Below are 56,203 nucleotides of genomic sequence, written 5' to 3' on the forward strand. Positions count from 1 at the left end.
AATCACAGGTGCACCCAATGAGAACGCCGAAGGTGCTGCGGGTGGCGCGCCCGGCGCAGCTGCCGCGCCCGCCACGGCTGGCGCGGCCGTCGCGCCAGCGGGCGGAGCCCACTCCTTCTGCTCCAGGTTCTTCACGCGCGCCTGCAGGTCCTGGATCGTCTTCATCGCCTGGTCCAGCGTGGCCTTGAGCTCCTCGTTGGACTGCGCATGCGATGCGCCGCACAAGGCCAGCGTGACGGCAGCGGCGAAAGCCTGTCGTTTCATCTTGTCCCCGCTTGCAGGAACTCCATGCATCCGTGTCGAGTCGCTAACAGTCTCAGCGCTCTGCACAATCGGTGCGTTGGGATCCGTTGCAACATCAACTGAAATGGCGTCGTTCGGCATGGCTTACCTCAATGGGTCAATGCATCGTGATGGCAAGAACGATTCAGGGATTTGCCGATCATGCGCTCCAGGCCCTCGGCTCACTACGTAAAAACGGTAAATCGGAAGGGGTAGCCGACGGTCAGCGCAACAGTTGGCTGCTACGCCTTGCGAGCGTCGTGCTCGGATACTCGTCAAAGAGGGCGCGATAGGCGGCTGCCATTCGTCCTCCGTCTTGAAAGCCGTAGCGCGTTGCAACGGCTGAGACGCTGGGTGCTTCGCGATCGGCCGCCAGGAGCGCGGCGCGCACCAGATGCAGTCTGCGAAGTCGCAGAAAACGGGTTGGCGCCATCCCGGTTTCGGTGTGGAACGCGTTTCGCAGGGTGCGCTCGCTGATGCCGAGCTCTGAACAAAGCAATGCCAGGGGCGGCAACTGCCCCGCAAGCTCATCTGAGAGCGCGAGCACGTGGGCGACGACACTCCCCCCCGATGACGGGGGCACTACGTGCGCGTCGCGAGAACGCCTTTTGCGTCGATGGTTCATGCCGTGATCCCCCACAGCAAAAAACACGAGCATGCACCCCTTCGATCGCGTCCACTACGTAAAAGCAGCCATTTCAACTATTGAACGTCGCCGTGCCGGATGGCCGACCGGGGCCATCGCGAGTCGCCGTAGAGGTCCTGAGAAGGTAGCGTTCCGAACTGCATCCGATAAGCGCGCGCAAAGCGGCCATAGTCCCAGATGCCAAAGCGACTGCATAGGCTGGTCACACTGTCGCATGGCTGCGCGCGGCGTATACGCTCACGTATCGCGTGTAGCCGATGCAGCATGACGTAATTGTGAGGCCCGACACCAAAATGCGCCTGGAATGCATTGCGCAACGTCCGCTCGGAGGTGCCGCTGGCGTTGCACAACTGCGCGGTGTCGATGGCATCGCCGACGCTCGCTTCCAACTTTTGCAGGGCGCGATCCACGATCCTTCGACGATTGACAGCTCGATCAGGGCTTGCATCGTGATTTCCTAGCGGCACAAGCGCGCGCATCGTCGCATCGAGTACTGACTGACGCGCGGCCAGGCGAAGAGCGCTCTCGCGCGGATTTGCCGAGGTGCTGGACAAAGAGCCAACAATTCGCTCAAGTTCGGCAGTTGCAGCGCACGCCCGCTTGACAATACTTTGCGTCAACAAAGCCCGAGGGAATTCGTCTTCGTGAATGTTCACCCAGGCTTGCAGAAGGTCGGCACGGATGGACACATTGAGCCAGCGGATGGGGCCTTGACTGAAGGTGTGGAACGCCTGTTGCGGGACGGTCCAGGCCACGTCCGAAGTGCCGAGTGCACGGCCGTCAGTCTTCACGTCGCCCTGACCGTCAAGAACGAAATAAACATGGAAGCAATGATCCTTTCCGACCCCGTTGAAGATGCGCGCGGCGCCTTCCTGTCCTGTCATGATTGAAACGCCATCAAGATCGATGATTTGCAGTTTCCATTCCTGGACCTGCCGCTTCGTAATGAAATACTGCCCCTGAAAGCCTTGCAGGGACTCCGCGAACTGATCGAACTCGGGAAAGCTCAACACCCGCACGTTGGCGCGTGCCGCCATCTCTGAATTTGTGTTCAGCATTACGGCAGGCCTGTGTCAACAAGAAAGACTGCATGCATCAGCGATCGCTTCCAAGTGGTCGGACATTGCGGTTGCGCGCTGCGGTTCTACCGTAGAGTAGAGAGTCTGTCACCTGCGTGCTTGTAGCAATAGGTCACAAGGGACGCGCGGGACTGGCTTCTGCGCCAAGGTCAATACAAGACTGGGTTGACGCCCCGAATCCGAAGCGTTCGCCACGTTGTTCGAGCTTGCCGTTTTTACGTAGCGCTTTTGCTTTCGCAAGAGCATTCTCGCCAAACGCGTCAGGTGGACTGCAACGCCGGCGATGACTGGAGGTTCACATGGGACTCGACATTCGTGGCGGATCTATCTCTCGAACTATCGGCGTCTCGCTTGTCGCGTCAGCAGGGTTGGACGGTCCGCCGGGCCTATTCCTTGAGGAGCGGCGCGGCAGCTCGGAAGTGAGCGCGCGATGGACTGGGCTGCGAGCATGAAACGAATGCGTTGCAGGCATTGCCGGACTCTTGCAAGGATGCGGCACACGGCCCCCTTGGGAAGTGGGCTCGGGCGCTTCACAGTTGCGCTCCTGCTGGTTGGCTCATGCCTGTCGGCCACCGCAGCCGAACGCGACACGAGCTTCCAGGACACGATGGCCGACTGGCTCACCATCTTCGTCCTGTGCTTCGTGCCGATCGTGGGCGTCATTATCTTCTGGCTGGTCCACGTGCTGCCTGAAAAGATCGCGCACCACCGGCACCATCCCCAGCGCGATGCCATCACCACGCTTTGCCTGCTCTCGCTGCTGTTCGGCGGGCTGCTCTGGCCGCTGGCGTGGCTCTGGGCCTTCACCAAGCCCATTGGCTACCGCGCCGCCTACGGCACCGACAAGCACGAGGACTACTACGACGAGATGGCCGAGAAGCATCGCGCCGGTGGCCTTGCGCGCGAAGACCTCGTCCACCTGCGCGAGGACCTCGAGGCGATGGAAGCCAGGGGCGCCTTGCCCCCGCGCCTGAGGGCCCTCAAGGACGAGCTCACGCGCCTGCACTACGAAGAGGCGGCGCGCCTGCGGGCGCAAGCTGCGGCCACCGCGCAGAAAGGCGGCGCGTAATGGAACTGCTGCTGCTTGGCATCTATTCTTTCTTCGTCTGGCTCATCTTCATCAAGCTCAAGTGGCTGCCATGGAACGCCGTGACGCAGATCACGGTAGTGATCATCCCTATCGTGGCGCTGACCGTGCTCATCCTGACGCTCAACGTGATTGCGCCGTCATCGCCCGATGCACGCGTCTACAAGTACACCATCCCGATCGTCTCGCAGGTGCGCGGCCGCGTGATCGAAGTGCCAGTGGAAGAAGGCAACCGCCTGGTGCACAAGGGCGACGTGCTGTTTCGCATCGACCGCACGCCCTACCAGCTCGATGTGAACACCCTCACCGCACAACTGGCCAACGCGCAGGCCGGCCAGCGCGAGGTGGAAGCGTCGCTCAAGGGCACCCAAGGCAAGGTCGCGGAGGCGCGCGGCGCCATGCAGCAGGCCGCCAGCCGATTGCGTGAGGTGACCGCTACGCTCGAACTCGCACGCAAGCGCGCGGCGCAGTACCGCGAACTCGTGCGCACCGGCGCCGGCAGCAAGTTCGACCTCGAAAAGGCCGAGACCGACCTGCGTGCGCAGGAAGGCCAGCTCGACGCCGCCCACAGCCTGCAGGCGCAAGCCCGCGGCGCCGAAGCCCAGGCGTTGGCTGGCGAGCAGCAGGTGGTGCAACGCCTGGGCGCGCAGGTCAACGGCGAGTACGCGCAGGTGGCGCAGATCCGTGCGCAGCTCGACAACGCCAAGTGGCTGCTGGATCAGACCACCACCGTGTCGCCTTGCGAGTGCTACGTCGTCAACCTTCAGTTGCGTGCCGGCGCCTTCGTGGCGGGCTTGCCGGTCAATCCGGTGATGACGCTGGTGGAGGCACAAGGCCAGGTCGTGGCCCTGTTCAACCAGAACCAGCTGCATGCCGTGCGCGACGGCGACGAGGCCGAGATCTCGCTCGACACCTTGCCAGGCACGGTCATCAAGGCCCGCGTCGATTCGATCATCTGGGCGCAAGGCCAGGGCCAACTGCAGGCCGGCGGGCAGGTCCCCATGTCAGGCTATGCGCCGCAGCCGGCGGGCCGCTACGCGGTCAAGTTCGACATTGCCGACAAAGACCGCGACGTGTTTCTGGCGGCCGGCGCTGCGGGCCACGCGGCCATCTACACCCAGCACGGCCACCACATCCAGATCCTTCGAAAGGTGGTCATGCGGGTGGGTTCCTACCTCAACTACCTGATCCTGCAACTGCACTGAGCATGCGCGCACACCGCCCCCTTCTTCCCTTGGCCCTGATCGCGGCCACGGCGGCGATGCTCGCAGGTTGCGCACTCAAGTCGCCGCCCGGTCGCGACGAGCTGGCCGCGACTTCCGCGCCCAATCGCCAGGTGCCGCCCGCATGGGTGGCACCCAGCGAGGCGAGCGGCGAGGTTGCTGACCGGTGGCTCGCTACCTTCCACGACTCGCAACTCGATGCGCTGGCCCAGGAAGCGCTGGCCTACAACTACGACTTGCAGGTCGCCGCATCGCGCGTCGAGCAAGCGGCTGCACTGCAACGCGTCGCGGCCGGCACGCTGTATCCGCAAGTGAGCCTGCTGGGGCGCGGCGGCGGCAAGATGGGCGGCGACGCCACGGGCCTGCAAGGCGTGGGCATCTTCGTCAACTGGGAACTCGACCTGTGGGGCCGTGTGCGTGCGGGGGCCGCCGCGGCCCAGCAGCAGTACGGGTCGGCCGCGCTCGATGCGCAATACGCGCGCCAGTCCATCGCGGCGCAAGTGGCCAAGGGCTGGTTCCTGGCGACCGAGGCGCGCATGCAGAAGCAGCTTGCCGAAGACACGGTTAAGGCCTCGACCCAGCTTGAAAGCCTCACGCTCGAGCGCCTTCGCGTGGGCGTCGGCGACGAGTACGACGTAAGCCAAGCGCAAGCCAGCCTCAACAACCTGCGCGACACGGTACAGAGCCTCGACCAGTCCTATCAGCAGGCTCTGCGCTCGCTGGAGATCCTGGCGGGCCGCTACCCCGGCGCGACGCTTGCCGTGCCCGACAGCTTGGGCGCCACGTCGGCGCCGATTCCGGTCGGCATGCCTTCCAACCTGCTCGAGCGGCGCCCAGACGTAGTGGCAGCCGAGCGGCGGGTGGCGGCCGCGATGTACCGCACCGAACAGGCCAAGGCCGCGCGCCTGCCGACCATTTCGCTCACGGCCACGGTCACCAGCATTACGAGCGAACTCTTCGTGCTCAAGGACCGCGACAACCCGACGTGGAGCAGTGGCGCATCCCTGCTCGCACCCCTCTTCCTCGGCGGACAGTTGCAGGGGCAAGTCGAGCTGCGCACGGCAGAGCAGAGGCAGGCGCTGGCCGAGTACGGCCGCACCGGTGCGCGTGCCTTCAGCGAGGTCGAGAACGCGCTATCGGCCGTCTTCGTGCTGGACAAGCGCGAGGCCATCCTGAACCAGGTGGTGGTCGACAACCAGCGCGGGCTGGACCTCGCGAACACGCGCTTTAGGGTCGGCTCGATCGACCTGCGCACGACACTGCAACAGAACCTGCGGCTGTACGGCGCGCAATCGACGCTGCTGCGCGTGCGAAGCGAACGACTGGTGCAGCGTGTCAACCTCTATCTGGCGCTGGGCGGGAGTTTTGGCGAGCGCTCATCGGACATCCACACGAGTCAATACAAGCAATGACATGAGTCATCACCCGACCCAGCACTTGAAGCTGGCCGCCTGCGATCGCGTGTGTGAATATGCGTTGACCTTGGTGCATTCGACAAGGACTTGTCAAGATCACCTGGGTACACGCCATGCTCGCCGGCACCAGGCGTTCCTGGCGGCCTCAGGCATTGCCGCCGCCGTGATCACCGCCTCGAGCCGGGCGCCCGCAGTCCATGCCCGCCCTCGGGCGGGCATGGACTGCACATCCTCACGCCAGCGCTTCAGCGTCCCCACACCAACGCCCACCTCGCGCGCCACAACCTCCAGCGCGAAACTCTCCGGCGGTAGCAACCTTACTACCGCTCGGGCCTTACTCAGCAGTCAGAAATATAGGCGACAGAAGGCGTTTCGAAGAATGATCGAACAAGCCGGCGGTTCTTCTGCATCTCGCGCAACTGCTGGTCGACGCGAATTTCGAGTTTTTCCCCAGCTCGCAAGGGGTTGCGAGCCACGCCGGTACGCTTGACGTGACTCCACACCAGCTCGTCCGGATTCAGGTCCGGTGCGTAGCCCGGCAGGATGTGCATGCTCCGCTGGCCCTCGGTGGACTCGATGTACTCGCGCACGTTGGCTTTCTTGTGAACTGGCAATCCGTCTACCACCAGGTGCACGGGCTCGCTGCGACCCTTCATCATCATCTTGAGCAATTCGATGAATAGCTCGGCATTCAGCGCGCCTTGGTAGGTCGCGAACCAGAACCCTCCCCTGGCGTTGATAGCCGAGGCCGCCGAGATCGACTGGCGCTGGCCGGGACGCTCAATGACCGGGGTCTTGCCCTTGGGCGCCCAGGTCTTGCCGTGCACGGTGTCAGCCCGAAAACCCGACTCGTCCCAGAAATAGACTTCGCCCCCGCTTTGCCTCGCAGCCGCAGCGATGCCGGGGTAGGTTTCACGCTGCCAGCGCTCGATGGCTTGCGGGTTGCGCTGGTAGGCGCGCTGCAGTGGCTTTTGCGGGGTCAGTCCGAGCTTGGCCAGCAACGCACCGACTGCCGTTACTCCCATCTTCGCGCCGAACTTCTGTTCGATCAGCGTCACGACAATGGCGCGTGTCCACAGCCCGAAGTCCAAGCCGTACTGTCGCGGGTCGCGTCCATTGATCCAACGAAACACTTGGCGCTCCTGCGCGGGACTCAGCGTACGCGGCCGGCCAGTGCCGCGCGTGCTGCGCAACGCCTTGAGGCCATTGCCTCGCCCCGAAGAAGCCCTCAGCCATTTGTAGATCGTGGTGCGACTGAAGCCATAGGCAGCGATCACCGCAGAAGGCTTCTCGCCATCGCGAACTCGCTCGACTGCCATCAGGCGAATCTCTTCAAGCGTTTTGTGATCCAGCGTGCGGCCATCTCGCTTCATGCGCTATTGGATCATCAATTCGATTGCCGCGGCGAGTTTTGTAGCCTAAATTATCGACTGCTGAGTAAGTGATTTTTCGTATCGAGCCACTCTCGTCCTTCATCGCCAAACGACCGTGCGTTGCAAACCCCAGAAGGTAGAGGTAAAAAGGAGGCAGGATGCTGGCTGAGTTATTTCAAAGTTGCCGTATTGAAACTGTCAACGGCCAATAGAGATTGCTCGTTGTCGGCGTACCTCTGTATTGATAAAGAGGTTCTTTACACCAACTTCCGAAGGACATTTTTCATGAGCAAGTTTCTCGCCGTCATGATCGCCGGCCTTTTCGCAGCAGGTGCGTATGCCCAGAACCCTTCCGGCACCTCGGATGAGCAAGGCAACGCCACCAACAGCAAGTCGCAGCAACGCGCTGAGGCCAAGAAAAATTCGAAGGCCCAAGGTCAGGTGAAGGCTCCGGCCGGGGACATTGCCAAAACCCCTGAAGGCGGCGCAATCGGCACAGATAAGGCCGCAACCAGCGGCGAAGCGCGTGCCGAAACCCGGGACACGCGCCGCACCAACAAGGATGGCACCAAGAAGCGCCGTTCAACTCAGGGCGGCACGCCGAAGTAACGTCATTTCGCAGGCAGCCCCAAAACTGCCTTCGGCCGAAGCCAACGAGCGCACATGGCAGGCTTTCACGGCACCTCTATTCCTCAGAGCCCGGCTTTTAATCTTGCGCTGGACTCTTTTACCCGCTTCGGCGGGTATTTTTTGGTATGGCCCGCCCGGCGGCGGTGATTGGCCCGCGTCGGGCGATTCGCTTAGCGGACCGTCAGGCGCGCGCCGCTGCAATCAGTTGACGGAGGTTCGACGCGCCTGATCAACGTGTGCGTTCTCTGCGCCGGACCATCAGCGCCACCGGCCGCCAGCCTAGTGCCGCCAGTTGCTGGAACGAGGTCTTGACGCCTAGCCCTGCAATCGCGGCGACAAGGCACCAGCGTGAGACCTGGTTCAATGCGCCGCCCAGATCGTGCGAGATGAGCCCCGCGCTGTTCACGCCCACCAGACCATGAACGCGACAAGGAAGCCCGGCAGCAGTGCTGGCCGCACGGTGGTGGCCTGCGCCGTCTTGTCGCCGCGATACATCAGCGAGAAGACGAGCACCGCAGGCACGAGCAAGGCCACGCGCAGGAGCTTCACGACCGTGGCCGTGTCCGCGGCTTCGGGCGAGATCATCGTGCCCGCGCCGACCACTTGCGCGACGTCGTGGATGGTGCCGCTGAAGAAGACGCCTGCCGCCGTCGGATCCAGGTGCAGGAGCCGGGCGATGGCGGGATAGAGAATCATCGCGAGCGTGGAGAGCGACGTGACGCCGACCACGGTCAGCAGGGTGAAGCGCTGGTTCTCCGCGTTCTTCGGCAGCACTGCCGAGAGCGCCAGTGCCGCAGACGCGCCACAGATGCCCACTGCGCCGCCTGTCAGCAGACCCTCGGTCGTCGAGCGCTCCAGGCGCTTGCCGAGGAAGGCACCGAAGGCGATCGTCGCCACCGTCCCGACCACGACCAGCACGACGGGGCCCATGCCAAGCGCCGTCACCTGCCCCATCGTGATGCGCGCACCGAGCAGCGCCGCGCCGAAGCGCAACAAGCGGCGCGCGACGAACTCGATCCCGGACTGGATGCGCGGATCGTCGGCCAGGAAGTTGAACGCCATGCCGAAGAACAGCGCATAGAGCAGCTGCGGGCCGCCGTAGTGCTCCGAGATGAATGTCGCTGCGAGGGCGATGGTGATCGCGGTGAGCGCGCCGGGCAGGATGACCTGCTATCTGGAAGGTCGCAGTTGGGTCAGTGTCAGCATGTCAGGTTCGATTCGGTGGTGGCGCCTGATGCATGGAGGCCTGCGCAGATGCGCGCCGCAGGGCCCCAGCGATTGGCGTAGGACTGGATGGCCAAGCCGTCTTCGAAGGCCTTCTCCAGCAGGAAGAGCCCGGGCGCGGGGCACACGGCGCCGAGATGGACGAGCACCGGCTTGAGCAGGCACTCCGCCGCCATGCCGTGCATGGCCGTGGCGCCGAGCATCAGCGGAATGGCGACTACGCCCTGCAAGCCAGTGCCGCCGGCGAACTGGTCAAGGAACAGCTTGAGCAAGCCGCTGTAGCTTGCCTTGAAGGTGGGACTCGCCACGATCACGAGGCGCGAGGCGGCTACGGTGCTTACGGCGGCTTCGACGGCCGGATCATTCCAGCCGAGCAGCGCCGGCCCCAGTTCGGCCAGTTCGATGGTCGTGCCAGGTGGGGCGCCAGTCAGTGCGGTGGCGAGCATGGTCGCGGCCTGCGCGGTGCGCGAATGCAATCTGGGATTGCCGATGACGATGGCGGTCTTCATGAAAGCACGCGTCTTTCAGCGAGGCCCGTGGCCCTGCGAGGTGCCGAGGGTGGCATCCGGATTTCCGAGGAAGAACTTCAGCGCCATGCGCTGGACGAAGGTGCCGTACGGCGGATAGAACATGTCAGTCGGGAAGAAGCGATGGCGCTTGAACACCGTCTTGGCATGCGACAGCTCGCGAAAGCCCTCTTCCCCGTGGTAGTTGCCCATGCCCGAGTTGCCGATGCCCCCGAAGGGCGCATCGTGGTTCACCACATGCCAGCCCCAGTCGTTGATCGCAACGCCGCCCGAGTGGGTGCGGCGCAGCAGGTTGTCGCGCTCGGCGCTGTCGTGGCTGAAGCAATAGAGCGCCAGCGGACGCTCGCGTTCGTTGATGAAGGCGATGGCCTCTTCCATCGTGTCGTACGGAACGACCGGCAACAGCGGGCCGAAGAGTTCCTCCTTCATCACGAGCATGTCGGGCGTGACGTTGGTGATGATCTGCAGCGGCAGCGCGCGGCTGTTGCCCACGGGGGCAGGACCACAGGACGCGATGTGCGCGCCCTTGGCCTGCGCGTCCTCCAGGATGCGCCGGATGCGCCGGAACTGGCGCTCGTCGACGATGCCGGTGAAGTCGGGGTTGCCGGCCGTCCTGCCCTTGAAGAAGCCCTTGTAGGTGCGGCTCACACTCTCGACGAATTCATCAACGCGTTCGCGCGGCACCAGCGCGTAGTCCGGGGCGACGCAGATCTGGCCGGCGTTGGTCGCCTTGCCGTGCGTGATGCGCCTGGCCGCATCGGCCACGGGATAGTTGCGCGTGACCAGGGCCGGCGACTTGCCGCCGAGTTCGAGCGTCACCGGCGTCAGGTTGGCAGCCGCCGTGCGCATCACGATCTTGCCGACGGCTGGCGAGCCCGTGAACACGATGTGGTTGAACGGCTGCGAGGTGAAGACGTTGGGGTCGATCAATTCTTCCCCCACCACCGCCACCAGGTCTTCCGCGAAGACCTCGCCCAGCATCGCCTTGAAGACCGCGTTGGTCGCCGGCGTGGCCTCGGGCATCTTGATCATCACGCGGTTGCCGGCGGCAAGCGCGGCGATGGCCGGGCCCAGTGCCAGGTAGATCGGGAAGTTCCACGGCGTGATGACGCCGACGACTCCCTTGGGCTGGTACATCACCTTGACGCTGTTGCTCAGGAACAGCAGCTCGGTCGCGCGGCGGCTCGGCTTCATCCAGCGCTTGACATGCGAGATCGCGTGGTTGAGTTCCATCATTGAACCCAGCACGTCCAGCATCTTCGATTCTGCGTGCGCGCGGTGGCCGAAGTCGCGGCTCATGGCGTCGGCCAGAACGTCCTGGTAGCGCGATAACTGACGCTTCAGCGCCCTGAGCCGGCTCAGGCGCTCAGGCGCGCTCGCGCTGGGTGCTGCGGCGAAGGCGGCCTGCTGCGCGGCGAAGATGCGCGCGACGCGTTCATTGGCGGCCAGGCTGCCGGCCGATTGGAATGGTGCGTTGTTCATGATGTGTCCTTGTCTGCGTGTTGTTGGGATCGCGTCTCTCAGGCCTCTATTGCACCGCGGGCAGTCTCATAAGTAAAATGAAAGTTTCCGATGTGCTGAATGCACAAACTGAATGCTTAGAACTTACGCTCCGCTGCGCCAAGACCGCGGGAACCTGCGTCGGGGGCCAGACCCAGCACCGCTGATGGCCGCCGCGCGCCGGCGACCGCGGCTCAGTGCTCCGATGGCTTGGCTTTGGCAGTCAACCCCCCGAACAGCAGCCCCACCACGGCCAGTTGACTGGCGAAGTAACCGCTGTGCTTGGGTAAGTCGTCATGTATGTCGCTCACCCGGCGGTGATAGAACATGTGCAGCGACGCAGGCGGCAGCGTCGAGGTGTCCGCGTAGTTGCCGGTGGGCAAGAACGCCAGCTTGGCGGGGCCGGCCAGGCCGAACTCGATGACCGGTTTGCCGCAGACATGACAACTGCCTCGCTCGATGTTCGGCGGCAAGCGGTACTTCCTGTAGACAACCGAGCGCGCAGCGGACATGTCGACATCGCGGGCGCGCAGCACCGTGACATCCGAGAACGGCTTGCCGGTGTAGGCTTGGCAGATCTCGCAATGGCAGATGAAACGCGCGACGGGCGCGGCGGTCACTACCATGCGATTGCTGCCGCAATCGCATGAAGCTGCCAACGGTCGATAGGTTGTGGTCATGGACTCGTGCTCACATTCGAGGTCACCGCATCGCCGCAAAGGATGTCGGCGTACTTCTGGCGCAGGTCCATCTTCTGGATCTTGCCGGTGGCACCCATCGGTAGGCTGTCGACGAAGATCACTTGGTCAGGCAGCCACCACTTGGCAACCTTGCCGCCGAGGAACTCGAGCAGCGCGGCCTCGTCGATCTCGTGGCCCGGCTTCTTCACCGCGCACAGCACCGGGCGTTCGTCCCACTTCGGATGCTTGACCCCGATGACCGCGGCCATCGCGAGCGCGGGATGGGCGATGGCTGCGTTCTCCAGGTCGATCGAACTGATCCATTCGCCGCCGGACTTGATCACGTCCTTGACGCGGTCGGTGATCTGCATGGTGCCGTCGGCGTCGATGGTGGCGATGTCCCCGGTCGGGAACCAGCCGTCGCGCAGCGCGGGCTTCTCTCCCTTGAAATACTCGGAGACGATCCAGGGCCCGCGCACCATCAACTCTCCCGCGGACTTGCCATCGCGCGGCAGTGCATTGCCATCGATGTCCACCACCTTGAGCTGCACGCCGAAGACGGCGCGGCCCTGTTTGCTGCGCAGCGCATATTGCTGCTCGGCATCGAGCGCGGCGTGCTTGGCAAGCGGCACGCCCTGCGTGCCCAGCGGACTGGTCTCGGTCATGCCCCAGCAGTGGCGCACTTCGACGTCGAACTTCTCCGCGAAGTCGCGGATTAGTGATTGCGGCATCGCCGAGCCGCCCACCACGGAGCGGCGCATGGTCGAGGGCTTGAGGCCCTGGCTTTCCATGAACTGCGCCAGTCCGAGCCAGATCGTCGGCACGCCTGCGCTGCAAGTCACGCCTTCGGCTTCCATCAGTTCGAACAGGCTAGCGCCGTCGAGGCGCGGGCCGGGCAGCACCAGCTTGCAGCCGTTCATCGGCGCCGCGTACGGGATGCCCCAGGCGTTCACATGGAACATGGGCACGACGGGCAGTACGCAATCGCGCACCGACAGCGACAGCGTGTCGGGCATGGTCAGCGCGAAGCTGTGCAGCATCGTCGAGCGGTGCGAATACAGCACCCCCTTGGGGTTGCCGGTGGTGCCGGAGGTGAAGCACAGCGAGCTCGCGGTGCGCTCGTCGAACTCGGGCCAGGTGAAGGCGTCGCCCTGCGTGGCGAGCAGGGTCTCATAGCACAGCAGACCCTGAAGCTTCGACTGCGCGGGCATGTGCGCTTCGTCGGTCATCAGCACAAAGGCGCGGATGCCCGGGCACATCGGCGCCACGGCCTCGACCAGCGGCAGGAAAGTGCTGTCGAACAGCACGATGTCGTCTTCGGCGTGGTTCAGGATGTAGGCAAGCTGCTCGGCATGCAGGCGCGGGTTGCAGGTGTGCAGCACGGCACCGCTGCCCGAGACCGCAAAGTAGGCCTCCAGGTGGCGGTGGTTGTTCCATGCCAGCGTGGCCACACGCGATCCGCTGGCCATGCCGAGGGCGGCGAGCGCGTTGGCGAGTTGGCGTGCGCGCCGCGCGAGATCGCGATAGGTGTAGCGGAAAAGGTCGCCGTGCGTTTCGCGCGAAACGATTTCGACATCCGAATACTGCTGCTCGGCATGCTCGAGCAGGCTCGACAGCAGCAGCGGGCGATCCATCATCAAACCAAACATGATTTATTCCTTTATTTGCGTGCGATGTTCCTGCGGCATGGGTTTGCTGCGAGGAACGTTCATTGGGGATGTGACCGGAGCGAATGCACCGCCCCGGCGTTGGTCAGCGGGGCTTCAGCCCGGCGACACCGGTCGCAGGCGCTGACGTGAAGCCCTGCGCCGCTTCCGGCTTGAGTTGCCACTCGGCAGCGCGCTTGAGCGTCTCGGCGTAGGACTTCAGGCCACTGCGGAAGAGCAGCGTTGCCAGGGCACCAGCCACCAGGAACACGATGAGCATCGAGGTACTGATCGCCTTCGGATCACGCAACACGTAGTCCGTCAGCAAGCCGATCGCGACCGGACCCATGCCTGCGCCCAGGAGGTTCAAGCCACCAGTGTAGAGCGCCGCAAGCTGGCCACGCATCGGGGCCGGAGAAATCTGCGCAATGACCGCAGGCCCTACGCCAAACAGGAAGAACGAGAAGAACGCCGACAGGCCGAGGCAGACCGCCGCCATGTTCGCGGTGGGCACCAGCACCATGGCGCTGGTCGAGGCCGTGAGGCCTGCGACCGCCACCAGCGCGATGCGCATATAGGCGTTGACGATGCCGCGCTTGCGCCAGTGGTCACCGAGCCAGGATGCGAAAAGAGTGCCGAGCGGTCCCGCGATGGCAAGCAGCAAACCGAACACCTTGCCGATCTCCTGGTACTTCCAGCCGAAGTGACGCACGAAATACGTCGGAGCCCAGCCTGCGTAGCCATACACGCACATGTAGAAGAAGCCCGCGCCCACCAGGAACGAAGTGATCGTCTTGCCGTTCTGCACGATATAGTCCTTGACCTGAACAATCGGCACACTGACCGCTTCCTCTGCCACGCTCGAAGCGCCTGAAATGCCCTTCCTCGCGATGCGAGGCTCGGGTACGAGCAGCATGAAGAACGCGATGACGACACCCGGAAGTCCGACGGCGATGAAAGTCGCCTGCCACGGCTCGATCTCGCCGAGGAAGGGCAGGACGGGGCGCGACGCGGTGTAGGCGCCGAGGATCAATCCGCCCGCGATCAGGCCCACCCCGGAACCAACAGCCCCTGCCGCGCCGAATACGCCCATCGCGCGACCGCGACGCTCCGGCGCAAACAGGTCGGCCAACAACGAGACGGTACCTGGTACCAGTACCGCCTCGCCAACCGCCACGGCAACGCGCGCGGCCAGCAAGTGCCAGTACTCCGTGGCAAGTCCACCCGCCGCAGTGGCCAAGCTCCATACGGCGATGCCAACAGCAATGATTACGCGGCGGTTGCCACGGTCAATGAGCCGCGCGATCGGCAGGCCCATCACGCCGTAGAACGCCGCGAAAGTGAAGCCGTGCAGCAAGCCGATCAGCGTGTCGTTCACGTGAAGCGACTTCTGGATGGGTCCGACCAGCAAGGTCAGAATCTGGCGATCCATGATCGAGAAGATGTAGGCGGCCAGGAGCACGCCGACGGCATACCACGCTCGGCCCGGGCTGACTGCCGGGCGGCCTTCGCCTTGCTCTGTTGATGTTGCTATGTCCATGCTTGTCTCTCTCGTTGTTGTATGCATTGCGTTGCAGAACTCAGGCTTGATTGGCCGCGACTTCATCACGCCACAGGTTGTTCTCGCGCCAGAAGTGCTCCTTGCGCCAATGGCTGGGCAGGCCACTCGAGGTGGATTGAATGACACGCTTGAGCAACAACTTGAGTACCTGCGCCTCGCGGTAGTCGAGCTCGCGCTCCGCATTGGCCTCAGCCGACTTGCCCGCGGCGAGCAGTTCGATGGCGTAGGCGCGGCCTTCGCCGGTGAAGCGGACCAGGCCGCTCGGCCCCTCGCCCTCGACCTTGATCAATCCTTGTTCGACCAGCGCCTGGATGTCCGAGGCTTTGACTTCGTAACCCGAGATCGCGACAAGCTGGGAGAGTTCGTCGAACGTGCGGCTGTCGCCCATGCTCAGCACGGACAGAACGTTGTAGTCGACGTCGCGCAGACCCTTGTCCTTCAGGTCGGCCTTGATCGGCATCAGGAGCTGGTAGTACGCGCGTCCCAGCAGGTTTCCGAGCCAGTCGCCGCCGAAGGTGGCGCTGACGTCTGCTTCATCGGCTTTTTTGAGTAGCAAACCGTAGTTCCCTCCATGGAAAATCAGGGGTGGTCGGGCGAAGTGGTCGAAGTTGAGCACCTCGCCCACGAAGATGATGTGATCGCCGCCGTCGTACTGGTAGGCGACGCGGCACTCGAAGCGCGCCGAGCAGCCGTCGAGCAACGGCACCTCGCCGTGCCCGCGCGCCACTTGCGCGCCGGCGAACTTGTCGGTGCCGCTCTTGGCAAAGCGGTTGGACACGACCTCCTGGTCGGCCGCGAGGATGTGCACCGCAAAGTAGTCCGTGTCCTTGAACGCCGCGATGCTCGAGGAGTTCTTTCCGAGGCTCCACAGCACCATTGGCGGGTCCATGGACACCGAGTTGAAGCTGTTGGCGGTCAGCCCGTAGTCCTTGCCGTCCGCACCGCGCGTGGTCACGATGGTGACGCCGGTGGTGAATGAGCCGAGCGCCTTGCGGAACTGGCCCTTGTCGATCGTTGCAGTCATGTTTTGTCTCCGTTGTGGGGGGGCGGGTCGGTCGCGTTAGTTCATGAGCAGGGGCATGACCAGGCGGCCGAAGCGCTCGGCCTCTTCGTGGTGCGGATAGCCCGACAGGCAGAAGCCCGAGCAGCCGGCGTCCACGAATTCCTGCAGTTGCGCGGCCACCTGCTGCGGGTTGCCGACCACGGCCACCCCGGCGCCGGGACGCACTTCGGTGATGCCGGTCCAGAGGTGCGGCGTCATCTTGCGGCCGACCGTCTTCGACAGTTCCTTCTGGCGTGCATTGGCCGCGGAAGAAGTGGAGCCTTCGAGTGCTTTCACCATGGCCTTGGCGCTGGCGGTTTCGTTGGCGCCTTCGATCAGGCGGTCCGCGGCTTCCCATGCCTCGGCCTCGGTCTCACGGCAGATGATCTGCAGGCGCATCGCGAACTTGATTTCGCTCTCGCGTCCGTACTTGGTCGCGCGCTGACGCATCCGATTGATTTCCTCGCGGATCTTCTCCGGGTAGTCGCCCCAGAAGAGATGCACGGCCGAGTGCTGCGCCGAGATCTCGGCCGCCTGTTCGGAGCCGCCGCCCAGGAAGAAAGGCGGGTGCGGGTTCTGCACGAGCTTCGGTAGGATCTTCGGGCCGTCGACGTGATAGTAGTCGCCCTTGAACTGGACACCCTCCTCGGCCCAGAGTCGCTTCATGAGGCGGACCTCTTCCTCGAGTTGTGCGTAGCGCTCTTCCTTGGAAACGTACTGGCCTTCTGCCGCGGCGTCCTTCTCGCTGATGCCGGCAATGAGGTTCAGGTAGACGCGGCCATTGGACAACTGGTCCATCGTCGAGACCATCTTGGCCTGCGCCACTGGATGGAAGAAGCCCGGCTTGATGGCGACCAGTGCCTTGAGCTTCTTCGTGCGGGCCAGCATGAAGGAGGCCGAGACCCAGGCGTCCCAGCAAACGGGCGAAACCGGCACCAGCATGTAGTCGAAGCCGGCAGCTTCCGCCGCCAGCGAGACGCGTTCGAAGTGTTCGAGCGATTGAGGAATGCTCTGCGACGGATCGCCGAATGCACTCGTGTCTCCGAGGGTGGGGCAGAACCAGCCCATCGAAAGGGGTGTCGTGTTGCTCATGTGCGTGTCTCCGTGGTGAATGTCTGTTGAGGCCTCTATTGCATCGCCTATCAAGCCATAAGTACAATGAACTCTTTGGATAGCACGCATGCACAAACTGAATGTCGACAACTTCGACCTGAACCTGCTTGCGGTCTTTCTGAAGCTATGGGAGACGCGCAGCGTCACTCGAGCGAGTGACAAGCTGGCCTTGAGCCAACCCGCCGTCAGCCATGCCTTGCGTCGATTGCGCGACGCGCTGGGCGACGAACTTTTCGTGTCGAGCAAGGAAGGCTTGGTGCCGACGGCGCGTGGCGAGTCGCTGGTCGCTCCAGTGCGCGAAGCGCTCGCACAGATCGGACTCGCATTGCAGGCGGGCGAGGCCTTTGTGCCATCGCTCGCACAACGCGAATTCAGGATCGGTGCAGGCGACATGGTGGAGTTCTCCATGGCGCCCCAACTCATCGAGGAGGTTGCCCGCGAGGCACCGGGCATTCTCATCAAGCTGGTCGCGGTGCCGGAGGGCGACCTCGGTCGACAACTGCTCGAATCGGGCCAGGTGGATGCCGTCATCGACGGCCAAGCCGTGAAGGGGTCGGGCGTGCGCAGCGAAGTTGCGGCCGAGATCGGCCTGGTCACCCTCATCTGGAAACGCGAAAAACTGGTCAAGCGGCGTTTCCCCCTCGAGCTTTACCTGAAGCGGCCGCACATCGTCATACGTACACCGGAGCGGCGCGGCACGATCGTCGACCAGACACTCGCCGAACGCGGGTTGAAGCGTCCTATCGGGGCCATCGCGCAGCACTTCATATCGATGCCGGTCATTGCGGCACGAACTGGCTACATCTGCAACCTGCCCAGCGGTATGGGCGCCACCTTCGCGGATCTGTTCGGCCTCAGCGTGCACGAACCGCCGTTGCCCTTTGCGCCTTCGCCGCTCTACCTTTCGTGGCACAAGCGCTTCGAGGCCGACCAGGCGCTCGCGTGGATGCTGCAGAAGATTCGACACGTGGTGGCTGACGTGGCGTGACGGTACGAACCCGATCGCCAGGCATCTTCCCGCGCCCCGGAACAACTAGCCTGTAGCGGCCGGCACCAGGCAACTGAAAACGCTCCCGCTTGTCGACGGCAGTGCACCGCCGGTGCACTGCCACGAAGAAGCATTCGCCCGGCCACGGCGACGAAAGGCTATTTTGCACCTGCTGCTTGCCGCACTTCCTCGGAAGTTTGCCTTCGAGGTCGGCCCGGATTCGTCGATTCGTCCAGCGTTCCCAACGGAGACTGGTGCGCTGCTCGGCTCTGGTGCGAATTTTCGACGTGGCCGAATAGCCGCGCGAGTGCGTTCGCGCCGGGTCAGGCCGAAAGCCCCGCGTTCCAGATCGCGGCCGCGAATTGGCCTTGAAGGCCCAACCGGCAAAGATTGAACTGTCCCTTGCGAAGCGATGCAGCAACTCCACGCCGGCGATCGTCACCGCCGCCGGTCGAAGACCTTGAAGCCGAGCATGGGGTTGATGCGCGACTTCACGCCCCGATGGTCTTGCTCGATCATGTTGTTCAGATACTTGGATGATCGCAGCCGTGTGTGTTTCCAGAGCGTGCTCTGTGCTGGCAGTTCTCGCACCGCGCGGTGCGAGGCAGCATAGCCATCCAGCGTCATACTCACTGGAGCGCGGCCTTGCGTCTCTAGCGCTTTGCGGAAGGAATGCTCTGGTGCAAACGGCCGTTGCACGCATCTGGCGCGCCTTCGGCTTGCAGCCGCACCGCCAGGAGACGTTCAAACTGTCCAGCGATCCGCTGTTCGTGGAGAAGGTTCGTGACATCGTGGGCTTGTACCTGTATCCGCCGCTCAAGGCCATGGTGCTACGCGTGGACGAGAAGAGCCACCCATTAGCTAGCCCCGGCCCCGGCCATGAGCCGCCTGTCGTCCACCGCTTGCTAGCGTCTGCACAACACCCGCGAGCCGCCGTTCGATGGAGTCGAAGTTCGATCTCCACAAGGCTGATGGCGACGGCGTTGCTACTTGCCGTGCTTCAACTGCATTGCTACCAACGCACCTTGATGCCGAGCGAGCCTTGCACTGAGGACTTCACGCTGGCATCGCCGCCCATGTTCCACTGGTGGCCGATTTCGCCGCAAAGGCTTGTCGTCGATGACAGCGCCAGGGTCGCGCCCGCCGCGATTTCGCTGGCGCTGTAGCTGCCCTCGCTTGCGATGGCGGTCGATGCCGCCGGTCCGATGAATAGGGCTGCATCGCCGCCGAAGTTCGCGCGGTAGAAGTTCAGGCACCCATAAGGCTGCAGCCGCCCGGCGGCAGTGGCCAGATCCCCCTTGATGCGCAAGCCCAGCCGGGCGATCCAGCCGCTGGCCGAGTCCTGCTGTACGCGCGCGCCGCTGAGGAGCAGGTCGTCGATGCTGTTGTGCTGCCAGGCCAGTTGCGCCTGCGGCTCGATGCTCCAGCGCTCGTTCAGCGCAAACGCCTTGCCGCCTTCCACCGAGGCGGTGAAGCCGCTGGCCTTGCCCGAGACCGTAGGATTCCCGGCCGGTCGGACGTCGTAGCGGTGGCTGGCCCCTTGCAGCGCACACTGTCGAAGTACCAGCCGCTGGCATCCATCCAGGTCGCGTAGGCGCCCAGGAAGCGCGAATTCAGGTCATTGCTGCCGACAGCCGTGTTGAAGATGCCATGCGCATTGCCGCTGACATCGGCGTTGCCGTCCAGATAGCCGACGTAGACGCCCGCGCGCCAGGTGTCCGTCACCAGCAGGTCGGTGCCGGCCTGCAGGCCGCTCACCCGCATGGCGGTCCGGGCCTCCGCGACGCCGGGCTCTGCCACGTCCAGGTCCGCGTACACGAGGCGTCCCCAGGCCCGGCGCGTGCCGGCTCGGCAAGGCCCACGGCGTCGGTGTCACCGAATCGGTGCCGAAAGCCCCAGGTGCTTCATCGCCCATCACCGCTGCGAGCGTGTGTGGTCCGTGGTGCATGAGCCCACGCCCGAGGAGGAAGATGCGCGTCGCACGCACCGCGAACTCGCCCGGCTGACAAAGGAGCGCACCTCACACACGAACCGCATCGGCTCGCTGCTGGTGCTGCACAACCTTCGCCCGCACGTCATCATCGGCGGACGCGACTGGGCGCGCTGGTGGGAACGCAATTGCGAGCAGGTACCGCCTGTGTTGCGCGCCGAGATCGAGCGCGAGAGCGCTCGGCTTGCGTTGGTCAAACAGCAGGTGAAGGCGATGGAGGCCGAGCGGCGCGAGGGACTGGCCGGTGGCAAGCACCCGCAGGTGACGCAACTGGCCCGGTTGCGCGCCATCGGAGCCAAGGGCGCTTGGGTGTTGGTCAAGGAGGTGTTCGGCTGGCGGCGCTTTGCCAACCGGCGCGAGCTGGCCGGTTGCCTGGGGTTGGCGCCCACGCCATATGCCAGCGGCGACAGCCAGATCGAGCAGGGCATCAGCAAGGCCGGCAACAAGCGAGCACGGACCATGCTGGTGGAACTCGCCTGGAGCTGGTTGCGCCTGCAACCCGATAGCGCTTTGACCCAGTGGTTCAACCGTCGTTTCGCCGGTGGCGGCAAGCGGATGCGTCGCGTGGGCATCGTCGCCGTGGCGAGAAGACTGGCGATCGCACTGTGGCGCTACCTTCAGTACGGCGAGATCCCGCCCGGGGCCTTGCTCAAGCCGGCCACAGCCTGAAGTCCCGCAAGCAGACTGCTCTCACGAATGGCGGCCGAGGAACGCATCATCATGATCAAAGGTCGACGCGCCCGCAACGACTGCGGGTCACTGCATCGAAGTGACCGTCACGAAAGAAGGGGCGCGCCGGTAACCGGGGTTTGCCAGTGCGCTTCGCGCGCATGCAGCATGAGGTGCAAGGTGTCCGCATCCTGCACGGATAGAAGTTCGTTCGGGCACTGGCTCGAACGCTCGCCACGCCCCAACCTCGGATCAAGATGTGTCACCAATGCCGCCACGGCCGAACCCGCTCAGCAACACGAAGGTAGTCACCATGAAACGCCATTCAGATGTTGATTGAAAGACTTGACAAACAAGTCCTCATAGAAGCAGTCGTCCGAACTTGCGATAGCAGGGTAGCCGCCAAGATGCCGCCGAGCTACGACTGCAATACCTTCAGACCGGGCGTTGATGCCGGGGTCTTCTTCGCGCTGGGACGACTGGAGTCGTCACAGCGTGAGTTGGTCGAGCAACCCTCAAAGGCAGCAACCGCTGCGTAGGCGACTGTCAAACTATGCGCTCGACAGGTCAAGATGCTGGTGCGGACGCCTTCCGCAACAAATCCACGGAACTTGGGAAGTTCTTCACCTACTGCCTGGCGCACCCGAATCGCTGATCGGCCTCCGTGCGGTGTCGTCTATGGCCGTGACGTCGATGCTCGCGAGCGCGTCACAAGTCCGCTGCGCTGCTTTTGGATCGCCTCAAGTTGTGCCAGTTGTGCCGGACATTCAGTGGATGCGGTCACCAGCACGAGGGGGCTGCGCCTGAGCGCCGTGATCGTCTTCTCGACGCTCGCCGCCTCGCGATTCGGAGACACCAGTCCCGCGACAACGGCGGCTCTCGATCGGCGGGTAAATGCTTTCTCGAATACTGGAGTCCCGCAGCGTGCCGCGATCACGCGGTAGTCGGCCTCCTGCTGCTCGCCGTGCAGCGGCGCAACGCCTTGGGTTTGCGCATGGGCTAAGGGGCTCAGGCTTGCCATCGCCATCGCGCCCGCAAGGGTCGTCGCGATGAAGAAATTATTGAACATCAGGGCTCGGCACTGCGCGCTTCGCATCGCGCCATCGTAGTGCCGCAAGTCGGTCCGGCGCCAGCACTTCAACCATATCGTGGCGGAGGCGCCACGCCGATCGCTCGCGCCGCTGAAATCCTCGGTCGTTGCCCCGTCAGGCGACTTGATCTCGCTCTGCTATTGTTCGCGCCACGGACGGGGATCGACTGCGCTCCTCTTCAGGCGGCAGCGGCGGGGCACAGAATGTCCGTAGCCTCGCTCAGCCGTTTTCACGTGCCAGTTCCTCGTCTCGTAGTGAGGTCCCGACGAGCGTCCGTACGCTACCGCTCAGTGAGCTAGCCTTGTTTGGGTTTGGCCAAAATCACCGACACATTGAAAGGTGAGACGCGGGTTTTATTGCTGAGCTTTGGGCCGCAACTGAGAGCCAAAGTTCAGGCTGCCGCCCTCGTCTGTCCAAACCTTGAAGGATTCCCTGGATAGCGCGACGTCGCAGGCGTCCCGGCCCCGCGCAATCAACACGCGCCCAATACGCTGCGTGTTGTTGCGCGCGTCGAAGGTGTACCAACAATCGCCGAGATAAGCCTCGGACCACGCCGCAAAATCCCCTGGCGCGTAAGGCGGCTGCGTGCCGACGTCGCCAAGATAGCCGGTGCAATAACGTGCCGGGATGTTCAGGCAGCGACAAAGCGCGATCGCCAAATGGGCGTAGTCGCGGCACACGCCCTGGCCTTCGTTGTAGCCGCCCAGCGCGGTGCGCGTCCGACTTGCATTCTGGTAGCCGAACTTGATGTGTTGGTGCACAAAATCGCAGATCGCCTGCACGCGACCCCAGCCAATTGGGCCTGAGCCAAAGCGCTGCCAGGCGATTTCGCTGAGCTGGTCGGTCTCGCAATAGCGGCTGCCAAGCAGATAGACCAGCGTCGATTCCGGGAGATTCTCCACCGGCGTCTGCGTTGCCCACGGGGCGACGAGATCTGCTGCGCCGCTGTCGTTGATCAGCGCGTCGGTATTGAGGACGAACCGACCCGCGGGCGCCACGATGCGAGTGCACCAGTTGCCGAACAGATCGCGGTACGCGGTGACCGGTACCGATGGACTCGTCACCAGGCGATCGGGCCGCACCAGGTCGGACGCACGCGAATAGTGGATGCTCAAGGTCAGCATCATCGGCGTCGGCTGGGGGCACTGATACACCATTTCAAAACCAACGCGTAGTTGCATGCTCGCCCTCTGTTGCTTCGCCAGGCCACACCACCAGTGCGTGCAGTTTTCGCCCGCGTATCACCGTACTTAGAAGTCGAAACAGACCCGGTGCGTCCCTTTTCCCTGCGGCATTCGCAAGCCCTCAGGTCGCGGTGGTCGCCGGAAGCAACCGGTCGTACTCGGACTTGACGACTGCATAGCACTCGCAGGTGCGCTTCTCCAACCCCGCGCGATCCAGCACCGAGATGTGACCTCGCGCATAGCGGATCAGGCCCGCCTGCTGCAGCTTGAGCGCCCCCTCCGTTACGCCCTCGCGCCGGACGCCGAGCATGTTGGCGATCAACTCTTGCGTCATCACGAGGTCGCTGCCCTGCAGGCGGTCGAGGCTCAGCAGGAGCCAGCGGCATAGCTGTTGGTCTAGCGAATGGTGCCGGTTGCACGCGGCCGTCTGCGCCATCTGCGTGATCAATGCCTGGGTATAGCGCAGCAGCAGGTGCAGCACCGGGCCGGCCCGGTTGAACTCCTTTTTCATGAGATTTGCCTTCAATCGGAACCCATGGCCGGCGCTCTGGACCACGGCGCGACTGGGCGTAGATTCGCCGCCCATGAAGAGCGAGATACCGACGATGCCCTCGTTGCCCACCACCGCGATCTCGGCCGAGGCACCGCTTTCCATCACGTACAGCAACGACACGATCGAGGTGGTCGGAAAGTACACGTGGCTCAGCGCCCTGCCCGATTCGTAGAGCACCTGTCCCAATGGCATGTCGACCGATTCGAGTTCCGGGAACCACCGCTTCCGCTCGGCGTCGGGCAATGTGCACAGCAAGTGGTTATCCAGGGGGTCGGGGGACTTGGGCATAACGCAACTCCGCAACAAGACAGGCACCAAGATCCAGTCGGAGCCGCGTCCACCGCGTTGCTCACGATGAAAGCCAGTATAGGCATCGCGGAACGCCTGTGTGCGGTGTCGCACAGTGACCGCGACGGGAGTGTTTCATCAGGCGGGTGTAAGTGGGCCTGACCAGTCCAGTCAGCTCGCCGGGGGAACGCGCGGCACGCAACTGGTACTCCGCAATATTCCATGACACGTAGCTGATGTCGTTGCTTCGCAGTTGCTTGGCCAAGCACGAAGTTGTTCAGCGACAACGGTGAAGGATGTCCACTTCCATTCGCCGGGGCAACGCCGATTGACCGCGTGCGTTTGCGAGCCATCGCGCGCGCGATGTTTTCAGCGAAAGGCTTTCGCGCGTGCGCCACTGTGTATGTTTGACACCGCACAGACCGGCCTTCCTCGAAGGGTTAAACAAGAAGTCGTACGCCTTTGAAGAACAAGCGGGCGGTAGCCGATAAATGAACCGACAAAATCCAAGGACTGGAGCATGCGTAACTTTCTCGCCAACAATCGGGAGGAGCTGGTTTCACGCTGCAAGTCGAAGGTTGCGCTGAGGCCTCAGCGCTCCGCCACTGAAAAACAGTTGGCAAACGGCATTCCGTTGTTCCTCGACCAGCTGATCAAGACCCTTGAAGCGGAAGATGCTGACAAGCCCGCGGACAGCATCAGGATCTCGGGGCCATCAGGCGGAGATTCGATAGACTTGTCTGAAATGGGGGTGGGCGCCGCTGCCCATGGCAAGGAACTGCTGAAGCTGGGCTACACGGTGGACCAGGTCGTTCACGACTATGGCGACCTTTGCCAGGCGATCACGGACCTTGCCTTTGAACGCGACGCCCCGTTCGCCATTGGCGAATTCCGCACTCTGAATCGCTGCCTTGACAATGCCATTGCGGACGCTGTCACCGAGTTCAGTTATCAGCGGGATACGCAAATCGCCCGTCAGCACAGCCTCGACGCGAATGAGCGTTTCGGATTTCTGGTTCACGAACTGCGCAATGCCCTTGGGACGGCAACGCTTGCGATCCACGCTCTCGAGCTGGGCAACATGACTGTGGGCGGCGCCACCGGGACAGTCCTGAAACGCAGTCTGTCAACGATGGGCGGCTTGATCAGTCGGGGGCTCGCCGAGGTGCGCAGTGGCCCGCCTGAACAGCGCCATACATTTTCCGTCGCCTCGTTCATCAAGGACGCCGATGCCGCGGCCCAACTCGTTGCCAGCGCCGCAGGTTGCGTCCTCAAGGTGCCAGCTGTAGATCCACTGCTTGCCATCCGCGGCAATCGCGAACTCCTGCTGGCCGCATTGGCAAACCTTTTGCAGAACGCCTTCAAGTTCACGCACGCCAACACCGAAGTTGCCTTGACGGCTTATGAGTCCGGCGAACACGTCCTGATCGAAGTCGATGACCACTGCGGCGGGCTGCCACCCGGGAGTGCTGCAAAAATGTTCGCACCCTTCAGTCAGCACAGCCATGACAAGTCGGGCCTGGGGCTGGGCCTTTCCATTGCGCGCCAAAGCGTTGAGGCCAACTCTGGCACCCTGACGGTGCGGGACGTGCCGGGCACCGGTTGCGTTTTCACCATCCGCCTGCCGCGCCACGGGATCTTGTGAGGACCAACCTGCTCAGCCGCTTTGGCCCCCCCGGACGTTGAGCCACTTATTCACCGTTTCCGCTTGTCGGTCGAGGACAACTATCTGATCCATGTCGGTGCAGCAAGGTGTTCGCCGGGCGCAGGCGAGGCCCACGCGCGGCGTCGTCGGGCCTCCGATTCAGCACGTCGCCGAAAAGTTGGCGAGGTCCATTCCAACCCGCACAAATGTGCGATGGCGTACGGACAAATGCTACGAATCCTTCCACTCTTCTCGAGGACAGTCTGTCGGCGCTGATAGCTGATTCATCGGCGCCCACCCATGCTGAGCGCTCCTCGGTGCCGGATTGGAGTCGTCATGAATGCATCGCCCACGAACAACGTCGGTCCGCCGCCTGCCATTGAATTCAGCGAACTCGGCGTCATGCTGGAGTTGTTGTGGCGAGGAGAGAGGACGGCCCTTGCAAAGTGCACTTTCTGTCGAACCCTGAATCACCGGTGGGCATCGCACTGCGCGGCCTGCTCGAGCAAGCTGCCCGCCATCTATAGGGACCCGTTAGGCGTTGCGAGAAACCCGCCCAGCGCGCCAACGATTGCAACGCCTACCCGTCATCCTGTCGGAGCGGGCGGCCACGTACGCCGCGAACTCGCAAACATGCTGCTTTGGATGCTTGCAATGCCGCGCGATGTTTGTTGGCTTCGTTGGCTGGTATGCGTTACACCGCATAAATCAGCCGTCGCCGGTGTCTGCGGTTGTGGCTGGGGGCGCGTTGCCGGGTGGGCGAGCGGAGCTGACACAAGCGACGAGCCTTGCCAAGACGCGCAAGCCGGAAAGGCTGGGGGGTGTTGGCGTTACGGCCAACACCAATAAGGAAATCGTCATGGTGCGCACGGACAAACAACGAATGCCCGTTGTTGCCCCCATGCTCGCCGCCGTCCCGACCCCGCCGCCGCAAGCGCCTCGGTGGAGGATCGCGCGCTCCGCTGCGCACAGCGGAGCGGACCCCACTGCCTCCTGCAACGGCGAGATGTTTCTGCTGCGAGCGATGTGCCTCAACAGGCAATGTGCGGAGCCGCAGAACGCTGCGCATTCGCGCTGCATCGGGGTCGTCAGACAGCGACGCATCGACGAGGCCCGGCGCAATCCAACATTGGTCGGTTGAGGCCATCAAAGATGTACCTTTGAGAGAGTGCGGCAAGGGGCGGTTGACATCGTGTCGGGCGACGCCACGGAGGTTCACATCTGCGGCGCGGTCCCACAGACCGCGGTGTGCAACCGGCACCACTCGCTGGATCAGCAACTGTGCCGCTGGCTACTTCTGAGCATGGATCGCCTGGACGGGAACGAACTTGTGATGACGCAGGAGCTGATCGCCAACATGCTCGGCGTCCGCCGCGAGGGCGTCACCGGAAGTGCACTCAAGCTACAGAAGGCAGGGTTGATTCGATATGCTCGCGGGCGCATCGAAGTCCTCGACAGGCAGGGCATCGAGCATCGCTGTTGCGAGTGCTATACGGTCGTCAAGAAGGAATATGACCGTCTTCTGCCCGACCGCATCGCGAGTTGAGCAGCCTCGACTTCCCGCTGCTTCCGGCGCGCGTGTTCCTCTTGTCCATGCACTATGCAGATCACTGCTGCAGGCGCATTGGTGCACTCGTTCACGACGCCGTGGCGCCTGCCCTTTCGACATCGGGCACTACGCGCCGCTGCGAAAGAAGGACGAACTCGCGTTCCAAAGTGAAATCACCGGACGCAGGGCGTGGTCAGCATCCGTCCCGAGGATGCTGAGCGATGCCGGATCGAGCGCAAAATGCCGGCCTTCGCGCGGCGGCAACAACAACCATCTCGCCGCCAGCACACGGCCGAACTGACCATGAGAGAACAGTGCCACGTTGCCGCGTTCCTTGCGCAGCCTATGCAGGAGCCGGTCCGCGCGATCGGCAACATCTGCGGGCGCTTCGCCGCCGGGGCAGCCATCCTGCCAGATGTCCCAGCCAGGCCGCTTGTTCAAGATCTCCGGCGTGCGCAGGCTCTCATAGTCGCCATAGTCCCATTCGGCCAGGTCGGGTTCTATCTCGGCGTCGGTCCCGAGTTCCGCAAGAGAGCACGTTGCGCGCGCTCGCAAACGCGGGCTGCTCAGCACGCGCGAGAAGGAGACCTGCTTCAGCAGCGGTGTCAGGGCCTGCGCCATCTGCTCGCCGTGGGGAGTCAAGGGGAGATCGGTAAGACCGGTATGCCGGCCGGAAAGCGACCATACGGTTTCGCCGTGCCGGATCAGGTAGAGCCGCAGGCTGGAGACCATCAGGTGTCCATCGACACGTCGTACTCACCACGGACGGCGGCGCAACTGCTGCGGGCGCGGTGGAGCAGCGCACTCTGCGCCGCTTGGCGGTTCTCCTCCTTGCCTGACCAAACTTCCAGTGCAGATTGCTGCAGGGCACGACCGAACGAGAAGGACAGCAGCCAAGGCAGCGGCGCGACGCTGTCAGGCCCGTGTCGCGAGTGCATGGCGCTCAGTCGCGCCGCAGCCGCTTGTGCCGACTGCCCGCCTGACAAAAACGCGATGCCCGGGACTGCTGCCGGCACCATCCGGCGCAGGCACCGGACCGTCGCATCGGCCACTTCTTCGGCCGTATCCTGCCGACTGCACGCCAACCCTGCAACGACCATGTTGGGCTTGAGGATCATCGCCTCCAGCAGCACGCCCTGCATCGCCAACTCGTGGAACACATGGCGCAAGAAGGCTTCGGTGATCTCCCGGCAATGCGCCTGCGTATGGTCGCCGTCCATCAGGACCTCAGGCTCGACGATGGGCACAAGGCCCGCCTCCTGGCACAGTGCGGCATAGCGTGCCAGTGCGTGCGCATTGACCCGAAGGCAGGCGTCGCTCGGCCCTGCAGCGCCCTGGGGCGCGGGGTCGACGACGGCGCGCCACTTGGCAAATCGCGCCCCCATCCCGACATAGTCCCGCAGGCGCTCACGAAGCCCGTCGAGCCCTTCGGTAACCTTTTCTCCCGGATGTCCTGGCAGCGCCTTGGCGCCCGTATCGACCTTGATGCCGACCATGATGCCCGCGTCGGAGAGGACCTTCACGAAGGGTGTTCCGTCGGCCGTGGCCTGGTGGATGGTCTCGTCATAGAGGATGGCGCCGCTGATGTAGTGGCCAAGGCCCGGCGTCGTGACCAGCAAGTCCCGATAGGCGCGCCGCATCTCCACGGTCTGCGCAATGCCAGCCTCGGCGAAACGACGATTGCAGGTGCCATTGCTCTCGTCCATGGCGAGCAGGCCCTTGCCACCGGACAGCATGGCCTTCGCAGCGTCGGACAGTGTTGCTCCGTTCATTGCAAGCTCACGACTGCCACTTCCAGTTGAGAACCTCCGGCAGGTCCTTGCCGTGCTGGTCGATGTAGAGCTTGTGCTCGATCAGCTTGTTGCGCGTCATCTGCTTGAGGTAGTCCCCCTTGCTGCCCAACTGCGGGAGCCGGTCGATGACGTCCTGCACGAGATGAAAGCGGTCCAGGTCGTTCTGCACGCGCATGTCGAAGGGCGTCGTGATCGTGCCTTCTTCCTTGTAGCCGCGCACGTGCATGTTGCGGTTGGTGCGCCGATAGGTCAGGCGGTGCACCAGCGTCGGGTAGCCGTGAAAGGCGAACACGATGTGCTTGTCCCGGGTGAACAGCGAATCGAAGTCTGTTTCGTTCAGTCCATGAGGATGCTCGCTGGCGGATTGCAGCTTCATCAGGTCGACCACGTTGACGACGCGGATCTTCAGCTCAGGCAGGTGCTCACGAAGAATGGACACGGCCGCAAGCAACTCCAGCGTCGGCGTGTCGCCGCAGCAGGCCATGACCACGTCGGGTTCGCTGTCGTGGTCGTTGCTGGCCCACTTCCAGATCCCGATGCCCTCGGTGCAGTGCACGACGGCCTCGTCCATCGTCAGCCATTGCGGCAGCGCATGCTTGCCGGCAATCACCACGTTGACATAGTTGCGGCTTCGCAGGCAGTGGTCCATGACCGACAGCAGGCAGTTCGCATCGGGCGGTAGGTAGACCCGCACGATGTCCGCCTTCTTGTTGATGACGTGATCGATGAAGCCCGGGTCCTGGTGCGTGAAGCCGTTGTGATCCTGCTGCCAGACATGGGAAGCGAGCAGGTAGTTCAACGAGGCGATCGGTCGACGCCACGGTAGTTCGCGCGTGACCTTGAGCCACTTGGCATGCTGGCTGAACATCGAATCGACAATGCGGATGAACGCTTCGTAGCTGTTGAACAGGCCGTGACGGCCGCTAAGCAGATAGCCTTCCAGCCAGCCCTGGCACTGGTGCTCGCTCAGCATGGAATCCAGCACTTGGCCGTCGGCCGCGAGGAACTCGTCGTTGGACAGCAACTCGGTGTCCCACTGCCGGCTGGTCGTCTCGAAGACCGCGCCCAGCAGGTTCGACAGCGTTTCGTCAGGACCGAAGATCCGGAAGTTGCGCTGGTTCCCGTTCGAGGCCGCAACATCGCGAAGAAAAGCGCCGAGCACGAGCGTGTCCTGCCGCTGCAGCGCGCCGGGCGCAGGCACGTGGACGGCATGCGCGCGGAAATCGGGCATGTGCAACGCACGCAGCAGCAAACCACCGTTGGCATGCGGATTGGCGCCCATCCGGCGATTGCCCTTGGGCGCCAGCGCGGCGAGTTCGGGCACCAATCTGCCGTCCTCGTCGAACAATTCTTCTGCCTGGTAGGTCTTCATCCAGCGCTCGAGCACTTCGACGTGCTGCGGGAAGTCCGGATTGACCAGCAGCGGGACCTGGTGCGAGCGGAAGGTGTTTTCGATCTGCAGGCCATCCACCTGCCTTGGACCGGTCCAGCCTTTGGGCGACCTGAGCACGATCATGGGCCAGCGCGGCCTGGTCTTCACATTGCGATTGCGCGCATCGTCCTGGATCTGTTGAATGAGTTCGATGGCACGGTCCATCGCGTCGGCCATGCGCTGGTGCATCAACGCCGGCTGGTCACCTTCCACGAAGAGAGGGGTCCACCCGCACCCGAGAAAGAAATGTTCCAGCTCTTCGTGGCCAATGCGCGCCAGTAGCGTCGGGTTGCTGATCTTGAAGCCGTTGAGATGAAGGATTGGCAGCACTGCGCCATCCGTGATCGGATTGAGAAGTTTGTTGGAATGCCAGGCGGTCGCCAACGGTCCGGTTTCCGCTTCTCCGTCACCGACGACGCAGGCAACGATCAGCCCCGGGTTGTCGAAGGCCGCGCCGAAGGCGTGACTTAGCGAGTAGCCGAGTTCGCCACCTTCGCTGATGGAGCCGGGCGTGGTGGGCGCCACATGGCTTGAAATGCCACCTGGAAACGAGAACTGCTTGAAGAGCTTCTTCATGCCTGCCAAGTCTTGCGTGACGTCGGGATAGACCTCGCTCCACGTCCCCTCCAGATAGACGTTGCCGACCAACGCCGCCCCGCCGTGTCCGGGGCCAGCCACGTAGAACATGTCCAGGTCGTACTTGTTGATCACGCGGTTCAGGTGCACGTAGATGAAATTCTGGCCTGGGACCGTGCCCCAATGCCCCACCACCAGCGGTTTGATATGGGCCATGGTCAGCGGCTCGCGCAGCAAGGGGTTGTCGTAGAGGTAGATCTGGCCCACGGCCAGGTAGTTGGCCGCCCGCCAGTAGGCGTCGATCTTGAGCAACTGGTCCGGCGCGAGCGTATTCGGGTTTTTCATGAAGCGTTCCGGTGTTCCAGCGATCGCACCTTTGCGAGGCGACGATGATGGCGTGGTGCGCCGCTGAAGCGAGCGGCGAGAAAGACGGTGATCAGTTCCAGGGCGAGCCCGACACCGATGGCCTTGCCGCCAAGGCACAGGATGTTCATGTCATCGTCCCTCGACGCCGCTGCCCGGAAGCGATGCCGAATCTCATCAAGCAACAGTAGGTTCCTGCCAAGCAGCCGTCTGTTCGCTGCCGCACAGAAGCTGATTGGTGCGACAGCGAACAGACAGACGACCGGCGCCTGCGCACAGGCGTTTCAGTGCATCGAAGTGCCGGCGACCTCGTCCGCCCCGATGCGCCTGGCATCAGCAAATCCCGAATTGCTGACGGACCTCGATCGATCGAAGGAGAAACAAAGATGCTACGCAGCATGAAGGACCTCGAACTTACGAAATCGGCGCATCCGATGGACGCATAGGTCACGTCAAGGACTTCTTTTTCGACGACCATCAATGGGTCGTGCGCTACCTGGTGGTGGACGCAAGCAGTTGGCTGAGCAGCCATAAGGTGTTGATCTCGCCGATCTCCATACACGGCACGGACTGGCGAGCCGGGTTGCTGAACGTGTCGATCACCCGCGAGCAAGTCAAGAACGCGCCCGACATCGATAGCGAGAAGCCCGTCTCACACCAGTACGAGGTGCACTACGCCGCCTACTACGGCTACCCGAACTACTGGGGCGGCCTTGGAATTTGGGGTGGCGGCAGCTACCCCGGCATGCTGTCGACGAACTGGGGATTCGGCGACAACGACGAGTCCCGACGGGCGATGACAAGAGATGACCTGCGTTCTTGCTGGCACCCTGTGCTACTGCGCAAGCGGCGAAACCGGCGGACGCGGCACCGGCCAAGCCGGCGCAAGGGTGCCTGACCGATTTGCGTGCCTTCGACAGCACGCTCAAACAAGACGGCTACTGGCTGCATGCCTCGGGCTTTGGCTACGGGTACCCCATGTATGGGTACGGATACGGAAATGGAAATGGCGCCGGCTCACTGGCCCCGGTCACCGAAACTCGATCGAACAGGCAGTGCCTGAATGCCCGCCCGGGCTACGAGGTTCGCATGCTCATTGCCTCGGCAAATATCCTCGCGCAGCACGGGCAGCAGGCCGCTTGTGAGACGGTACTCACCACCACCAAGAGCCTGTACGTCAGTCATGCCGCCGACTTGCGGCGCAGCAGATTTGCGAGTTCCGATAGCAAGGGCTAGAGGCAAGCGCAGATCGCAGCGGCGCAATCGGTGACAGACAAACTCGTCGCCTACAGGTGGGATCAACTGGTGGGCGCCGAACTGGTCAGTCCACAAGGCGAGAACCTGGGAAGCGTCAACGACATCGTGATGAGTCCGCAGACAGGCAAGGTCGCGTATCTGGTGATTGGTCGGGGAGGCGTTTTCGGAATCGACGAGAAATACGTTCCGGTTCCTGGGGCGACTTCAAGGCGACCAGCGGCAGCAGCCTTATCCTCATGGTGATCAACGCCACGAAGGCCGACATGGATGCAGCACCGCGGGTCAAGGAAGATGCGTTCTCCTCTGGCGGTGACTTCGACGCGCAGAGTGACAAGGTAAACAAGTACTGGGTTGCGCATCTCGCGAAGTGAGTTCATCTGGCGCGAAGAGCATGCCTGCACGGCAGTCGATGACTTGGACTACCGGGGACTGATGGAATGTGATCGATTCGAACGGCCGCTGTTGAGTGAGACGAACTTCCGCCAGGGCCCCGAGTTCCATTTCGGCCCATCTGATTGCTGCCGCTCGATCGGGCCCCGGAGCCAAGATTGCGCGGCCGCTCGAGACACAGCGGCAGGCTACGTCTGCACTACCTATCCAACCGGTCGTCGAAACCGAGGTCTCCGTGCCGCCTGGAAGACAGGTAGCGGGTTTACAGCGTACGTTGGCCAAGGTGCAGCGAAGGGCGGCTCACGCTGCTTATGGAGAGCTCTCCATAAGCAGCAAAAAATGTGCTTAAGCACATTTCCTCTACGCGCACGTCGCGACCGACCTGTTGCGCGAGGTGCTCGGCCCGTTGGAAGCGCTGCCGCCATCCTGAGGGGCAGGCCGTGGGCCGGCCCTCACTGGAGGTCGCCGACATCTTCCGCCAGCACGGACCCGCGTGGCGAGCCGCTCAGCGCGGCCACCTGGGCCTGGCGCAACTCAAGGTCATGTCGGCCATCGAACAGTGCCTCAGCGCGGCGCTGGGTGGACATGTGCTGCGCTGCGAGGGGTGCGGCACGGACCAGGTTTCCTACAACTCGTGCCTTATGGGGAGACTCCCAATACGGGGAGTTCGAGGAAGTCGAGGCGTGGTGTTGCCCTGGACTCGAGCGAGCGCTTGCCGCGCGCAGCTCACCATTTTTTCGGACGACCTGGGTACGGTCATCGAGCCATTCATGGCTCAACCCAACCCAGGAGATCTCAATGCTTGACAGCTACTTTTGCGCCCCCAAGACGCTCCGTCGCCTGCGTGCCGGCCCGAGTGCCCCGTACATCGACGGCTTCGCAGACTCGCTCGCACGCGATGGCTACGCTCACGCGAGCGCGGTTCGCTACCTGAGGTCGGCAGCTCACCTGGGCTGGTTCGTCTATCTCGAGGGTGATGCCTGGGCCGATGTCGATGCGGGCGCGCTGGAGGCATTCGGGCGCCACTTTTCTCGCTGTCGCTGTCCGCGATCGAACGGTGGAGCGAGTGGGTACCACGCGCGCTTCGGCGCGAAGTTGTTCCACCGACAGCTGGTTCGACTCGGAGTCTGCAACGGCCCCGTGGTCGCCGACGCAGAGCACGCAGAGCCTGCGATGGTGAGCGCCTTCAGGGATTGGCTGCGTGTGCATCGCGGGGCCAGCGAGCCGACGCTGAGGCAATACTGCCGAGGCGCCGCGGAACTGATCGACGAGCTCGGCGCCGATGTCGTCCGATGGAATGCGCAGTCGGTACGGGACTTCCTGCTCGGCCGTGCCGCCGAGTGCGGGCCTCCCACGACGCAGAAGCTCATCACCTCGTTGCGGGCGTTCCTGCGCGACGTCAGTTTCGCGGGCGAGTCGCGAGACGACCTTGCCCTCGCCGTCCCCGCCGTGACCAGCTGGCGGCTGGCACGGCTGCCACGCTGTCTGTCGGAAGACGAACTGGCGCGCGTCATCGCGGCGTGCGATGGGACGACGCGAGGGCGGCTGCGCGACCGCGCGATCGTGTTGCTGTTGTCGCGGCTGGGCCTGCGCGCGGGAGACGTGGCTCAGCTTCGTCTCGGCGACATCGACTGGCGCAATGGCATCTTGCGGGTGACGGGCAAGGGCCGCTAACCAGATCGGCTTGGTCCTGCGCCACCGCAGCATCGACATGAGCGCCTACTACGCCAAGGTCGATATCGTCTTGCTTCGCGGCGTCGCTCAACCATGGCCGGGGGCGCATCCATGATCGCCGCCATCGACCGTTACTTGGCCTTGCGACGCAGTGCGGGCTTCGTCTTGAGCAACGCGCAGTACCTGCTGCGCAGCTTTGCGGCGTTCGCCGCCGACCGTCAGCAAGCACACATCTGCACGGCTACAGCGATCGACTGGGCCAGTCGAGCGCCGTCATCGGCTCAACGGCATACCCGCTACCAGACCGTCCGCCAGTTTGCGGAGCACGTGCGGATGGAAGACCCCCAACACGACCTGCCGCCGCCCAATCACTTCGGCCATAGGAAGTCCCGCCGCGTCCCTCGCATCTACACAGCCGCAGAGATCGATCGACTGATCCTGGCTGCGACGCAGTTGTCTGCAGGTGACGCCCTGCGGCCGCAGACCTATGCGACGCTGATCAGCCTGCTTGCCGCAACCGGTCTTCGGATCTCAGAGGCCTTGCACCTGCGCTACGGCGACGTGACGCCGGACGGTCTGCTGATCCGCAAGACCAAGTTCCAGAAGACCCGGTTGGTGCCGCTGCATGAGACCGCAGTGGCGGGACTCGAGCGGTATCTGGCGCAGCGTCGCGCCGTGCGTCTCACCACGGACCACGTGTTCGTCAACGACGACGGTCGGCCACTGGAATACGGGACCGTGTACCGAGTCTTCGGCAGGCTGGCGGAGGCTGCGGGTATAGCGCCATTGCGCGGGCATCGCCCACGGCTCCATGAGCTCAGGCACACGTTCGCCCTGCGCGCACTGCAGTCAACGCCTGCCGGTCGCCAACGCATTGGACAGCACATGCTGGCGCTGAGCACCTATCTCGGCCACGTCAGCATCGACTCGACCTACTGGTACTTGGAATCGACGCCGGAACTGTTGACCGACATCGCCGCAGCCGGCGAGGTCTATCTGAGCGGAGGTCACCCCATGAGCTCCCTGGCGCCGCATATCGAGGCCTTTTTGCGCGAGCACCTGCCTCGCCATCGTGCCGCCAGTGCGCACACCTGCGATTCGTACGCCTACAGCTTCCAGTCGCTGTTCGAGTTCGCTGCCCGCAGGCTCAAGACCGTGCCATCGGCTCTGATGTTGGAGCAGCTGGACGCGCCTTTGATCGCCGCGTTTCTCGAGCATCTCGAGAGTGCACGCCGCAACTCGGCGCAAACGCGCAACATCCGTCTGGCGGCGATCCGATCGTTCTTCCGCTTTGTACAACACCGTGAACCCGGCGCGCTCGAGCAGACTCGCCGCATCCTCGCGATCCCATACAAGAAGACCGACACCCGGCTGGTTGCCCACTTGGACAAAGCGGAACTCCAAGCCTTGCTCGATGCGCCGGATCCGCCGGCCCGCGAAGGGATTCGCGATCGGGCTATGCTCCATGTGGCGGTCTGCGCCGGACTGCGTGTCTCGGAATTGAAGGGGTTGCGTATGTCCGGCGTCGCGGCGCAGTGCAAGAGCATCCACGTACTTGGTAAGGGCCGTCGCGAGCGAGCCTTGCCCCTTTGGAAGCCGACAGCGTCGGCATTGCGAGCTTGGTTGTCCGTGCGCGGCGAGGTCGCCGCACCTGAAGTGTTCGTCAACGCGCGCGGCGAGCCCTTCAGTCGCTGGGGCGTCGCGTACGTCCTGCGCAGCCACGCCGATACCGCAAGTACCGCTTGCCCGTCGTTGCGCGGCAAGCAGATCTCGCCCCATGTCCTGAGGCACACCTGCGCGATGATCGTGCTGCAGGCGACGCAGGACATCCGCAAGGTCTCTCTGTGGCTGGGGCACAGCACCCTGGCCACGACCGAGATCTACGTTCGAGCCGACCCCAGCCAAAAGCTCGAGGCCATCGAGGCCGTCGTGCCGCCGCATCTGCGCAAGGGCAAGTTCAGGCCGCCGGACCGACTCATTGCGCTGCTCAGGACGAGGCATTAAATGGGGAGCCGAATGGATGCGAGCGCCACGACTTGACGCGCCTTCGATCGCCGAACTCCCCGTATTGGGAGTCTCACCATAAGGCACGTTCGGGAGAGCTCTCCAGAACCTGCCGTAATCGTCACTGCCCCAAGTGCCAGAGCGTCGCCGCGCAGCGTTGGCTCGATGCGCGCCAAGCCGATCTGCTGCCGGTCGAGTATTACCACGTCGTGTTCACGCTGCCGGCGCCCGTCGCCGACATCGCGTACCAGAACAAGGCCGCCATCTACGGCCTGCTGTTCGACCTGGCCGCGGAAGTGTTGTTGACGATCGCCGCCGATCCCCGGTACCTGGGCGCAAGGATCGGCGCCACACTGGTACTGCACACCTGGGGCTCGGCGCTGACCCACCACCCGCATGTGCACGGCATCGTGCCCGGTGGAGGGCTGGCCTCCGATGGCAAGACCTGGGTGGCGTGCCGCCCCGGATTCTTCCTGCCGGTGCGGGTGCTGTCGCGCTTGTTCCGGCGCCGCTTCTTGGAAGAGCTGCAGCGGATGCACGAAGGTGGCAAGCTCCAGTTCTTCGGCGAGCATGCCCGACTGGGCGACGCGCGGGCCTTCAAGGCGTGGCTCGCGCCGCTGCGCAAGGTCGAGTGGGTTGTCTATGCCAAGCGGCCCTTCGCGGGGCCACAGGCGGTGCTGGCCTACCTGTCTCGCTACACCCACCGGGTGGCGATCTCCAACAGCCGCCTGCTTGCGCTGGACGAGCGCGGCGTGAGCTTCCGGTGGAAGGACTACCGCGCCAAGGGCAAGACGCGCTACAAGGCCATGACGCTGTCGCCCCAGGAGTTCATGCGCCGGTTCCTGCTGCATGTGCTGCCCGGTGGCTTCCATCGCATTCGCCATTACGGGTTATTGGCCAATGGCTCGCGCAAGGCGAGTCTGGCGGCAGCGCGCGAACTCTTGCATGCGGTGCCAGTGCCAACCGAGATGGGCAGCAGCACCGAAGCCGTCGGTACAGATCTTCACTCCGTACGCCCCACCTTCATCTGCCGACACTGCGGCCACGTCATGGTTATCGTGCAGACCTTTGCTCAGAGTGCGCCGATCCGCGCACCACCACCGCCATGACCGGCTCTACAGCCCAACTGGACTCGGTGCCGATGAGCGGTGCGCTCGTCAGCGGGGTCAACGCGTGCCGCCACCAGCCATCAGTTCAATGCAGCCGCTGGCGCGCGTTGCAGCATGCGCGGCGTAGCACTGCGAAGGATCGATCCGGACAAGCTGGGTATGCGCATATCGGTCACCCGCAGCCAAAGACCAACCCGCGCACGCCCAAATCCCCATAGCTTCTGCGCCCTGAACACGCGCGCTGGGCTTGCCTCCGCGGTTTCCTCCCTCGAGGCTTGTGGGACACCTGCCCTACGGTCGTGTCGTGCATCACTTGCGCCAGTCTCCGGGCAGGTATCCCACAACCCTAAACAACTCCGGTAGTGGTAGGAGGAGCAGCGTACGATTCCTACCGCAGCGAACCATAAGTCAAAAAAAAGTTGGAAAGGAATAGCCAGTGACCCGTAGGTCTCTGGCTCTAAGGCTTATTTGCGACCAGCAAGTCTCCGGATCGTCAGAATCGCCTACAAGGGCACTAGCCTGCCGGAATGACTCGGGACGGTTGACACTCGTGTTCGCTGCCCTACGCCTCACCAGAATCGCCACCAAGGTCGCAACCTTTCTTCAAGTGGTCGGATGTCTAGGGTGGAGAAAGATGACTTCGGGTTACCCCATCGGCGACGAATCTCGGCCTCCAAGGCGTGAGCCCGGCCCCGCGCATCCTTGTCGCCTTGCGGAGACCGCCTGCGCCATTCGTGCGCGAGCACAAGCAACTCATCGTCGGTGAATTCAGCGAACTCGTCCATCTGGCTGATTTTGCCCAAGCGTCCGGAGATCCCGAGCAGCGCCAAAGCGACGACATCTAAATGCTGGACCGTCCATGAGGAAGTTTCCTATCGGGCTCGAGCCGCAGGCTCGGGCGGCTGCCCCGGGGAAGCTGCCGAACTACAGGGTCTTGGCGTAAAACGTCGTCAGCTTGTACATGGCGACGTCCACGTACTTCGGAACCCAATAGGTTTCAATGTGCGTGGCACCTTCGATCTTGAACAGTTCCTTGTCCTGCGTGCCCGAGGCCTTGGGGAAGGCGTCTTCGCTCATGTAGAGGCTGTCGGCCTTGCTGCCGGCAATCATCAGCAGCGGCTTGTCGATCACCTCGATCAGGTGCGTCGCGTCGCAGCGCATGAGGTCCAGCAGGCTGCTGGTGGTGTACTTGAAGTTTGCGCCCGGGTGGGCGTGCGTCTTCCAGTAGTACTCATAGCCCTGCCGGTACATCTCGAACGGCAGTGCGGCGATCCTGCGCATCGGTCATGTCGGCGTCGCCCGAATGTCGTCAAAGGCAAGCAGCAGCGCCTGCCGCAGCGCCTGTCCCTCCTTGTTCGCACGAATGGCCTTGCAGAAGGGATGCCTCTTGTCGCTCTCGAGCTCGAAGACGGGGCCGTTGGAGCGTGCGATGGCATACGTCGCACGCACCGCGTCTTTCACGTTTTGAGCCATCTCGTGCTCCTTGCCGAGGACGGTCGTCTGCGTCAGTCGTCCCTTGCTGTTCAATCCATAGACATACGCGTGTCGCTTGGGAGTCGCCCTGTCGAACAGGGCGCGTTCATAACCTTTTGAAATCACTTTTCTTCTCCGCTTTTTCGGTGTGCTTGTGTCCGATGTGACGCACGAAGCCGCGACGCTCATCGCCGCAGTTCCTGCGGGGCGTCGTGACCTGCCCCCTCCCAGCCATACCAGCGTAATGGCAGTGAAGTCCGTCAACTTGGAAAATGGCGGACATGAGAAAGAGCAGATTCACCGAACAGCAGATCATCGGTTGCATCAGGCAGGCCGAGGCCGGCCTCCCGATCAAGGAGTTGCGCCGCGGGGGCGGCTTCAGCGGCGCGAGCTTCTACAGGTGGCGCGCCAAGTACGGCGGCGAGGAATGTGCGAGCGGCGGCGTTTCGCCTGGATTTCGGGAACCTGCCATACGCTGGTGTTTGGGCGGCCGCCGCGACTTGGCGCTCAAGACTGGTACCAGTCTTTCGCGTTCATCCTGTCAACGTCTGGAGTTGCCGGAAGCAGAACTTCTAGGTTTTCTTGCGGTCGGCTGACGTACCTTGGAAATAAGAGATCGCCCCGGCGAGCCACGAGCCTGTTTGACGGATAAGCGTCTACCTAGTCGGGCGGCGCGGCTCCATGGAAAAAACGGGTTCTCGCAAGTCCGCTGGCCCGCAGCAACTCAAGATGCAAAGGCCGCTTATCAGAACGCGGTTCTTATGCCGACGTCGTACGCCGTGGAGGTATCGGGCGTATACGTTGCATTGCTGATAAAAGCTGGCGGATTGACAACTCGCGAGGCGCCGTTCTTGTTGTTGACCCGCGCCACCGTGGCATATAGCGCCGTCCGCTTGGACAGGTTGTAGATGTAGCCCAGCGCGAGCTTGCCGGCGGTCGGGTCGGCCACGCCGGGCAGGTCGAGGTCGTACTTCAGATGGGAGTAGGCCACCCGGATCAGGCCCGGCCCCACCGGCACCTGCGCACTCACCAGGTAGCCGTTGACGTCGATACGAGTGATGCCACCCGTTGCGGGCATAACTGCGTAGTCACGCACATAGCGCTGCCGCGACAACTCCCCTGACAACTTGACCACCCCGAAGTCGTAGATCGCCATGGCGTTCATGATCTTTACGCTGTCGGTGGTTCCGGCGTAGTAGTTATCGGCGAGCGTGCTCTCCGCGTAAGCGACCGCCACGTCGAGCGCTCCATTGGCGTAGCCGAGCCGACCGCCGACATAGCGCCCGACCCGTGATGGCGCCACCGCGCCGGCATTGACGGCACCCGCGGCATTGACACCGGGCGGGGTCGTGGTGCCGGGGGCGTACTTGACGTTCTCAGGCAGGCCATACATGAACTGGCCATAGACGCCGCCGAGCGTCGGTGGCAGAAAGTACCCCACGGTGTTGCTCGCCCGCGCGTAGTTGCCGTTGGCGTTGTAGACACTGCCCGGAGCGGCGGCGCCGGCCGAGAGCATGAGGCTGGCGCCCGAGCCGATCTGGGTCCACGGATCGGCGATGCTGTCATTCCAGAACGTTGGCGTGTAGTCGCGGCCCAGGCGGATCTCGCCAAAGCCACCCGACAGGCTCACCGTGGAGCGGCGCGCGAAGGTCGCGATACCGTTGGCGCCATCGTCATTGGTGATCGGGGCCTCGAGCCAGAAGCTCGCGGCCAGCCCACCGCCGAGGTCTTCGGTCCCGCGAAATCCAAGCCGACTCGTTGACGTCCCTGAATGACGCAGTTCGGTCTTGCTGACCGTGACGCTGCCACGGTTCACGTACGACGGGTTGGCCAGCGTGGGCACGTTGTTGTCTTTCGACTTGTTGTAGGTGCCGCTGATGGCCGCATCGACCACGCCGAACAGCGTGACGGTCGACTGGGCCGAGGCCGTGCCTGCAATGGCCATCGAAGCCATGGCAACGAGATGTCTTGTTGAATTCAATTTCATGGGTGTCTCTGGTTCTGGTGAATCGTTCGAATCGCCGGGCATGCTAGGAAGCACGACGCGCGTCGCCAAACGTTCTGCATTCCGGAACACGGGGGCTGCCGGCATGACGGCTTCACATGGACGCCATACCAAAACGCCATGTCAGGAGACGACTCCCCGCTCCCAATAATCCTCAACAAGATTTGATTGGAGACACGATGGACATCGTCGACGCCCAGGTGCACGCCTTCTTCAAGCTGCAGGAGAACGAGATGCTCGCGGCAATGGATGCGCTTGGCATCCGCGCAGTGATCATCGACGAGTTGTGGGGCCACCTCGAGAACTGGGTCGCGTGGCCGCACGCGACCCAGGCGAACGGAGTTCGACGTGCGCTGAGCCCGCTGGCGCAGGTCGCCGCGCTGAAACACCCCGACCGCTTCGCCTTCGTTCAGCGCGTGAACCGCGCGGACCCCGAACTGGCCGCGCTCTTTGCGATCCTCGGCACCACACCCGGATGCCGGGCCGTGCGCGTCGACCTTCGCTCGCGCGAGGAACGGCAGGCCTTCGCAAGCGGCGGCTTTGACGAGTTGCTCGGGCTGGCGCGCGAACGCGACCTCACTGTCGGGCTCCATATCCATGGTCGCGACACTGCCGAGGTGCTGCGCGGCACGCTCGGTCGATTCGCCGATGTGCGCTTCGTGCTCGACCACTGCGGCTATCCCAAGGCACCCGAGCAGTGGGACAGCGTGCTGTCGCTGGGCGCGTGCCCCAACCTGTGGTTGAAATGGTGCCACGCGCACCACTTCTTCGAGGCGGGGCCCTACCCGTTTCCAGGACTTCAGAAGCAGTTGCTGCGCGCGGTCGATTCCTATGGTGCCGAAAGGGTGCTGTGGGCCAGTGACATCACGCACGACCACGGCAACGTCAGCTGGGCCGACCTCCTCTACTACGTGCGCGAATCCCCGTCGTTGTCGGCCGGTGATCGCGAATGGCTGCTCTCAAGGGCAGCGCGTGCGGCCTACCAGTGGCCGACAGCGGTAGGTGCCGGCGCCACGGCCGCCTGAGCGATGAACAACACGCTGGTCAAGGGTCTGGGCCTTCTCGAAACGCTGACACGCAGCGGCAAGCCGATGGGCGTCAGCCAGCTCGCATTGGCCACCGGCCTGCCCAAGAGTGGCGCGCACCGGCTTCTCCAGGCACTGGTCGACGCGCAGTACGTGCAACGCTTCGGGTCCGGCACCTACGGCGCAACCATCAAGCTCTGGGGGCTGGGCTCGGCCGCGCTGTCCGGCTTCGACTTGCGCCGCCATGCCGACAAGTTCATGGATGAATTGACGGCACGAACCGGCGAGACCGTCCACCTGTCGGTGCTGGACCACCGGGAAGTCGTCTACGTGCACAAGGTGACCGGACCCGACCCGGTGCCCGCGCACAAGCAGATTGGCGGTCGCGCGCCCGCGCATTGCGTCGCGACCGGCAAGGCCATGATGGCGTTCAAGGGCGCGCACTGGCTGGCGGATGCCGTCATGCACCTCGACGCCGCGACGCCCATGACCCTCACGGTGCCCGACGTGTTCATGGCGCAGATGCAGCGCATCCGGCGCGACGGGTTCGCCGTCAATCACGGTGAATGGCGCCTCGACCTCCACGGCCTGGCCGCGCCGATCTTCGACGCAGCTGGCACGGTGGTCGCCGCGGTCGGCGTCTCGGGTTTCGCGCACCGGTTGCCGCTGCATCGGCTGCATGAGTTGGCAGACGACGTGATGCAAGTGGCGCGCGCCATGTCCCCGGGCCTGGAATGCAGTACGCCGCATGCCGCCCTGCTGGGCGTGACGAGCCATTGGCGCACGGCGGACGTGGGCGGCGCCGAGGCCTCGCCCCTGCCATGACGTTTGTGCATGGTGGCGATGCCGCCGCGCTTCTAGCCGGATCGATGACGCACTCCTAAAGTCTGCCCTGACTCCTCCATCACCCACCGAGACAAACCGGATGGCCCGCACCGACTGCGACCACCGGGCCTGCTGAAACGGCCAACACCATGACCTACCAGATCCCCTACGAGGAGCGAATCCTCGGCAAGATCCTCACCGACAGCGCGCGGCGATTCGGCCACCGTCCGTTCCTTACCGTCGACGGACGCTGCTATTCGTTCGCCGAGGCGCACGACATCAGCCAGTCCCTGGCGCGCGGGCTGCAACGGCTCGGCGTGGTCGCGGGCGAGCCGGTGATGGTCATGCTCGACAACTCGGCGGAGTTCATCTTCGCGTGGTTCGGCATCGCACTGCTCAACGCCACCATCGTCCCGGTGAACACGGCGTACTCGGGCGAACTGCTGGCCTACGTCGCAGGGGACGTGAAGGCGCGCATCGCCATCACGAGCCACAACCTGGCGCCCGCCTTTGCGGCGTTGCCTCCGGAGCGCCGCGGTGCCTTGGCAACGCTCGTGGTGCATGGCGAATGCGAGCCGGTGAAGGGCCTCGACACCATCGGCTGGGATGCGCTCAAGGTGCCCGAAGGCAACCCCGTCGCCATGCCGGCCAAGCCTGGCGACATCGCCTTCATCTGCTACACATCCGGCACCACCGGCCCTTCCAAGGGCGTGATGCTGGCGCACTCGGTCGTGCTGCAGACCAGCGAGAACTTCATCAAGGCAGTCGGCATGCGGGCCGACGACACGGTGTTCTCGCCGTTGCCGCTCTTTCACGGCATGTCGCGCTCGATGGCGACGCTGCCAGCACTGCTGCTCGGTGCACAGGTGCATATCGCCGCGCGCTTCAGCGCGACCACGTTCTGGCAGCAGGTGTGCGAAGCAGGCGCCACGATCAGCACGACCATCTTCACGATCCCGCCGATCCTCAAGAGCAAGCCACCGGGCAGCAACGACCGTGCCCACAAGGTGCGCGTGATGTTCAATGCGCACCACGATCCGGAGTTCGAGCAGCGCTTCGGCGTCACGCTCGTCGAGTCGCACGCCATGACCGAGACCGGCATGACCATCTTCACACCCTTCCCCGAACGCAAGCTCGGCGCATCGGGCCGGGCGGGGCCGGACTGGGATGTGGCGCTGTTCGACGAGAACGACGAGCCCGTGCCGCAGGGCGACATCGGCGAGCTGGTCCTGCGCCCGCGCAAGCGCGGCATCCTGATGGACGGCTACCTGAACAAGCCGGAGACCACGCTGGGCGCGCTGCGCAAGCTCTGGTTTCACACGGGAGACCTGATGCGCGCGGACGAAGACGGCTACTACTTCTTCGCCGGGCGCAAGAAGGAGCGCATCCGCCGCCGCGGCGAGAACATCTCTGCCTACGAAGTCGAGGCCATTGCGGCGCAGCACCCCGAACTGGTCGAGTGCGCGGTGGTTGGCGTGCCTGCCGGCGACAACGAGGACGATGTCTACCTTTGCGGCGTCCTCAAGCACCCGGACTCGGTCACCCCTGCCGCACTGCACGACTGGCTTGGCAGCCGGCTGCCCAGGTTCATGATGCCCCGGTTCATCGAGTTCCGCGCCGAGCTTCCCAAGACGCCATCGGCCAAGGTCGAGAAGCACACGCTGCTTAAGACGCTGCCGGCCCCGACGGCCTGGGACAGCCTTGCCGCGTGACGCGCAAGCAGCACGCAATCCAACTCGGTACAGAAAGACAAAGATGATTCTCACGGTCCCACAAGCACGTCAGCTAATACGCGCCGCCATGCTCGCCTTCGATCACACCGATGCCGAAGCCGACATCATTGCCGACCACCTGATCGATTGCGAACTGCGCGGGCTCTCGTTCGGCGGCCTGCCGCGGGCGCTGTCGGTGATCGACCGGCTGCGCGATACGAGCACGCCGCGCCGGCCCATCACCGTACTCAAGGAGTCGCCCGTGTCAGCGTCGCTGGATGGCGGCGACCAAGTCGGGTATCTGGTGGGCCTTCGCGCGACCGAGATGGCGATCGAGAAGGCACGCAGCACCGGCCTGGCCGTGGTGGGCGCCTCCAAGACCTGGTACACGGGCATGTTCTCCTACTACCTGGAGAGGGTCACCCAGGCCGGCTTCGCCGGCATGATCGCCGGCAGCGGCGGCCAGAAGGTGGCGCCGCACGGCGGAACCGAAGGCCGCTTCAGCACCAACCCGATCGCTTTCGGTTTCCCTTCCGACGGCGCGCCGGTGATCTGGGACATCGGCACCGCCGGCGTGATGCTCGGCGAGGTCGTGCTCAAGGAGCGGCTTGGCCAAGAACTGGACGAAGGCCTCGCCTTCGGACCCGACGGGCAGCCCACGCGCGACCCTGCGGCGGCGCTGAAAGGCGCCTTCACGGTCTGGGGCGGGCACAAGGGTTCGGGCCTCGCGATGGTCGTACAGCTTCTGGGCATGCTGGCCGGCCAGGCCGCGGCGCCGCTGTCGTTGCGCGACTGCGGCTTTTTCATGATCGTCGTCGACCCCGCGCTGCTTGGCGATGCGGCGGACTTCCAGGCACGCGTAGCGGCCTATGCCGACAGCCTGCGCGCCACCCGTCCGCTCGATCCGGCACGGCCGGTTCGCGTGCCTTTCGAGCGGTCTTCGGCCGAACGCGAGCGTCGCCTTGCTGCCAACGCAATCGAGGTACCGGACCTCGTCTACGAAGGCCTGCGCGAGGCAGCCGGCGCAACCCAGGCACAACCAGGAGTCGAAGCATGAAGATCGGAATCATCGGCGCGGGCTTCATCGGCCGCGCACTCGCACGGCTGGCCGTGCGTAGCGACCACGACGTGATGATCAGCAACTCGCGCGCCGCGAAGACGCTGGGCAGTACAGCGGTCGCCATCGGCTGCAAGGTCGGCACGGCGCAGGAGGCCGCGGCCTTCGGCGACGTGGTGATGGTCGCCGTTCCGCTGATGAACCATGCGGACCTCCCGGTCGAGCCCCTGGCCGGCAAGATCGTGATGGACGCCAACAACTACTACCCCGCCCGCGACGGCCGCATCGAGGCGCTCGACAACGAGACGACCACCACCAGCGAACTGCTCGCCGCGCACCTGAAGGGCGCAAAGGTCGTGAAGGCGTTCAACGCGATCCTGCAAGCCGACCTCGAGAAGGACAGCCGGCCAGCCAGCGCACCGGACCGCCGCGCCTTGCCGATCGCGGGCGACGACGCCGAAGCCAAGCGAATCTGCAGCGGGCTCATCGACCAGTTCGGCTTCGACGTGGTGGACGCCGGCCCCCTCGCGGACAGCTGGCGCTTCCAGCGCGCGATGCCTGCCTATTGCATTCCGCTCGATGTCGCCGGCCTGCACAAAGCACTCGCTGCAGCGCAACGCGGCGTCGAGTTGCCGCACGGATCGTGGCGTCCCTGAGCGCCGCAAACCACATTCAAAGAATACAAGGAGACAACCTCATGTCAGTAACTCACCCATCGCGGCGCGCGGTGCTCGTCGCCTGCGCTTTGGCGGCCACCCTCTTTCCGGTGACATCGGCCTTCGCGGAGACCTATCCGTCCAAGCCGGTCAAGGTGATCGTGCCCTACGGCCCGGGCTCGAATCCGGACGTCGCGACCCGCATCGTGATGCACGCCCTGCAGGCCAAGCTCGGGCAGCCCTTCGTGATCGACAACAAGTTCGGGGCGGGCGGCGGCATCGGCCTCAGCGCCGCGGCCAAGTCGGCGCCGGATGGCTACACCATCGTCGTCGGGCACATCGGCGGGCTGGCCATCAACCCGAACATCTACAGCAGCCTGCCCTACGACGCCAACCGGGACTTCATCCCGATCGCGCAGATGTACAACTCCCCGCTGGTGCTGCTGGTGGCGGCGAACTCGCGCTACAAGACCGTCGCCGACCTGCTGGTGGACGCGAAGGCCAACCCCGGAAAGCTGACCTTCTCTTCCGGCGGCAATGGCAACGGTGCCCACCTCACCGGCGAATCGCTCAACAAACTGGCCGGCGTGTCCATGCGCCATGTGCCCTACAAGACCATGGGCCCTGCCCTCACGGATGTCGTCGGCGGCGAGATCACTTTCACCTTCGGCAACTTCTCGCTGGGCATGCCACTGGTCAAGGGCGGCAAGATGCGCGCGCTGGCGCTCAGCGGCAGCGCACGCGATCCGCAGTATCCGGACATCCCGACGGTCGCCGAAACAGTCAAGGGCTTCGAGTACCAGGACTGGACCGGCGTGCTCGCACCTAAGGGCACGTCAGCCGAGATCGTGACGCTGCTTCAGCGCGAGATTGCCGCCGTGCTGGCCAATCCCGACGTGATAGCGCAATTGCGTGCGCAAGGGCTAAACGCAGTGCAAGGGGGCACCTCTGCTCAATTCGCCGCGTTCATCGACAGCGAGCAGAAGAAGTGGGGCGCGGTGGCCAAGAGCATCGACCTCAAGATCGACTAGCCGCATCACCAAGGAACAGCACACCATGAGCTACCTTCCCGGAGGCCTGCCCTCCCCCCATGCGACCCTCGATGACGCGCCCTTCTGGCAGGCGTGCGAGCACCAGCGGCTGGTGATCCGCCATTGCGAGGCGTGCCAGCAGTTCTTCCATCCGCCGCTTCCGTTCTGCCAGAAATGCGGATCATCGGACCTGACGTGGAAGCCGGTGTCCGGCCACGGCACGGTGTACACCTACACCATCGGTCACTACGCCGTGCATCCCTCGCTGAAGGGTCATGCGCCGTACAACGTGTCGGTGGTGCTGCTGGACGATGCGGACGATGTGCGACTGGTCTCGAATGTCGTCGACGCCGAACCACCGACGCTGCGGATCGGCCTGCCCGTGAGCGTGTGTTTCGAAGCCTCGGGTGAAGGTCCCCTCGTGCCGCGCTTCCGCGTTCGCACAGCCAACGCCACAAACGCCACGGAGACCCCATGACGTTCCCAATGCCCGATTGGCCCCGCAGGCTGCAACCCGTCATCGTCGGCGTCGGCGAAAGCGAATATCGAAAGCGTGGCGGCCACAGCGACACGCCCGAGCTGACGCTCTGCATCGACGCCATTCGGAAGGCCGCCGTAGACGCCGGCATCGAGGCCAGCCAACTCGATGGATTCAGCTCCTTCGGTTTCGAGAAAAATGAACCGGCGGTCGTCCAGACCGCGCTCGCCGCGCCTGCGCAACGCTTTGCTTCGATCGTCTGGGGCGCCGGCGGCGGTGGGTGCTCCGGCTCCGTCATGCTGGCCGCGATGTCGGTGGCGACCGGCCAGTCGCAGTTCGCGGTCGCCTACCGGTCGATCTGCCAGGGCGACGGCCAACAGCGCTACGGCCAGTTCCGCGACCGGCCGCTGTGGGGCTCCTACGTCGGCCCGTTCGGCCTGATGTCGCCGGGTCTCATGACCTCCCTGACCTATCGCCGCTTCATGCACGAGCGCGGCACCGGATCGGCGCACCTGGCCGAACTGGCGACGAACTCGCGCGCCAATGCGCAGGTCAACCCGCGCGCCGTGATGCGCGGCAAGCCGCTCTCGACCGACGACTACTTCGCGTCGCGCATGATCGCCGACCCCTTCCGCCTCTACGACTGCTGCCTCGAGACCGATGGCGCCTGCGCGGTGATCGTGACGACCCGCGAGCATGCCGACAAGCTGGGCCGCCCTGCCGTCCCGATCCTGGCGGCGGCGCAGGCCAGCGGGGAGCGTTGGTCGCTGGGACCGATGGGCTCGCACAACATGCCGCTGGCGGACTATCCGACGATCAATTCGCGCGAGGTGGCCAAGGCCATCTATGCGCAGTCCGGACTGACGCCGGTCGACATCGACGTCGCGCAGCTCTATGACGCGTTCAGCGGCCTGATCCCGATGGCGCTCGAAGACTACGGCCTGTGCGAGCAAGGCGGCGCGGCGGCCATGATCGAGTCCGGTGCGTTGCGGCAAGGCGGCCGGCTTCCAGTCAACACGGCCGGGGGCATGCACTCCGAGGCCTACCTGCACGGCCTGAACCTGGTGATCGAGGCCGTGCGGCAGGCGCGCGGCGATTCGACCATGCAGGTGCCCAACGTCCGCCACAGTCTGGTGACGAGCGGCGGCGGCGGTGGCCACAAGAGCGCGCTGATTCTGGGAGCTGCCGCATGAACGCCTTGCTCCAGCAGGTTCGTGCGCTGTTCGAGACGAGCGTGTGTGGCGTGGCGGGGTTGTGCGCCGTCGATGGCTCGCTCGACGCACACCGGCTCGACCTGTACCAGCCGCTGTGCTACGAACTGGCGTTGGCAGCGGCGGAACTGCTCGCCGCGGAAACGGCAGTGAAGGCCACCGAGTCCACCGAAGGACTTGAACCCGCCCTGGCCCGCCTCTTTGCGGCCGACGCCGTCACGGCGGTGCTTGCGCGTCTCGACACGGTGTTCAGCGACGCCGGACTGGATGTATCCGAAGTCCACGCCGTGATGACCTCGCCTGCACTCGCACGTTGCCGGAAGGAAGCCGCGAGCCACACCGTGGCGGCGGATATCGGCCGCCGCGTGTCCCGCGTCGGGGGCGATGTCGGCGACGTGCTGCTGCATGAAGACGCCGCGATGGCGCAGGCCGCCTTCCAGCGCTTTGCTGCCGACACCGTGGCGCCGATGGCCGAGAAGATCCACCGCCACGACCTCACCGTGCCCGAGCCCCTGCTGCAGCAGATGCGCGAGATGGGTGTGTTCGGCCTCTCGATCCCGGAATCGCTCGGCGGGACCGCGCCCGACGGCAAGGAAAACGCGATCGTGATGATCGCCGTGACCGAAGCGCTCTCCGAAGCCTCGCTCGCCGCCGCCGGCAGCCTGATCACGCGGCCGGAGATCCTGGCCCGCGCGCTGATGACCGGCGGCACGCCGGCGCAAAAAGCCCACTGGCTGCCGCAGATTGCCGTCGGCCAACCGCTGTGCGCGATCGCCATCACCGAGCCGGACTACGGATCCGACGTCGCATCGCTGTCGCTCAAGGCCACCAAGACCACGGGCGGCTGGCTGCTCAACGGTAGCAAGACATGGTGCACCTTCGCCGGCAAGGCGGGGCTGCTGATGGTCGTCGCGCGCACCGACCCGGACCGCACGCTGGGCCATCGCGGCCTGAGCCTGCTGCTCGTCGAGAAGCCTTCGTTCGACACCCATGAATTCACCCACGTGCAGCCTGGTGGTGGACGCCTCTCAGGCAAGGCCATTCCCACCATCGGCTACCGCGGCATGCACTCCTTCGACCTGTCCTTCGAAGACTTCTTCGTTGCCGACGACCGCGTGATCGGCGAGGAGAAGGCGCTTGGCAAGGGCTTCTACTTCACGATGGCCGGCATGGTCGGTGGCCGCATGCAGACCGCGGCGCGCGCCTGCGGCGTGATGCGCGCGGCGCTGAAGGCAGCCACCTCGTATGCGGGCGACCGCAAGGTCTTCGGCGCACCGCTGGCGGACTACACGCTGACGCAGGTCAAGCTGGCCCGCATGGCCGCGCGCTTCGCGACATGCCGCCGGCTCACCTATGCGGTGGGCGAGATGCTCGAGGCGGGCCAGGGCCGCATGGAAGCCAGCCTGGTCAAGCTCTTCGCCTGCCGCTCGGCCGAGGCCATCACGCGCGAGGCGTTGCAGATTCACGGCGGCATGGGCTATGCGGAAGAGACTGCCGTCAGCCGCTACTTCGTCGACGCGCGGGTGCTGTCGATATTCGAAGGCGCAGAAGAGACTCTGGCGCTCAAGGTGGTCGCGCGCAGCCTTCTCGAACAGGCGCTGGAGACGGTCGATGCCTGAGAACTCGACCGGCGTACTGCCGGTGCTGAAGGGGCTGCGCATCGTCGAGGCCTCGGCCTTCGTCGCGGCGCCGCTGGGCGGCATGACGCTCGCGCAGTTCGGCGCCGATGTCATTCGCATCGACCCGCCGGGGGGTGGCCTCGACTACCGGCGCTGGCCGGTGACCGAAGACAACACCAGCCTGTTTTGGGCCGGACTGAACCAGTCCAAGCGCTCGGTAGTGATCGACTTCACGAAGCCCGAGGGCCGCGAACTGGCCATGGCGCTGATCTGCGCACGGGGCGACGATGCCGGCATGCTGCTGACCAACTTTCCGGCGCGCGGCTTCCTCGATTACGAGGCCTTGCGCGCGCACCGAGCAGACCTGATCCAGCTCACGCTTTCGGGCGACCGGCATGGCGGATCGGCGGTCGACTACACCGTGAACCCGCGCCTCGGCTTGCCCTTCCTCACAGGCCATGGCGGCGCAGAACAGCCGGTCAACCATGTGCTGCCCGCATGGGACATCGGCACCGGCTACATGGCGGCCATGGGCATCCTGGCGGCCGAGCGCCACCGGCGTGCGACCGGCGATGGCCAGCACGTGCGGCTCGCGCTCGAGGACGTGGCGCTGTCGGTCATCGGCCACCTGGGATTCATTGCCGAGGCCGAGCGCGGCTTCCAGCGGCCCCGTGTCGGCAACGACCTGTACGGAGCCTTCGGCCGCGACTTCGTCTGCGCCGACGGAGAACGCGTCATGGTCGTCGGGCTGACGGGCAAGCAATGGCGCTCGCTCTGCAAGGCGACCGCCATCGGCACGGCGATTGCCGAACTGGCGGCACGCCTGGGCCTCGATCTCGACGAGGAAGGCCATCGCTTCCGCGCCCGCGAACACATTGCGGCGCTGGTCGCGCCCTGGGTGGCCGGCCGCAACCTCGCGCAGGTGGCGGATGCGTTCGACGGCCACGGCGTGTGCTGGACCCGATACCAGACCGTGACGCAACTCGTGCAGTCCGATCCGGCGTGCTCGACGGCCAATCCGATGTTCTCGCACGTCGAGCAGCCCGGCATCGGCCGCAGCCTCGTGCCCGGCCTGCCGCTGAATTTTTCGGGCATCAAGCGCGTCGCGCCAGGTCCCGCACCCCGGCTCGGCGGACACACGGCGCAGGTGCTGTCAGAAGTACTCGGCATCGACAGCGCGGCGTTCGGCGGGCTGCTGGAGCGCGGCATCGTCGGGCAGGCAGACGCATGATCGATCTCGCGCGCTGGGTGCGCCCCGGTGACACCGTTCTCTGGGGACAGGCCAATGCCGAGCCGCGCACGTTGACGCAGGCACTGGTCGCTCAGCGGCACGCCTTGGCGCGTCTGCGCCTCGTCCTGGGCATTGACCTTTCCCGGACGCTGCAGCCCGAGCACGCGGATGCCTTCGACTTCGTGAGCTATTGCGGCGCCGGCGGCAATCGCGCACTCGCGCGCGCCGGCGTGCTGAACATCCTTCCCTGCCCCTATTCGCAGCTGCCGCGCCAGCTGCGTGCGGGCGACCTCCAGGTCGACGTGGTGCTGCTCCAGGTCTCGCCGCCCGACGCGCACGGCCGGCACAGCCTGGGCATTGCGAACGACCTGCTGATCGCAGCGCTCGAGACAGCGCGCGTGGTCATCGCGGAATGCCATGCGGACGTGCCCTGGACCCACGGTGCACGAACGCTGCAAGCCCACGAGATCGACCTGCTGGTCGAGGCCACGCTGCCGCCGCTCGAGAACCCACCGGCGCCGCCCTCCGAAACCAGCTTGGCGATCGCACGCAACGTCGCGCGATGGATCGAGGACGGTGCGACGCTTCAACTCGGCCTGGGCGGCATTCCCGATGCAGTGCTGCCGTTGCTGGCCGACCGGCGCGATCTCGGATTGCATTCCGGCGTGATCGGCGACGGCGTGGCTGAGCTCATGGAATGCGGCGCGCTCACCAGCGCGCGCAAGTCCATCGATGCGGGCGTCGGCATCGCGGGCATGCTGATGGGCTCGCAGCGCCTGTATCGCTTTGCGAACCGCAACCCTGCATTGCAACTGCGGGGCAGCGACTACACGCACGGCGGCGAGGTGCTTCGCCGCGTCGAGCGCTTCGTCGCAATCAACTCGGCGATCGAGGTCGACCTGACCGGCCAGGTCAACGCAGAGGTCGCGATGGGCGACTACGTGGGTGCGGTTGGCGGCGCACCGGATTTCATACGTGCTGCGCAATGCAGCCGCGGCGGCCTTTCGATCATCGCGCTGCCGGCAACGGCGATGTCGCGCAGCCGTATCGTGTCGACGCTTTCGGGGCCGGTCACCACGCCTCGCTGTGACGCCGGCATCTTCGTCACCGAGTACGGCGTCGCGGACCTGCGCGGGCTCGGACTGGCTGCGCGCCGGCGACGCATGCTGGAGATCGCCGCGCCGGAACATCGTGATGCGCTGGACACGTGCGCCCCCTCAGCCCCCTGAGGCTGGCGGCTGCCCCTGCGTCGTCAACTTACCGCGTTCCCCTGCCGACCCGGCCACAGGCCCCGCTCTACCACGCTCATGATTTCGGAATGGACGAAGTCGTACATGAGCTGCACGTTGCGCAGTTGAAGTTGATGACGCGTGCTGACCAGCGTGAGGCCGAGCGACATGCCCTTGTCGGCCAGCGGCACGGCCATCAACCTGCCGGCCGCCACGTCGTCGGCCACGCTCCCCATTGACAGCACGGTGTAGCCCGTGCCCTGCAGCGCCATGCCGCGCAACAGGTTCACCGTGGTCGCCTCGTAGAGCGGGCGCAGAGGCATGTCGATCTCGGCGAACGCGTCTTCCAGTAGCACGCGGATCGTTTGCGGGCCGCTCGGCAACACCAGCGGAAGGGACGCGAGGTCTCGCACGGTAGGGCTCATCAGGCGCCGGAGTTCATCGCTTGGCACGCCGACCAGATGAAGTTTCTCCATGAAGAGCGGCTTGCAGATCAGTTCGTCATCCGTCGGCGGGTCATAGCAGACCGCGAGAGACAGTTCGCGCGACAGCAGGCGAGAACACAGGACGCGGCTGTCTGCGTCGACCATGTTCACCCGCAGGAGCGGCCAGCGCTCGGCAATCAACGGTAGCAGTTGCGGCACCATGACCTGGCCCGCCAGATGCGTCACGCCGATCGACAGCGTGCCCGACACGACGTGTGCCGCATGGCCGACCTCTTCGCGAAGCTGGGACAGCTGCAACAGCACCGCCGGCGCGCGTGAGGCCAGGATTTCGCCGGCCTGCGTCAGGTCGCAGCCGCGATTGGTCCGCACGAACAGCTGGACGCCGAGCTGCTCCTCGAGCTTTCCCACTTTGCGCGTGACCACAGGCTGCGAGGTGTTGAGCCGATCGGCGGCGCGGGAGAAGTTGCGGGTCTGTGCGACCCAGCAGAACACGGTCAGCAGGTCGGGGTCCAGCACGTCGGCATGTGCCGGCAGGGAATATTCAGCCATTTGTCTCGTCGCTCCATGCAGGGCCTGTGACCAGTGCCCGGAGCGGGATAGTAGCCGCGCAGCGCGGACGGCGCATGAATCGCTTCCATGCGCCGCCTTGGGACTTCCGCCTTCAGCCGGTCTTCTGCAGAAGCTCGAAGAATCGGTGCGAGGTGGATCTGTGCATCAACGCTGTCGATGTCGCCGCGATTGGCAATACCGGATGGACGGTGGCAGACATGGTGCTGCTTCCGCTCATTCTTCCTTGATGTTGGCCGTCTGTATCAGCCGGCGGAACGTGCTGCGCTGCTCGCGAAGGAGCTTGTCCAGGTCCTCGCGCGAACCTCGGATCGCTTCGCCCCCCAAGCCGAGGAAACGCTCTGCGATGGCCGGGTCGCTGGTAACTTCGTTGATCCTGCGATTGAGAAGGTCCAGAACCTCTACCGGCGTGCCGGCCGGCGCCATGACCGAGTTGATGCCGGGCGCGATCAGTCCTGGCACCACCTCGGCAATGGCGGGCACATCGGGGAATTCCTTGAAGCGTGTTGCCGTGGACACTGCGAGCAGGCGCATCCGGCCGCTCTTGACGTGTGGGGCAACGCCACCCAAGCCGTCGATTAGCACGGGGATGCGGCCGCCCATCACATCGGTGTGAGCGGGGCCGGAACTCGGGAACGCTACGTTAACCAAGCGCGTGCCGGCCTTCTCGTTGAGGTTTTCGCCAATCAGCCGCGACAGCGATGCCGCCCCCGGCGTCGCGAAAAACATCTCTTGAGCCTTTGCTTGAGTCAACAGTTCTTGCAGGCTGCGTATCGGGCTGGCCGAAGGCACGACGATCGCCAGTGGAACTTGGGAAACAGGCGCGACGGCCACCATACTCTTTTCACCGTCATAGGGCAGGTTCTTGGCCATCAGCGGCGCAATGACCAGCGCGGAATTACCGGCAAACAGCAGGGTGTAGCCATCATTCTTGGCTGTCGCCACTACTTGGCCGGCAATGGTGCCGTTGGCGCCCGGACGCGGGTCCACAACGACGGGCTGACCAAGCGACCGCGACAGCCGGTCGGCCAGCAGCCGCGCGAACACTTCCACGCTGCTGCCCGCACCAGCAGCAACGACCAGGCGCAGCGGCTTGGAAGGCCAGGCTTGGGCCTGCACAGCGGGCGCTGCCAGCAGGGCCAAGGCAGTGAGCAGCACCAGGCGGCGTGCGCGCAAGGGAGGGTTCTCGTTCATTGTTGTCTCCAGAGGGATGGGTGCATCAACTCTAGAAACATTGCAGCCCGCCCACTAGCATGCCCGGAGCATGCTGGGCATGTCGATACGGTATGGATGCATCGGATCGTTGGTACTGACAAATCCGTCATGCGAGTTCGGTATGTCCGTGATGACTGTTTGCTGCTGGCGCAATGGCAGACCCCGTTTCTACACTGCACCACGCTGTAACGCACAGTCCTCCGCGCCGCCGCTTATCCGAGACACCCCATATGCCCTACCTGATACCCCATGAAGACCGTGTGCTGGGCCGCGTGCTGGCCACGCGCGCACTGGTTTCCGGCAACAACCCCTTCCTCACTGTCGACGGACGGACCTGGTCCTTCGCCGAAGTCCACCAAATCAGCCAGGCCGTTGCCCGCGGACTGCGCAGCGCAGGCGTGCGGCGCGGTGAACCGGTGATGGTGATGTTGGACAATTCGGCCGAGTTCATCCTGGCCTGGTTCGCGATCGCACTGCTCGACGCCGTGACGGTGCCTGTCAACACTGCGTACACGGGCGATCTGCTGGCCTATGTGGCGCAGGATGCGGGCGCCAGGGTGGCGGTCACCAGCACGACGCTGGCCGGCGCTTTTGCCGCGCTGGCGCCGGCGCGCCGCGGCGCGCTGGCAACGCTGATCGTGTGCGGCGACGGCGCCCGGCCCGAGGGCATCCACTGCCTTGACTGGGCCGCGGTGGCAGCGACGCCCGGACCACCCGTGGTCTCGCAGGCCGGGCCTGATGACATGGCCTTCATTTGCTACACCTCTGGCACGACCGGCCCGTCCAAGGGCGTGATGCTGCCGAATTCGCTGGCCTTCCAGACAGTGCAGACCTTCGTCA

General features: G+C 64.4%; 50 protein-coding genes and 9 pseudogenes (1 of these 59 cut by a window edge). 32 read left to right on the forward strand and 27 right to left on the reverse strand.

Annotated features, from left to right (window positions below; all coding sequences use genetic code 11):
• From HCU76_RS22690 to HCU76_RS22700, 3 genes are all read right to left on the reverse strand, one after another.
• Positions 1–264 (reverse strand): hypothetical protein (locus tag HCU76_RS22690; RefSeq protein ID WP_213959810.1); only part of this gene is annotated, 264 nt, incomplete at its 3' end.
• 241 nt (positions 265–505) lie between these two features.
• On the reverse strand, positions 506–907 hold the full coding sequence (locus tag HCU76_RS22695; RefSeq protein ID WP_213959809.1) for a helix-turn-helix domain-containing protein: 402 nt from the start codon (positions 905–907) through the stop codon (positions 506–508).
• A 77-nt stretch (positions 908–984) separates the two neighbouring features.
• Complete coding sequence (locus HCU76_RS22700; RefSeq protein ID WP_218510728.1) at positions 985–1,986, reverse strand: helix-turn-helix domain-containing protein; 1,002 nt, start codon at positions 1,984–1,986, stop codon at positions 985–987.
• A 529-nt stretch (positions 1,987–2,515) separates the two neighbouring features.
• On the opposite strand from HCU76_RS22700, the gene HCU76_RS22705 reads away from it, so the two are divergent.
• From HCU76_RS22705 to HCU76_RS22715, 3 genes are read left to right on the forward strand one after another with little or no spacing between them, the layout of a single operon-like run.
• A complete protein-coding gene (locus HCU76_RS22705) occupies positions 2,516–3,076 on the forward strand; it encodes a DUF3302 domain-containing protein (RefSeq protein WP_256354360.1) in 561 nt (186 codons plus the stop codon).
• On the forward strand, positions 3,076–4,299 hold the full coding sequence (locus HCU76_RS22710) for an HlyD family secretion protein (protein WP_213959806.1): 1,224 nt from the start codon (positions 3,076–3,078) through the stop codon (positions 4,297–4,299). The genes HCU76_RS22705 and HCU76_RS22710 overlap by 1 nt, the downstream gene beginning before the upstream one ends.
• 2 nt (positions 4,300–4,301) lie before the next feature.
• Positions 4,302–5,729: an efflux transporter outer membrane subunit gene (locus HCU76_RS22715; RefSeq protein ID WP_213959805.1), complete on the forward strand. Its 1,428-nt coding sequence runs from the start codon at positions 4,302–4,304 to the stop codon at positions 5,727–5,729.
• A 341-nt stretch (positions 5,730–6,070) separates the two neighbouring features.
• Here the strand turns inward: HCU76_RS22715 and HCU76_RS22720 are convergent, their stop codons facing one another.
• Positions 6,071–7,105 (reverse strand): IS630 family transposase, encoded by a 1,035-nt coding sequence (locus tag HCU76_RS22720; protein ID WP_213959804.1) that lies wholly within the window; start codon positions 7,103–7,105, stop codon positions 6,071–6,073.
• Positions 7,106–7,390: 285 nt separating this feature from the next.
• Here HCU76_RS22720 and HCU76_RS22725 point away from each other — a divergent pair, with 285 nt between their 5' ends.
• Positions 7,391–7,714, forward strand: a complete 324-nt coding sequence (locus HCU76_RS22725) for a cell envelope biogenesis protein TolA (RefSeq protein ID WP_213955562.1) — start codon at positions 7,391–7,393, stop codon at positions 7,712–7,714.
• A 250-nt stretch (positions 7,715–7,964) separates the two neighbouring features.
• Here the strand turns inward: HCU76_RS22725 and HCU76_RS22730 are convergent.
• The 8 genes and pseudogenes from HCU76_RS22730 to HCU76_RS22765 form a co-directional block, all read right to left on the reverse strand.
• A pseudogene (locus tag HCU76_RS22730) lies at positions 7,965–8,899 on the reverse strand (YeiH family protein).
• Positions 8,900–8,934: 35 nt separating this feature from the next.
• Positions 8,935–9,468 (reverse strand): NADPH-dependent FMN reductase, encoded by a 534-nt coding sequence (locus HCU76_RS22735; protein WP_213959803.1) that lies wholly within the window; start codon positions 9,466–9,468, stop codon positions 8,935–8,937.
• A 15-nt stretch (positions 9,469–9,483) separates the two neighbouring features.
• The gene (locus HCU76_RS22740) at positions 9,484–10,968 is read right to left on the reverse strand and encodes a coniferyl aldehyde dehydrogenase (RefSeq protein WP_213959802.1); all 1,485 of its coding nucleotides are present in this window, start codon (positions 10,966–10,968) and stop codon (positions 9,484–9,486) included.
• Between the two features lie 212 nt (positions 10,969–11,180).
• Positions 11,181–11,612 (reverse strand): GFA family protein, encoded by a 432-nt coding sequence (locus HCU76_RS22745; RefSeq protein WP_213959801.1) that lies wholly within the window; start codon positions 11,610–11,612, stop codon positions 11,181–11,183.
• 50 nt (positions 11,613–11,662) lie between these two features.
• Positions 11,663–13,315 carry a 3-(methylthio)propionyl-CoA ligase gene (locus tag HCU76_RS22750; RefSeq protein WP_213959800.1) on the reverse strand — a complete coding sequence of 551 codons (1,653 nt, stop codon included), beginning with the start codon at positions 13,313–13,315 and terminating at the stop codon, positions 11,663–11,665.
• A 103-nt stretch (positions 13,316–13,418) separates the two neighbouring features.
• Positions 13,419–14,774 (reverse strand): MFS transporter, encoded by a 1,356-nt coding sequence (locus HCU76_RS22755; RefSeq protein ID WP_218510729.1) that lies wholly within the window; start codon positions 14,772–14,774, stop codon positions 13,419–13,421.
• A gap of 118 nt (positions 14,775–14,892) precedes the next feature.
• The gene (locus HCU76_RS22760; protein ID WP_213959798.1) at positions 14,893–15,897 is read right to left on the reverse strand and encodes a flavin reductase; all 1,005 of its coding nucleotides are present in this window, start codon (positions 15,895–15,897) and stop codon (positions 14,893–14,895) included.
• A 36-nt stretch (positions 15,898–15,933) separates the two neighbouring features.
• Positions 15,934–17,007, reverse strand: coding sequence for an LLM class flavin-dependent oxidoreductase (locus tag HCU76_RS22765; RefSeq protein WP_213959797.1), 1,074 nt, complete (start codon positions 17,005–17,007; stop codon positions 15,934–15,936).
• 88 nt (positions 17,008–17,095) lie between these two features.
• Between HCU76_RS22765 and HCU76_RS22770 the strand changes: the two genes are divergently transcribed.
• The gene (locus HCU76_RS22770; protein ID WP_213959796.1) at positions 17,096–18,016 is read left to right on the forward strand and encodes a LysR family transcriptional regulator; all 921 of its coding nucleotides are present in this window, start codon (positions 17,096–17,098) and stop codon (positions 18,014–18,016) included.
• Positions 18,017–18,469: 453 nt separating this feature from the next.
• On the opposite strand, the pseudogene HCU76_RS22775 reads toward HCU76_RS22770, so the two are convergent.
• A pseudogene (locus HCU76_RS22775) lies at positions 18,470–18,685 on the reverse strand (DDE-type integrase/transposase/recombinase); the annotation flags it as partial.
• Positions 18,686–18,708: 23 nt separating this feature from the next.
• On the opposite strand from HCU76_RS22775, the pseudogene HCU76_RS22780 reads away from it, so the two are divergent.
• Positions 18,709–18,867, forward strand: a pseudogene (locus HCU76_RS22780) (IS630 family transposase); the annotation flags it as partial.
• 161 nt (positions 18,868–19,028) lie between these two features.
• Here HCU76_RS22780 and HCU76_RS22785 read toward each other — a convergent pair.
• Both HCU76_RS22785 and HCU76_RS22790 read right to left on the reverse strand, forming a co-directional pair.
• Positions 19,029–19,562, reverse strand: coding sequence for an autotransporter domain-containing protein (locus tag HCU76_RS22785; RefSeq protein ID WP_256354379.1), 534 nt, complete (start codon positions 19,560–19,562; stop codon positions 19,029–19,031).
• Positions 19,451–19,840, reverse strand: a pseudogene (locus HCU76_RS22790) (autotransporter domain-containing protein); the annotation flags it as partial. The gene HCU76_RS22785 and the pseudogene HCU76_RS22790, both read right to left, overlap by 112 nt.
• 118 nt (positions 19,841–19,958) lie before the next feature.
• On the opposite strand from HCU76_RS22790, the gene HCU76_RS37265 reads away from it, so the two are divergent.
• On the forward strand, positions 19,959–20,675 hold the full coding sequence (locus tag HCU76_RS37265) for a transposase (RefSeq protein WP_345944813.1): 717 nt from the start codon (positions 19,959–19,961) through the stop codon (positions 20,673–20,675).
• A 676-nt stretch (positions 20,676–21,351) separates the two neighbouring features.
• Here HCU76_RS37265 and HCU76_RS22800 read toward each other — a convergent pair.
• From HCU76_RS22800 to HCU76_RS22810, 3 genes are all read right to left on the reverse strand, one after another.
• Positions 21,352–21,744: a hypothetical protein gene (locus HCU76_RS22800; RefSeq protein ID WP_218510730.1), complete on the reverse strand. Its 393-nt coding sequence runs from the start codon at positions 21,742–21,744 to the stop codon at positions 21,352–21,354.
• 375 nt (positions 21,745–22,119) lie between these two features.
• Complete coding sequence (locus tag HCU76_RS22805) at positions 22,120–22,947, reverse strand: transglutaminase family protein (RefSeq protein ID WP_213959981.1); 828 nt, start codon at positions 22,945–22,947, stop codon at positions 22,120–22,122.
• Between the two features lie 124 nt (positions 22,948–23,071).
• Complete coding sequence (locus HCU76_RS22810) at positions 23,072–23,791, reverse strand: Crp/Fnr family transcriptional regulator (RefSeq protein ID WP_213958986.1); 720 nt, start codon at positions 23,789–23,791, stop codon at positions 23,072–23,074.
• 520 nt (positions 23,792–24,311) lie between these two features.
• On the opposite strand from HCU76_RS22810, the gene HCU76_RS22815 reads away from it, so the two are divergent.
• Positions 24,312–25,436: a HAMP domain-containing sensor histidine kinase gene (locus HCU76_RS22815; RefSeq protein WP_218510731.1), complete on the forward strand. Its 1,125-nt coding sequence runs from the start codon at positions 24,312–24,314 to the stop codon at positions 25,434–25,436.
• A gap of 1,237 nt (positions 25,437–26,673) precedes the next feature.
• A pseudogene (locus HCU76_RS22820) lies at positions 26,674–26,982 on the forward strand (Crp/Fnr family transcriptional regulator); the annotation flags it as partial.
• 129 nt (positions 26,983–27,111) lie between these two features.
• On the opposite strand, the gene HCU76_RS22825 reads toward HCU76_RS22820, so the two are convergent.
• Genes HCU76_RS22825 through HCU76_RS22840 form a run of 4 tightly spaced genes read right to left on the reverse strand, consistent with a single transcriptional unit; the run spans position 27,112 to position 31,334 of the window.
• Positions 27,112–27,717: a histidine phosphatase family protein gene (locus HCU76_RS22825; RefSeq protein ID WP_218510732.1), complete on the reverse strand. Its 606-nt coding sequence runs from the start codon at positions 27,715–27,717 to the stop codon at positions 27,112–27,114.
• Positions 27,717–28,757: a class I fructose-bisphosphate aldolase gene (locus HCU76_RS22830; protein ID WP_218510733.1), complete on the reverse strand. Its 1,041-nt coding sequence runs from the start codon at positions 28,755–28,757 to the stop codon at positions 27,717–27,719. The genes HCU76_RS22825 and HCU76_RS22830 overlap by 1 nt, the downstream gene beginning before the upstream one ends.
• A gap of 7 nt (positions 28,758–28,764) precedes the next feature.
• Positions 28,765–31,131, reverse strand: a complete 2,367-nt coding sequence (locus HCU76_RS22835) for a phosphoketolase (RefSeq protein WP_213959910.1) — start codon at positions 31,129–31,131, stop codon at positions 28,765–28,767.
• Positions 31,128–31,334, reverse strand: a complete 207-nt coding sequence (locus HCU76_RS22840) for an RpiB/LacA/LacB family sugar-phosphate isomerase (RefSeq protein WP_256354361.1) — start codon at positions 31,332–31,334, stop codon at positions 31,128–31,130. Before HCU76_RS22840 ends, HCU76_RS22835 begins: the two co-directional genes overlap by 4 nt.
• Positions 31,335–31,636: 302 nt before the next feature.
• Between HCU76_RS22840 and HCU76_RS22845 the strand changes: the two genes are divergently transcribed.
• From HCU76_RS22845 to HCU76_RS22880, 9 genes and pseudogenes are all read left to right on the forward strand, one after another.
• A complete protein-coding gene (locus tag HCU76_RS22845; RefSeq protein WP_213959912.1) occupies positions 31,637–32,047 on the forward strand; it encodes a hypothetical protein in 411 nt (136 codons plus the stop codon).
• Positions 32,048–32,052: 5 nt separating this feature from the next.
• Positions 32,053–32,385 (forward strand): hypothetical protein, encoded by a 333-nt coding sequence (locus HCU76_RS22850; RefSeq protein ID WP_213959913.1) that lies wholly within the window; start codon positions 32,053–32,055, stop codon positions 32,383–32,385.
• Positions 32,386–32,415: 30 nt separating this feature from the next.
• Positions 32,416–32,649, forward strand: coding sequence for a PRC-barrel domain-containing protein (locus HCU76_RS22855; RefSeq protein ID WP_213959914.1), 234 nt, complete (start codon positions 32,416–32,418; stop codon positions 32,647–32,649).
• Positions 32,643–32,777, forward strand: a complete 135-nt coding sequence (locus HCU76_RS36735) for a hypothetical protein (protein ID WP_256354362.1) — start codon at positions 32,643–32,645, stop codon at positions 32,775–32,777. Before HCU76_RS22855 ends, HCU76_RS36735 begins: the two co-directional genes overlap by 7 nt.
• Before the next feature lie 459 nt (positions 32,778–33,236).
• Positions 33,237–33,434, forward strand: a pseudogene (locus HCU76_RS22860) (transposase zinc-binding domain-containing protein); the annotation flags it as partial.
• A 160-nt stretch (positions 33,435–33,594) separates the two neighbouring features.
• Positions 33,595–34,470, forward strand: coding sequence for a tyrosine-type recombinase/integrase (locus tag HCU76_RS22865; protein WP_213959965.1), 876 nt, complete (start codon positions 33,595–33,597; stop codon positions 34,468–34,470).
• A 111-nt stretch (positions 34,471–34,581) separates the two neighbouring features.
• Positions 34,582–36,474, forward strand: coding sequence for a tyrosine-type recombinase/integrase (locus HCU76_RS22870; protein WP_218510734.1), 1,893 nt, complete (start codon positions 34,582–34,584; stop codon positions 36,472–36,474).
• A 101-nt stretch (positions 36,475–36,575) separates the two neighbouring features.
• Positions 36,576–37,583, forward strand: a pseudogene (locus tag HCU76_RS22875) (IS91 family transposase); the annotation flags it as partial.
• A 680-nt stretch (positions 37,584–38,263) separates the two neighbouring features.
• Positions 38,264–38,428, forward strand: coding sequence for a hypothetical protein (locus HCU76_RS22880; RefSeq protein ID WP_218510735.1), 165 nt, complete (start codon positions 38,264–38,266; stop codon positions 38,426–38,428).
• Positions 38,429–38,507: 79 nt separating this feature from the next.
• Here HCU76_RS22880 and HCU76_RS22885 read toward each other — a convergent pair.
• Together HCU76_RS22885 and HCU76_RS22890 are read right to left on the reverse strand one after the other, a co-directional pair.
• Positions 38,508–38,889, reverse strand: a pseudogene (locus tag HCU76_RS22885) (alpha/beta hydrolase); the annotation flags it as partial.
• Entirely contained in the window at positions 38,868–39,245 is a 378-nt protein-coding gene (locus HCU76_RS22890) for a hypothetical protein (protein WP_213958825.1), read from the reverse strand. The pseudogene HCU76_RS22885 and the gene HCU76_RS22890, both read right to left, overlap by 22 nt.
• A 92-nt stretch (positions 39,246–39,337) precedes the next feature.
• On the opposite strand from HCU76_RS22890, the pseudogene HCU76_RS22895 reads away from it, so the two are divergent.
• Positions 39,338–39,478 (forward strand): annotated as a pseudogene (locus HCU76_RS22895) (transposase); the annotation flags it as partial.
• A gap of 323 nt (positions 39,479–39,801) precedes the next feature.
• Here HCU76_RS22895 and HCU76_RS22900 read toward each other — a convergent pair.
• Entirely contained in the window at positions 39,802–41,043 is a 1,242-nt protein-coding gene (locus HCU76_RS22900) for a porin (RefSeq protein WP_213958824.1), read from the reverse strand.
• A 197-nt stretch (positions 41,044–41,240) separates the two neighbouring features.
• Between HCU76_RS22900 and HCU76_RS22905 the strand changes: the two genes are divergently transcribed.
• The 11 genes from HCU76_RS22905 to HCU76_RS22955 all read left to right on the forward strand — a co-directional run bounded on the left by HCU76_RS22905 (position 41,241) and on the right by HCU76_RS22955 (position 53,135).
• Positions 41,241–42,086: an amidohydrolase gene (locus tag HCU76_RS22905; protein ID WP_213958823.1), complete on the forward strand. Its 846-nt coding sequence runs from the start codon at positions 41,241–41,243 to the stop codon at positions 42,084–42,086.
• A 3-nt stretch (positions 42,087–42,089) separates the two neighbouring features.
• Complete coding sequence (locus HCU76_RS22910; RefSeq protein WP_213958822.1) at positions 42,090–42,911, forward strand: IclR family transcriptional regulator; 822 nt, start codon at positions 42,090–42,092, stop codon at positions 42,909–42,911.
• Between the two features lie 149 nt (positions 42,912–43,060).
• The gene (locus HCU76_RS22915; RefSeq protein ID WP_213958821.1) at positions 43,061–44,623 is read left to right on the forward strand and encodes an AMP-binding protein; all 1,563 of its coding nucleotides are present in this window, start codon (positions 43,061–43,063) and stop codon (positions 44,621–44,623) included.
• 43 nt (positions 44,624–44,666) lie between these two features.
• A complete protein-coding gene (locus HCU76_RS22920; protein ID WP_256354363.1) occupies positions 44,667–45,680 on the forward strand; it encodes an Ldh family oxidoreductase in 1,014 nt (337 codons plus the stop codon).
• Positions 45,677–46,336, forward strand: a complete 660-nt coding sequence (locus tag HCU76_RS22925; protein WP_213958819.1) for an NADPH-dependent F420 reductase — start codon at positions 45,677–45,679, stop codon at positions 46,334–46,336. The genes HCU76_RS22920 and HCU76_RS22925 overlap by 4 nt, the downstream gene beginning before the upstream one ends.
• A 41-nt stretch (positions 46,337–46,377) precedes the next feature.
• On the forward strand, positions 46,378–47,367 hold the full coding sequence (locus tag HCU76_RS22930; RefSeq protein WP_213958818.1) for a tripartite tricarboxylate transporter substrate binding protein: 990 nt from the start codon (positions 46,378–46,380) through the stop codon (positions 47,365–47,367).
• Positions 47,368–47,392: 25 nt separating this feature from the next.
• Positions 47,393–47,845 (forward strand): Zn-ribbon domain-containing OB-fold protein, encoded by a 453-nt coding sequence (locus tag HCU76_RS22935; protein ID WP_213958817.1) that lies wholly within the window; start codon positions 47,393–47,395, stop codon positions 47,843–47,845.
• Positions 47,842–49,038: a hypothetical protein gene (locus HCU76_RS22940; protein ID WP_218510736.1), complete on the forward strand. Its 1,197-nt coding sequence runs from the start codon at positions 47,842–47,844 to the stop codon at positions 49,036–49,038. Before HCU76_RS22935 ends, HCU76_RS22940 begins: the two co-directional genes overlap by 4 nt.
• Positions 49,035–50,675, forward strand: coding sequence for an acyl-CoA dehydrogenase family protein (locus HCU76_RS22945; RefSeq protein WP_213958815.1), 1,641 nt, complete (start codon positions 49,035–49,037; stop codon positions 50,673–50,675). The genes HCU76_RS22940 and HCU76_RS22945 overlap by 4 nt, the downstream gene beginning before the upstream one ends.
• Positions 50,668–51,906: a CoA transferase gene (locus HCU76_RS22950; protein WP_213958814.1), complete on the forward strand. Its 1,239-nt coding sequence runs from the start codon at positions 50,668–50,670 to the stop codon at positions 51,904–51,906. The genes HCU76_RS22945 and HCU76_RS22950 overlap by 8 nt, the downstream gene beginning before the upstream one ends.
• Positions 51,903–53,135, forward strand: a complete 1,233-nt coding sequence (locus HCU76_RS22955; RefSeq protein WP_213958813.1) for an acetyl-CoA hydrolase/transferase family protein — start codon at positions 51,903–51,905, stop codon at positions 53,133–53,135. The genes HCU76_RS22950 and HCU76_RS22955 overlap by 4 nt, the downstream gene beginning before the upstream one ends.
• A 23-nt stretch (positions 53,136–53,158) precedes the next feature.
• On the opposite strand, the gene HCU76_RS22960 is transcribed toward HCU76_RS22955, so the two are convergent.
• Positions 53,159–54,130, reverse strand: a complete 972-nt coding sequence (locus tag HCU76_RS22960; protein WP_213958812.1) for a LysR family transcriptional regulator — start codon at positions 54,128–54,130, stop codon at positions 53,159–53,161.
• Positions 54,131–54,204: 74 nt separating this feature from the next.
• Here HCU76_RS22960 and HCU76_RS22965 point away from each other — a divergent pair, with 74 nt between their 5' ends.
• Complete coding sequence (locus HCU76_RS22965) at positions 54,205–54,378, forward strand: hypothetical protein (RefSeq protein ID WP_213958811.1); 174 nt, start codon at positions 54,205–54,207, stop codon at positions 54,376–54,378.
• On the opposite strand, the gene HCU76_RS22970 is transcribed toward HCU76_RS22965, so the two are convergent.
• The gene (locus tag HCU76_RS22970) at positions 54,365–55,342 is read right to left on the reverse strand and encodes a tripartite tricarboxylate transporter substrate binding protein (protein WP_213958810.1); all 978 of its coding nucleotides are present in this window, start codon (positions 55,340–55,342) and stop codon (positions 54,365–54,367) included. The two genes, HCU76_RS22965 and HCU76_RS22970, sit on opposite strands and share 14 nt — an antisense overlap.
• Positions 55,343–55,593: 251 nt before the next feature.
• Between HCU76_RS22970 and HCU76_RS22975 the strand changes: the two genes are divergently transcribed.
• Positions 55,594–56,203, forward strand: the 5' end (the start) of a protein-coding gene (locus HCU76_RS22975; RefSeq protein ID WP_213958809.1) for an AMP-binding protein. 992 nt of this gene lie beyond the right edge of the window; the window shows 610 of its 1,602 coding nt (coding positions 1–610); the start codon lies at positions 55,594–55,596; the stop codon falls past the right edge of the window.

The sequence above is a fragment of the Variovorax sp. dw_308 genome (genome assembly GCF_019207085.1).
Classification (GTDB): domain Bacteria; phylum Pseudomonadota; class Gammaproteobacteria; order Burkholderiales; family Burkholderiaceae_C; genus Variovorax.

What these genes read in the sequence shown, in the direction of transcription:
- HCU76_RS22950 (WP_213958814.1), top strand. Translation starts at nt 50,668, where the DNA reads ATGCCTGAGAACTCGACCGGCGTACTGCCGGTGCTGAAGGGGCTGCGC.
- HCU76_RS22720 (WP_213959804.1), bottom strand. Translation starts at nt 7,105, where the DNA reads ATGAAGCGAGATGGCCGCACGCTGGATCACAAAACGCTTGAAGAGATT.
- HCU76_RS22825 (WP_218510732.1), bottom strand. Translation starts at nt 27,717, where the DNA reads ATGGTCTCCAGCCTGCGGCTCTACCTGATCCGGCACGGCGAAACCGTA.
- HCU76_RS22835 (WP_213959910.1), bottom strand. Translation starts at nt 31,131, where the DNA reads ATGAAAAACCCGAATACGCTCGCGCCGGACCAGTTGCTCAAGATCGAC.
- HCU76_RS22920 (WP_256354363.1), top strand. Translation starts at nt 44,667, where the DNA reads ATGATTCTCACGGTCCCACAAGCACGTCAGCTAATACGCGCCGCCATG.
- HCU76_RS36735 (WP_256354362.1), top strand. Translation starts at nt 32,643, where the DNA reads ATGGTGATCAACGCCACGAAGGCCGACATGGATGCAGCACCGCGGGTC.
- HCU76_RS22915 (WP_213958821.1), top strand. Translation starts at nt 43,061, where the DNA reads ATGACCTACCAGATCCCCTACGAGGAGCGAATCCTCGGCAAGATCCTC.
- HCU76_RS22865 (WP_213959965.1), top strand. Translation starts at nt 33,595, where the DNA reads ATGCTTGACAGCTACTTTTGCGCCCCCAAGACGCTCCGTCGCCTGCGT.
- HCU76_RS22760 (WP_213959798.1), bottom strand. Translation starts at nt 15,897, where the DNA reads ATGACTGCAACGATCGACAAGGGCCAGTTCCGCAAGGCGCTCGGCTCA.
- HCU76_RS22910 (WP_213958822.1), top strand. Translation starts at nt 42,090, where the DNA reads ATGAACAACACGCTGGTCAAGGGTCTGGGCCTTCTCGAAACGCTGACA.
- HCU76_RS22805 (WP_213959981.1), bottom strand. Translation starts at nt 22,947, where the DNA reads ATGCAACTACGCGTTGGTTTTGAAATGGTGTATCAGTGCCCCCAGCCG.
- HCU76_RS22970 (WP_213958810.1), bottom strand. Translation starts at nt 55,342, where the DNA reads ATGAACGAGAACCCTCCCTTGCGCGCACGCCGCCTGGTGCTGCTCACT.
- HCU76_RS22955 (WP_213958813.1), top strand. Translation starts at nt 51,903, where the DNA reads ATGATCGATCTCGCGCGCTGGGTGCGCCCCGGTGACACCGTTCTCTGG.
- HCU76_RS22900 (WP_213958824.1), bottom strand. Translation starts at nt 41,043, where the DNA reads ATGAAATTGAATTCAACAAGACATCTCGTTGCCATGGCTTCGATGGCC.
- HCU76_RS22700 (WP_218510728.1), bottom strand. Translation starts at nt 1,986, where the DNA reads ATGCTGAACACAAATTCAGAGATGGCGGCACGCGCCAACGTGCGGGTG.
- HCU76_RS22740 (WP_213959802.1), bottom strand. Translation starts at nt 10,968, where the DNA reads ATGAACAACGCACCATTCCAATCGGCCGGCAGCCTGGCCGCCAATGAA.
- HCU76_RS22815 (WP_218510731.1), top strand. Translation starts at nt 24,312, where the DNA reads ATGCGTAACTTTCTCGCCAACAATCGGGAGGAGCTGGTTTCACGCTGC.
- HCU76_RS22890 (WP_213958825.1), bottom strand. Translation starts at nt 39,245, where the DNA reads ATGAGCGTCGCGGCTTCGTGCGTCACATCGGACACAAGCACACCGAAA.
- HCU76_RS22725 (WP_213955562.1), top strand. Translation starts at nt 7,391, where the DNA reads ATGAGCAAGTTTCTCGCCGTCATGATCGCCGGCCTTTTCGCAGCAGGT.
- HCU76_RS22800 (WP_218510730.1), bottom strand. Translation starts at nt 21,744, where the DNA reads ATGTTCAATAATTTCTTCATCGCGACGACCCTTGCGGGCGCGATGGCG.
- HCU76_RS22965 (WP_213958811.1), top strand. Translation starts at nt 54,205, where the DNA reads ATGAATCGCTTCCATGCGCCGCCTTGGGACTTCCGCCTTCAGCCGGTC.
- HCU76_RS22830 (WP_218510733.1), bottom strand. Translation starts at nt 28,757, where the DNA reads ATGAACGGAGCAACACTGTCCGACGCTGCGAAGGCCATGCTGTCCGGT.
- HCU76_RS22935 (WP_213958817.1), top strand. Translation starts at nt 47,393, where the DNA reads ATGAGCTACCTTCCCGGAGGCCTGCCCTCCCCCCATGCGACCCTCGAT.
- HCU76_RS22925 (WP_213958819.1), top strand. Translation starts at nt 45,677, where the DNA reads ATGAAGATCGGAATCATCGGCGCGGGCTTCATCGGCCGCGCACTCGCA.
- HCU76_RS22930 (WP_213958818.1), top strand. Translation starts at nt 46,378, where the DNA reads ATGTCAGTAACTCACCCATCGCGGCGCGCGGTGCTCGTCGCCTGCGCT.
- HCU76_RS22765 (WP_213959797.1), bottom strand. Translation starts at nt 17,007, where the DNA reads ATGAGCAACACGACACCCCTTTCGATGGGCTGGTTCTGCCCCACCCTC.
- HCU76_RS22735 (WP_213959803.1), bottom strand. Translation starts at nt 9,468, where the DNA reads ATGAAGACCGCCATCGTCATCGGCAATCCCAGATTGCATTCGCGCACC.
- HCU76_RS22695 (WP_213959809.1), bottom strand. Translation starts at nt 907, where the DNA reads ATGAACCATCGACGCAAAAGGCGTTCTCGCGACGCGCACGTAGTGCCC.
- HCU76_RS22940 (WP_218510736.1), top strand. Translation starts at nt 47,842, where the DNA reads ATGACGTTCCCAATGCCCGATTGGCCCCGCAGGCTGCAACCCGTCATC.
- HCU76_RS22745 (WP_213959801.1), bottom strand. Translation starts at nt 11,612, where the DNA reads ATGGTAGTGACCGCCGCGCCCGTCGCGCGTTTCATCTGCCATTGCGAG.
- HCU76_RS22770 (WP_213959796.1), top strand. Translation starts at nt 17,096, where the DNA reads ATGCACAAACTGAATGTCGACAACTTCGACCTGAACCTGCTTGCGGTC.
- HCU76_RS22810 (WP_213958986.1), bottom strand. Translation starts at nt 23,791, where the DNA reads ATGCCCAAGTCCCCCGACCCCCTGGATAACCACTTGCTGTGCACATTG.
- HCU76_RS22710 (WP_213959806.1), top strand. Translation starts at nt 3,076, where the DNA reads ATGGAACTGCTGCTGCTTGGCATCTATTCTTTCTTCGTCTGGCTCATC.
- HCU76_RS22750 (WP_213959800.1), bottom strand. Translation starts at nt 13,315, where the DNA reads ATGTTTGGTTTGATGATGGATCGCCCGCTGCTGCTGTCGAGCCTGCTC.
- HCU76_RS22715 (WP_213959805.1), top strand. Translation starts at nt 4,302, where the DNA reads ATGCGCGCACACCGCCCCCTTCTTCCCTTGGCCCTGATCGCGGCCACG.
- HCU76_RS22960 (WP_213958812.1), bottom strand. Translation starts at nt 54,130, where the DNA reads ATGGCTGAATATTCCCTGCCGGCACATGCCGACGTGCTGGACCCCGAC.
- HCU76_RS22945 (WP_213958815.1), top strand. Translation starts at nt 49,035, where the DNA reads ATGAACGCCTTGCTCCAGCAGGTTCGTGCGCTGTTCGAGACGAGCGTG.
- HCU76_RS22870 (WP_218510734.1), top strand. Translation starts at nt 34,582, where the DNA reads ATGATCGCCGCCATCGACCGTTACTTGGCCTTGCGACGCAGTGCGGGC.
- HCU76_RS22905 (WP_213958823.1), top strand. Translation starts at nt 41,241, where the DNA reads ATGGACATCGTCGACGCCCAGGTGCACGCCTTCTTCAAGCTGCAGGAG.